The following is a 57,671-nucleotide window of genomic DNA, read 5'->3' as shown; positions in this document are numbered from 1 at the left end:
ATCAGATTTTGAGCGAACATCTCTGTAGCTGGTTGTGTTTTCAGGCAATACATACTTTTTCAGGCATACCTGCCTTTGTCATTTTGTTCAGCGCATGCACCATGGCCATTGCCTCCCCAAACTGGCTATCGTAATCACTCAGCGTCAGTAAACCACTGAACAGTTGTTTTACCTTGTAAATCAATAATGCCAAATCATACACCAAAAAACGATAAAAATTAGATCGATAGGCAGTAGGCAATGCGAATAATCTTAAATGCCTTGACTGCCAGTGAGGTTTGGTTTTATAAATGGATTTACGAATTTAAAAGGATAAGTTGAAATGATTCAAAGGAAAAAAATCGAAGATCAGACTCTTCTCTATCATTTAACATGTATGGATAATCTGTCTAATATTTTAGACACAGGATTAAGATCTCGTGCGTCAGTAAAAGGCCAGTTTGTTGATGTTGCCGATGGTGAAATAATAACAGGTCGCGAAGCTTTAAATTTGCAAACAATGGTTCCTTTTCATTTTTTTACTAAAAATCCTTTTGATGGAAGAGTCCTGAGAGACCATAAAACAAAATCATTTTGTATTATTTCGGTTAGACGAACATTTGCCAATGAAAATGGTTGGAAAGTTATTCCTAAACATCCATTATCCTCCAGTTCTGCTGTAAGCCTTTTAGATTATGACCAAGGAATGGCCCAAATTAACTGGGAGCTTATGAATACAAGAGATTATAGAAATGCAGAATGCAAATCTGTGTGTATGGCTGAGTGTTTATCAAGTGGAACGGTCGAGCCGGAAAATTTTTTCTGCATCTATGTCAAAAATGACGACGAAAAAAAACATGTTGAAGGCTTGATAAAAAAGCAAGGATTAAGTATATTTGTAACAGTCAATTCTTATATGTTCTAAATCTATGATTAAGTATGCAAGCGGAAATCTTCTAACTTCTACATCGCAGGCTCTTGTGAATGCTGTTAATTGTCAAGGAGTCATGGGAAAGGGTATTGCTTTGGCTTTCAAAGAAAACTTCCCCAATAATTTCGAAGTTTATAAAAGAGCTTGTGGCATTGGTACAATGAAAATTGGACAGGTTTTACTTGTTGAGGAAAAGGGAAAGATAATCGTAAACTTTCCCACTAAGGATAGTTGGAGAAAAAAATCAACTTATGATTTTATCTCGCAAGGTCTTGAATCTTTAGCAAAATTCATAGTCGAAAAAAAAATCACATCAATATCAATACCACCTTTAGGATGTGGTAATGGCGGCCTCGATTGGAATAAAGTTGAGGCTCTTATTTTAAAAACTTTCCAAAATTTAGATAATATTGAGGTGGTAATTTACCCGCCTGCAACTAATAATCAACTTTCAAAAAATAAAAAAATTATTAATGCTAAACATCTTTTGGTTCACTACGCCTATGGAAAATTAAAAGTTAAGCAAAAATTCTCCCTTTATACAGTTTTTTATATTTGCGAGTGTATTGAGAAAGCAAATCTTTTCTTATTCGAATTTAAACATGGCCGGCCATATTCTTCTGAGTTAGAAAATGTTATGGAGGATATAGCAAACCTTAAAGTCGAGTTGCAGGGAGATTTTGATTCTTTTATTGAAGATTATATTAATACTCATCAATCCAAAGAATTACAAATCGAGTTTGGTAAGCTAATCTCAACTTTAAATCCAAGTATCAGCTTGCTCAATAACCTTAAAAATAAGATTGATTATATAGATAGCGTACATGTGATCACGAGAATTGCCAAAGAAAAACATCATGGCTTGCATATTGATGATTTCAATGAACATAAAAATATTGTGCAACATTTAATTAAAAATGGACTGGTAATTGAAGATATCTTTAACGAACTAAAAATAAAGGGAAGTTAGTAGCGCTATTTTATTTTTTTTGCTAAAATTGCGCAGCACTCCCTCTCACGCGTTATAGATGCGACGTAAATCCCGTCATGCGTGTTGTTTAATAAATCGAATTTTTTCTGTATTGAAGGATCAGAGAACGCATTCCCTGATAACGCAGGCACTCTCCTAGCTAAGCAGAAATTCAGAGTAACCAACTGGCACTCTTACAACAATTCTCTTATCAATTTCGGCTCCATGATTTCTGGCTGGACAATGAAGCAATTAAGGCGTGGTATGAGTCGTGCGGCTTGTATAAGTGGTATCATGCTGAATAACTCGAATTGACCTGCTCCCCGTTCATTAATACACCGCGATGTTAATAATGCCTTCTTCAATAACGTGAGGACATTCCCATGAAGAAGCATTTTTCCGACGAACAGATCATCAGCATCTTTCGCGAAGCCGAAGCCGGGGTTTTTGCCCGGGAACTCTGTCGCAAACATACTATTTCGGATGCTACTTTCTACACTTGGGGCAAGAAGTTTGGCGGCATGGAAGTATCAGAAGTGAAGCGGCTCAAGCTATAAATATCCCAGAAAATCGCGCCAGTAACATTTGAAGCCTCCATTGTAATCTAATTAAGTCAACGTCCGCTCCTCGCTCTCAGCAGACGTTGCTCAGTACGCAGGTCGGCTCCGTGCCTGGATCAGACGTTGTTAGCATCGCTGATGCCCTATTCATATGGGGCAGCTAAAGGAATATAATATGTTTGCTACTATAGGAAATAATGGATACATAGTCAGAGCCAATTTGCGAGGTGTAGAAAAATGAAAGAAATAAAGTTAATGGCTGATTATCATTGCCATCCATTATGGGGAGGAGAGCCGGATAATTTTGGGGATATATCTCCAGAAGGATTACCAATATCTTCAGATTTACAAAATAGTCTTGCGGATTGGGCCAAGCGATATGATGCCATACTCAATATAGATGATCCTGCATTATCTGATTTTAGCAGCTTGGAAGCGAAAAAATTATTTATTGAGGATGGTTATAAATTAGCTGAACGTCTTCAGAAAGAATTGGGAAGTACATACAAAATCATATATTACTCGAACAACTAAATCATACTCAATGCTCGATCAGGGTGACTATTTCCCCAGGTTCTAACGCACATCTACTCTATCTGGGCTGTCAGGGATGATGAAGTAATGATCTGGCCTTATTACTCTGCTCTCTTCCCTGAACGCAGTGTCAGTTAAACGCAAACGTGATGGCTGGTAAAAGAGCTACTGACGTAGCGGTGAATCATCAATGCTGGCGGGTCATTTGCAGGAGGAACGTTTACTGCTCCAAACCAGACAGGATTAGCCGGGCAGACGGAGCCAGAAATGTAAGCAGGTACGCCCGCAAACATACCCGCTATGGGTCTGTGGACATGGCCTGTAGAAATGGCGAGTGGTCTGGCAGGGGCGCGTCTAATCAAATCTTCCATTTCTGTTAGACCTCTGCACATCGTTTCATCAAGCGTCGGTATACCAGATGCAAATACGTGATGGTGCATAAACAGCAATGACGGAGGGCCGCCTGTGTCGCTAAGTTGATTATCCAACCATTCCAGATGGTCAGTCACACTGCCGTAATCCTTGTAATCAATCGTGGAATCCAGACCAATCAGGCGAATGCCACCGGTGTTATGAATTAAGTGCAGGGCCTCTCCTTGGGCATCGTGCGCCCACCGGTTCTCATCCCAAACAGAACGCATCAGACTGCGGTCGTCTGAGTTACCCGGCAGGATCAACGAAGGGTAATTTTGCTGATTCAGGCGGTCAGCTATCTGTTTATAACCTTCCTGCCAATGCCCATCCGTTAGATCACCTGTAAGTACCAGTACGTCCGGTTGCAGATGCGTAAGCCAATTTAGTACCTAGTCGAACCGAAACAGATGATCATTTTCGGTTGAGGCGTGAATGTCTGAAACCTGCGCTATCAGCATAAAGATCTCATACGATTACTGTGAGGGGAACAAGACTGTGATTTATGGCCATGAATCCGGTTTCGAATTTCATGTTTTTCACCACGATGGCAACAATGGACAGATTAATTAGGATCAGTAATTCAAAAGTTACGGTGAATCAGGCTGGCTGCAAAGGCAGTAGGGAATTCGCAATGAATCGCAAAGTTCAATTCCCACTGCTCAGAGCCAATGTTAGCAGGGATGCGTGAGGTCCGCTCCTCGCTCAAAGCTTCCCGCAATACTGCCAGTCAGTGCGAAAAGAAGACGTCAGATTTTGGACCAATCCAGACTGCCAATAGGGAACGTTTGTGTTAAAAGATGTTTATGGGCAGTTATGCCTGAAACCTGACGGAGCAGTAATGAGAACGCAGAAGCGATGTATGGGATATGTGGCCATAGTGGTTGATGACTATGATCGGGCAATTGAGTATTACACGGAAAAGTTGGGATTTACCCTCGTTGAGGATACACCGCAGCCGGGGAAACGTTGGGTCGTAGTTACGCCTCACCCGGAAAGCGATTGCAATCTTCTTCTTGCCCGGGCTTCAAATGAGAGGCAGGAAGATTCTATCGGCAATCAATGCGGCGGCAGGGTATTCCTTTTTCTTCAGACTGATGATTTCTGGCGCGACTACAAATCCATGAAATCAAAAGGCGTTGAATTTTCCGAAGAGCCTCGTGAAGAGGAGTACGGCACAGTGGTTGTATTTGAAGATTTATACGGCAACCGCTGGGATCTTTACCAGAACAAGCAAGGCTAAAACTCTTTGCCGGATACGTCCTCCATATGTAGCCGGGATCCAGCAAAAGCGCTGTCGTTTAGTTTTTATCGCGAGCAGCAGCGCCTGGATTACCGGTTGGTTATATAGCTTTTTAGAATCAGCCCGGCAGAAAGAATATGCTCAACGGTATAGTCGCGAGCAGCAGCGGGATCGCCCCGCAGGCAGGCGTTTAAAATATGCTCATGTTCATCCTGAAACTTGAGCGTTTCAGACAGTAACCGATGCTGCAAAAGCTCATACCTTTCTATCTGTGCGCGTAATTCATTTATCATTTTCAGCAGGCGCTGATTTTTACACTTGCGGTATAACAGCTCATGAAATTCCCGGTTGTATTGTCCCTGTTGTGTGGGTTCGCTGGCGCTGCCAAGAAGTTTGTGAACAAGCTCTGCCCGCGTAAGCGTTTCAGAATCCATGTGTTGAAGACTCTGAAAAATAGCATCACCTTCCAGTAAAGCCCGGAGTTGATAAATTTCGTCGACATCCTGAGCAGTAAGCGTCCTGACGACGGCTCCGCGGTTTCTGTAAACGTCAACTAAGCCTTCCCTCTCAAGCTTCTGAATCGCCTCTCTCAGCGGGATGCGGCTGACAGAAAACTGGCTGGCGAGGTCTCTTTCCACTAGACGATCTCCGTCCCGCAGTGAGCCGTTATTGATTAAATTTTTTAGCTCACTGGCAAGCATATCCGCGGTCGAAAGAAGAACCGAACTCATAAAACCTACTTTACTTGATAATTAAATGGTATACCATTATGCCATCTGTATAAGCACTTTGACAATGATTTGCAGTAAAAGCCATTAAGAATTGGAGCGAGAAATTTATGGAATACAGTTATTCGTCACATATATGCTGGACAGGAAATCTGGGGAAAGGGACATCAGGCTATCGTTCATACGACCGGACATGGGATATTTCTGTCGCCGGAAAGGAAATAATACATTGTTCTAATGATCCGATACTGGGGGGTGACGCCGGTAAAATGAATCCGGAAGACCTGCTTATATCCTCTCTTTCTGCATGTCACATGCTGTGGTATTTACATCTGGCGTCAGATGCGGGCATCACTGTAATGGATTATGAAGATTCACCGGTAGCAACAGGTGAGGTGTTAAAAAATGGCGCCGGGCGCTTCCTGTCTGCGGTACTCAGGCCAAAAATTACTGTCGTAGCCGGTACTGATATTGATGCTGCAATGGCTATTCACCATGAGATCCATAAAGTGTGCTTTATTGCCAGATCAGTAAACTTCCCTGTGAGCTATGAGCCTGAGTTTATTATCTCTGAAGACGCGCATTCTGCAACGGTGTAAAGCTCAGTGCCGAATAACGCCGGTCAGCGGGGCGATAGCTAACAGTGACTTGATCAGCCAAATCTCTGCTTTCGTTCAACGATGAGATTAAACCCCGGGAAGTTACCCGGGGAAAGAGTCAGACAGAAAGTTCAGAATCCTTAATATTAGCTATGGGTCCGAGGATCGCGTTATCAAACACCCGAACGCTTTCGCCGTTGGCCACTCGTTCTGGCCAGTCATGATTTGCCAGCGCACCTCGACCTAATGCTATGAAATCAGCGCCCATTTCCATCACCTGCAATGCCCGGCATTCATCATGAAGACTACCATTAGCCATAATGGTGAGGTGGGGGGCATATTTACGTCCCAGTTCAATCAGTGAGAGTGAGTTACCGGGGAATGCCGGCTGCCAGGCTTCATACTCGGTCAGATGAAGATAATCGATACCTGATTCGGCGAGCAGCGTAAACACTATCCGTGCATCGTCTTCACCATTAGCCCATTTATGGAAAAAGTCATTTACTTTCCCCTGAGATATTCTGATACCCACTGGGATGGCCTGACCTACACGTTGTCTGACAGATTTAATGACTTCAAGGCTAAGCTGAAGTCGGGCTGCGATATCACCCCCCCAGCAGTCAGTGCGCAGGTTAGTGTAATCCGTGAAGAATTGATCGAGTAAATATCCATTTGCTCCATGGATTTCTATACCATCAAAGCCAGCCTGGAGAACAGCATGTGACGCGGCATCGGCAAAGCTGCGGATAATGCCCTGAATTTCTTCTTCGCCAAGTTCGCGAGGAACAGGATATTCACCTTCCCCGCGATAAAATGTCATCTGATTGCCAACCGGACGAACGGCACTTGGCGCAACGGTTCCTTCACGGAAATAGTTACCCTGTGATAGCGCCCCTGAATGCTGAATTTGAGCAAAAATATGGCCGCCTTGTTGATGAACTGCATCCGTGACTTCACGCCATCCTGCAACTTGTTGCGGGCTGGTTAATCCCGCCTGAAAGGCATAGGTCTGAGACCATTCCTTATCAATATAAATGCCTTCGGATATAACCAGAGCAAATCCACCACGGGCAAAGCCCTCGTAATAAGCCTTCATACGTTCGCTTGCGACCCCCTCTTCAGAGGCGGTGACACGAGTCATAGGTGCCACCACGAGACGATTTTTTAGGGTGACGTTACCGATACTGCCGGAAGTGAAAAGGGACAATGTCTTCATGAGTTTTCCTGAAAAATTAAATCATGAATACAATATAATCATTGTTGAACAGGGCATAAACAGGGCGAAATGATAAGGCCGTATAACGTTTGTCGTTATAATTGTGTTTTCTCCTTTTGCTTAATCAAGGACGGTTGCAATGATTCATCTATCGGGGTCACCATGAATCTTCATGACGTATCGCTGTTTCTGGTAATAACTGAAACACGAAGCCTTACTCAGGCGGCGAAACGACAGGGTATTTCAGCAATGGCAGTTTCGAGACGCCTCGCGTCGCTTGAGCGCGAGCTGGGAACCCGCCTGTTACAGAGAACCACTCGATCTGTTTCATTAACTCAGGAAGGCATGGAATTCCTGCCTTATGCCCAGGCACTTATTGAGGCAGAGACGGGAGCCAGGGCACTTTTTTCTCCGTCAACACAAGGGGCCGCAGGATTACTCAGAATCACTGCGCCATCAGGATTCGGGCGCCGAAATATTTTGCCTCTCATTTCTGAGCTACTGGCAGATAATCCAGAGCTAAGTATCGATCTTCAGCTAAGCGAAGATGTGGTTGATATTGTCGGCAGAGGCATTGATGTGGCAATACGTATCGCCCCGTTAAAAGACTCCACACTGATAGCCCGCAAAATTGCTGACAGCCCTCGTGTAATCTGTGCTTCACCCGATTATTTGAAAGTTAATGGCATGCCTACATCGGTAGAGGATTTGAAGAAGCATCATTGCCTGAGATTAAGCAGCGTACCTCAATGGATTTTTGAACGTGGTGGCGACGTCTTCAGGGTCCGTGTTGAGGGACGTTTCATTTCGGATAACGTTGAAGGCGTAAGAGAACTCTGTGCTCAAGGTCTGGGACTTGCACAACTTACCCGCTGGGATGTCATGAAAGAAATCCGCAAAGGCACACTTGTTGAGATTGAGTTGTCAGATGCCAGACCTCAGGATTTATCTGTCTGGGCTGTTCTGCCAACAACACGCTACCTGCCTCTGCGGGTCAGCACTTTTATTGATAAATTAAAATCATCGCTGACATTACTCGCTACTTCATGAAATGCGACTTTTGTTTTCAATTGTTTAGCCAGCATAACGTCAAGTGAAGTTAAAGGCTGCTTTTCCCCTGATGTCCGCAGCGGACCCTAACACCCGCATGTTTGCCTCGTGTCAGAAGCGAACAGGACTAACATCATGATGTGTTGATCAATGGCGGGCAGGTCAAAGGTCACCAGTTTGTTGTCCTTTTCGTTCAGTTTTGCAAAGATGTATTGCACACGATTTAATTACGCGTTTAGCGGCAGGTTCTTCGCGCCACGCCCCACACTGTGTGCTCCTGCAGCGCTGCGTGTCGACGTCGAACTCTTTCTGCACTGAGGATTGCGATATGAACACCTTTTATCAACTGACGGCCATCAGCCTGAGTGGCCAGCTCATTCCGATGGCCGACTACGCTGGCAAGCTGGTTCTGGTGGTGAATACCGCCAGCCATTGTGGCTTTACCCCACAATACGTAGGGCTTGAAGCGCTCTACAAGAAGTACGCCGCCCAGGGGCTGGTGGTGCTTGGTTTCCCGTGCAACCAGTTCGGCAAGCAGGAACCCGGCAGTGCCGACGAAATCTCGCAGACCTGTCACATCAACTACGGTGTGAGCTTCCCGATGTTCGGGAAAGTGGAGGTCAACGGCGCGGCAACACACCCGGTGTTTCGTTATCTGAAAGACGAATTACCCGGCGTGCTGGGTGGGCGGATCAAGTGGAACTTCACTAAATTCCTGATCGGGCGCGACGGTAAACCGCTCAAGCGTTTTGCGCCGATCTCCACCCCGGAGAAAATGGAAGCCGCAATCCGTACTGCACTTGAAATTTAAGTGTCCCTGTAATTCGAATCCTTCACTTTTAGAGACTTTCCTGTAAACGAATGCGGATGTTTAACAGGCTTAGTGGGCAGCTATTTTTTGGTTTTCATCATTAAAAAATCAATCAGCGCTTTGACTCGTTTCGCCTTGCCGGTGCTTTTTAAGTCGTCTCACCCTTGCGAGTCAAATAGGGAGTCGGATGCGTAATAAATCGATTGTGATAATGGCGTGGTTAACGCGCCTTATCAGAAAGAGTGGCACAAACTTTAATGCAGCCGGAGAGAGGGTCGTTTATGAAAGCCGGGGTTTCTTTATCACTTTTGTTGGCTCTGAACTGTTCTGTTGTTGCTCAGGAGCGGAAAGTATCTGTTCCACCCGTAAAGCTTATGAATAAAAGCGGCCTGAAATATGAAATTGAGTGATTAACTTAACCACCCGGCAAGCAGGGCGGAAAAAATTAATTCAATCACGCCTTAAAATTGATGCTTACTTGCAAAAACGTCTGAAAACCAGTCCACAAATGCCCGTACAGTGGGGGGAAGATAACGTCGATCAGGATACAAAATAGAGACAGGCTTAGTGACGGTTGCATACTCGGTGAGTATTTCTGTCAGCCTGCCTGAATCAATGTGCGATTCCACTGTTGTTCTCAGAGCATGGAATATCCCCATTCCCGCCAATCCGCATGACAAAAGCACATCTGAATTGTTCACCAACATGGTGCTTCCCGGACGTTGTGAGACAACGTGCCCATCTACGACCAACTTCCATTCCATCACTTCACGACTATTTTCACTGAAAAAGTTAATGGCTTTATGATGCACCAGATCACCTGGCGTCAGCGGGATACCGAATTTATCCAGATAGGAAGGCGTTGCGCAGGTAGCCATCTGAACCTCACCAATACGGCGAGAGATAAAGCTTGAATCAACAAGTTCTCCCAGGCGAATAACACAGTCAATGCCTTCTGAAATCAAATCTGTCAGGCGATCTGACGCGGTGAGTACGATTTCGATTTGAGGGTAGAGAGCCTGAAATTCACGCAAAGAGGGGATGAGAATAGTGTGGGAGAGTGCCAGCGGCGCGCTAATTCGAAGACGCCCATGAGGAGGCTGGTTTGGGGAAACCGTTGCCATCATATCGCCAACATCATTCAGCAACGCTTTAGCGCGTTGATAAACTTCTTCACCTTCAACAGTGACACTCAGGTTACGCGTCGTGCGGTGGAGTAGTTTTACGCCTAAGTCATCTTCGAGCTGCTTTATAAATTTACTGACAGCAGGACGATGCAATTGCAGGGCATCAGCCGCCTTAGTGAAACTCCGCAGCTCCACGACTTGAACAAATGTACTCATTAACTCAAGCAGATTAGAGCGCATCGATTTTATTCCCCAGGGGTTATCCAACGTTTCATGACTGATATTGTGAATTATACCCCAGCCGGATTGTTTCCCCTGCAATAACACTGAAGTCCTTTTCTGTGGCTTTTTCCCCTGACTTCCAGTCTTTATCATTACCGCATCTTATCCGGACAACGTGGACGCAAAAAATGAAAGCATGGTTACTGAAAGATTTTGGCCTTGAAAATCTGCAACTGGAGGAGGTTGATACTCCGACCCCCGGTGCTGGCGAATTATTAGTTAAAGTGGGCGCCGTATCGCTAAATTTCAGGGATAAAGCGATTGTTGAGGGTTTTTACGAGCCTGATTTGGTGCCAAAGCCCCTTATTCCTGTTTCTGATGCAGCGGGAACAGTTGTTGCCGTGGGGGAAGGTGTTACACGCTTTAGCACCGGTGACAGGGTTGACTCTCACCTCTATTCGCGCTGGTTAGAGGGGGAGCCTGCAGCAGACGAACCTTCCTGGTGTATGGGCATGCCGCTGCCGGGTGGTCTGGCTGAATACATGATTATTCATGAGGACAGTGCTGTTAAAGCCCCGGAAAGTATGACGGATGAAGAAGCATCAACACTGCCTATCGCCGCATTAACGGCATGGTATTCCCTGATGGATATTGGCAATCTGCAACCCGGACAAACTGTTTTAGTACAGGGAACCGGTGGTGTCTCTGTGTTTGCTGCACAGATTGCCCATGCGTATGGTGCACGTGTCATTGCGACATCCAGCAGTGATACCAATCTTGAGCGGATAAAGGCGTTAGGTGCTGATGAGGGGATCAACTATAAAAAACACCCTGACTGGGAAAATAAAGTCCTGGAATTAACCGGGGGCAAGGGAGCCGATGTCACGGTGGAAGTTGCCGGAGGTAACGGCATTAACCAGTCTGTTGCCGCGACAAAAGTTGCCGGGACAATTGCTCAGGTCGGATTCCTGACCGGTCAGACATCGCAGCTCGATCTGATGCCGTTGATTTTCCGTCAAACGACGCTTCGTGGTATTGCTGTCGCACCTCGTTCATCTTTTGACCGTATGAACCCGTTCCTGAATAAACATAACATCAAGCCCGTCATTGAACAGGTTTACAGCTTCAACGATGCCGTTGAAGCGTTTAAACACCTTTCCCGTGGCGCATTCGGTAAAATCGTCATCAAGATTGACAGCTGATCACCAAAGTTCGACCTTTCCAAAAATCTGGCAGCTCATGATTGAATGCCAGATTAATTCATTCGTATGGATACAAACGATTTATGTGCTTTCGGTAAAACACTGTTTAAAATCACTCTGAAATGTCCGCTCTTCACGCATACCTTCCCGAAAATGCCAGCCTGCTTATAATACAGGTTTAACCTAGGATATTTCCGTTCTCCAGGCGGATCCGACGAACGAAGAGGGTGGTCAGCCGTTCACACGAAGGAAGTAAGATGCTTTTGCCAAAGTTGAGCTTTACCAAAACCGTATCTCAATCGTCATTTCAGGAATGAGTCGTCCCTTGTTTATTTCTCTCGATGGGCCCAAGGGCGTCGGCAAAACCACCCTGCTGGAGGCCATCACCAAAGTCCTAAGGGCGGACAACAAGAAGGTGATCCGACTTTGCGAGAAAAAAAGCGATCCCTTCAGAAAGGAAACCATGGCCCTCGTGAACAGGCTCGCCAGAAATCCCGCTCAGGATTTGGAACTGGAAGTTTGTGAGCGCTTTGCGGATAGCCGCGCCTGGATTTCCCGGCACGTGCTGACTAAACAGCCACCGGACAGCATTATCCTGATGGATCGTTGGTACCCGTCAGAAGCCGCGTTTCGCCGGATGGTGCCATTTGCCGAGATTTTACAGCTTAACATCGAACGAAACGTGCGAATGCCAGACCTGCATGTCGGGGTGGTTACTGCGCCTGATATTTCATGGGCAAGGGCCGCGGCCCGAACGCGCGGGCTGAGCAGTACTGTGATTCATAAGCTGGAAGATCATGTCGCTTGTACCAGCGCGTTCGAGCGAGAAATTACAGATCACGGCTGGTTTTTATGCCGTAATGAAGGAACGATCGAAGACGCAACGATGCAGGTTATTTCTGAGATCTACAAAGTGCTTTGATGCCCCGCAGGCATCCGTTTTGCGGGCAGAGCTAACGCCGTATGCCGTCAGTCATTACGGCAACACCTGCGATAACGTCCCATCGCCAACGAGTATTCCGTCGGCATAAAAACCTAACAGGTTCTCACCTGCCTTATCAACGCGTTTTTGCCCGCTCAGCCCGTTTTCATCTAGTCTGCGTAGCAGGTTAAATCCAGCAGAGATGCTCTCCACTTTTAACGCCAAAAAACCTTTGTTCTCCGGGGTAATGTTCACGATGATATTATTCATGAGTAGTCCCAATGTATTGGTAAGCGTAAGTATCTCGCCTAACCACACCATTCGCTTTCAGAACTTCGTTGCTGTGTGCGAAGGAGGGGGAACATTGATATTCCTTGAGTCAGTTTTGGAGTGTGACTGCATTACCAAATGGTCACTCGTTGTTAATCAGGGCTCGTTGAGCTAAGCTGGAAAAATGACTAAACACATAAATGTAAGTCCCCCAAGGGGGCCATCGGATCACAGTGTCCGTGATCAGGTCGTTGACGCTGCCACAGAGCATTTCGGGCATTTTGGTTATGAAAAAACCACCGTGTCAGAACTGGCTAAATCAATAGGATTTTCAAAATCTTATATCTATAAATTTTTCGATTCCAAGCAGGCGATCGGTGAGGTGATCTGCACTAACCGGCTGGCGATGATCATGGCGATTGTCAATTCAGCGATTTCAGATGCCCCCTCGGCCTCGGAAAAATTGCGGCGTTTATTCAGGGCACTGACTGAAGCTGGCAGTGATTTGTTTTTTCACGATCGCAAACTTTATGACATTGCAGCGGTGGCGGCGCGAGACAAGTGGCCGTCGGCTGAGGCTCATGAAGAGCGTCTGAGAAAACTGATTGAGCAAATCATTGTTGAAGGGCGGCAGGCGGGAGAGTTTGAACGAAAAACGCCGCTGGATGAGGCTGCGCACGCGATATATCTGGTCATGCGGCCTTACATCAGTCCGGTACAGTTGCAATACAATCTGGAAACGGCACCGGCGGCGGCGGCACTTCTCTCCTCACTGATACTGAGAAGTCTGTCCCCCTGAGTGGTGACTATTGACATTATTAGTCACTAGTCTGAGAATGCGGTTACTGTCCTGCTAATTCAATTAAGGGAACCCATGCTCAGGCTTAATCCTGCCACCTTTGCTGTTTGCCTGTTGCCGATTGCCCTTGTGGCCTGCGGTGACTCTTCCGGCACCGACGATCCCCGTACTCAGCCTCCTCTTGTCAGGTCTGCGACCGTGGAGAGTGCTGCCGATGCCTCCCGCGCATTTACCGGCGTTGTTGTCGCCCGGATTCAAAGCGATCTCGGTTTCAGAGTGCAGGGCAAAATCCTTGAACGCCTGGTCGATACCGGCCAGACCGTTAAACGCGGTCAGCCATTGATGCGTCTGGATCCGGTTGACCTGAGTCTGCAGGCACAGGCTCAGCAACAGGCCGTCGCGGCGGCAAGGGCCCGTGCAAAACAAACCACTGGTGACGAAGTGCGTTATCGCGGTCTGGTCGCTACAGGCGCAGTGTCGACATCGGCCTACGATCAGATAAAGGCCGCCGCTGATACGGCCAAAGCGGAACTCAGTGCGGCTCAGGCACAGGCCAATTTGGCAGAAAACGCCACGGGCTACGCCGTGCTGCTGGCTGACGCCGACGGCGTGGTGATGGATACGCTGGCAGAACCCGGTCAGGTTGTCAGTGCCGGGCAGCCGGTGGTGCGGCTTGCCAGAGCAGGGCAACGCGAGGCCATCGTGCAGTTGCCTGAGACGTTACGCCCGGTGGCCGGAAGTGAGGCCGAAGCAACGTTGTACGGTAGCGGTAAACAGGCTGTCCCTGCGAAGCTGCGGCTCCTTTCCGATGCGGCGGATCCGCTAACCCGCACCTTCGAGGCGAGATATGTGCTTGAGGGAGCACTGGCGAATGCCCCGCTGGGATCCACCGTCACGCTGCATATTGCAGACGATGAATTACCGGGTCAGGTGATGCAGGTGCCTTTAGCGGCCATCTATGATCCTGGTAAAGGGCCGGGTGTCTGGAGTATTTCGGGTAAGCCCGCCAAAGTGTCATGGCGGCCCGTGCAGGTGCAGGGATTGGGTGACGATGCGGCGAGGGTGACCGGGAGCTTAAAGCCGGGTGAACAGGTGGTCGCTCTCGGGGCGCATCTGCTGCATGACGGTGAGGCAGTACGCATGGCCGAACAAAGCGACACCCGCGTCGCCGGGAGCCAGCCATGAGCGGGGGGCGATTCAATCTTTCAGCGCTCGCCGTGCGTGAGCGCTCAATCACACTGTTCCTGATTATTCTGATTACCGTGGCCGGTATTCTTTCATTTTTCGAACTTGGACGGGCTGAAGATCCCCCTTTTACCGTCAAGCAGATGACCATCATTTCTGCCTGGCCGGGTGCCACCGCGCAGGAAATGCAGGATCAGGTGGCTGAACCGCTGGAAAAGCGTATGCAGGAGCTCAAGTGGTATGACCGCAGTGAGACCTACACGCGTCCCGGACTGGCTTTTACCATGCTTTCGCTGAAGGACAGCACGCCGCCTTCACAGGTGCAGGAAGAGTTTTATCAGGCACGTAAGAAGCTGGGAGATGAGACCAAAAACCTGCCAGCAGGCGTCATCGGGCCGATGGTCAATGATGAATTCTCCGACGTGACCTTTGCGCTCTTTGCGCTGAAGGCCAAAGGCGAGCCACAGCGACTGCTGGTGCGCGATGCGGAATCGTTGCGCCAGCAAATTCTGCATGTGCCGGGGGTCAAGAAGGTCAATATCATTGGCGAACAGGCCGAACGTATCTTTGTCTCGTTCTCGCATGACCGGCTGGCCACGCTGGGTATTTCGCCTCAGGATATTTTCTCCGCCCTCAACAGCCAGAATGTCCTGACACCCGCCGGTTCGATCGACACCCAAGGGCCGCAGGTCTTTATCCGCCTGGATGGCGCCTTCGACAAACTGGATAAAATCCGCAAAACGCCCGTTATCGTTCAGGGCAGAACCCTGCAACTTTCTGACGTGGCAACCGTTGAACGGGGCTACGAAGATCCTGCGACCTTCATGATCCGCAATCAGGGTGAACCGGCATTGCTGCTGGGCATCATTATGCGCGACGGCTGGAACGGTCTGGATTTAGGTAAAGCGCTGGATGCGGAAACGGCCAAAATCAATGAGGGCATGCCGCTGGGCATGACGCTGACTAAGGTCACTGATCAGTCAGTCAACATCAGTTCCGCCGTCGACGAGTTCATGATCAAATTCTTCGTCGCGCTGCTGGTGGTCATGGTGGTGTGCTTCGTCAGTATGGGCTGGCGTGTAGGCGTAGTGGTTGCCGCGGCGGTGCCGCTGACGCTGGCGATTGTCTTTGTGGTGATGGAGGCTTCCGGCAAAAACTTTGACCGTATTACTCTGGGCTCGCTGATCCTGGCGCTCGGGTTGCTGGTCGATGATGCGATCATCGCCATCGAGATGATGGTGGTGAAGATGGAAGAGGGCTACGACCGCATCAAAGCCTCGGCCTATGCCTGGAGTCACACGGCGGCTCCGATGCTGGCAGGCACGTTAGTCACCGCCGTCGGATTCATGCCAAACGGTTTTGCCCAGTCCACTGCCGGTGAGTACACCAGCAACATGTTCTGGATCGTCGGTATTGCCCTGATTGCTTCCTGGATCGTGGCTGTGGTGTTTACGCCGTATCTGGGCGTGAAAATGCTGCCGAAAATCAAAACGGTGGAGGGCGGGCATGCGGCGATTTACAACACCCGTCATTACAACCGCTTTCGCCGGTTACTGACCCGCGTCATCGCGCGCAAATGGATTGTCGCCAGTACCGTTATTGCGCTCTTTACGGTCGCAATACTCGGCATGGGACTGGTGAAAAAACAGTTTTTCCCTACCTCCGACCGCCCGGAGGTACTGGTTGAAGTGCAGATGCCTTATGGCACCGCGATTGAGCAGACCAGCGCCGCCACGGCGAAAATCGAAGCCTGGCTGAGAAAGCAGAAAGAGGCAAAAATCGTCACGTCCTACATCGGGCAGGGCTCGCCGCGTTTTTATCTGGCCATGGCGCCTGAGCTGCCTGACCCGTCGTTTGCGAAAATTGTCGTGCTGACGGACAGTCAGGAGGCCCGCGAGGCGCTCAAGTTCAGGCTACGCGAAGCGGCGGCCAGCGGCCTGGCACCTGAGGCGCGCGTGCGCGTGACTCAACTGGTGTTCGGTCCGTATTCTCCTTATCCGGTGGCCTACCGGGTGATGGGGCCGGATCCCGCCACACTGCGCGAAATTGCAGACAAGGTCGAAAAGGTGATGCAGGCCAGCCCGATGATGAGGACCGTCAACACCGACTGGGGGCCGCGGGTACCGGCGCTGCATTTTACCCTCAATCAGGACCGTCTTCAGGCGGTGGGGCTGACATCGAATGCGGTCGCGCAGCAGCTTCAGTTCCTGCTTTCAGGGGTTCCGATCACCTCTGTGCGTGAAGATATCCGTTCGGTGCAGGTGATGGGGCGCGCGGCGGGAGATATCCGGCTCGACCCGGCAAAAATAGCGGGCTTTACCTTAGTAGGAGCTTCCGGCCAGCGCATTCCGTTATCTCAGATAGGTGAGGTTGAGGTGCAAATGGAAGATCCTGTTTTGCGCCGTCGCGATCGTACGCCGACCATTACCGTGCGGGGGGACATTGCCGAAAACCTGCAGCCGCCGGATGTCTCCACGGCAATCATCAAAGCCTTGCAGCCGGTCATCGATACGCTGCCAGCCGGATACCGCATCGAGCAGGCGGGTTCTATTGAAGAATCCGGAAAAGCCACCCAGGCGATGGCACCGCTGTTCCCGATCATGATCGCCATGACGCTGTTGATTATTATCCTGCAGGTGCGGTCGATGTCAGCGATGGTGATGGTCTTCCTCACCGCGCCGCTGGGGCTTATTGGGGTGGTGCCCACGCTGCTGCTCTTTAACCAGCCGTTTGGCATCAATGCGCTGGTAGGGCTGATTGCGCTGTCGGGGATCCTGATGCGTAACACCCTGATCCTGATAGGGCAGATCCATCACAACGAACAGGAGGGGCTGGCGCCATTCCATGCGGTGGTGGAAGCCACGGTGCAGCGAGCCCGGCCAGTGTTGCTGACGGCGATGGCCGCCATTCTGGCGTTTATTCCGCTGACGCACTCGGTGTTCTGGGGAACGCTGGCCTATACCCTGATTGGCGGGACCTTTGGTGGCACCATTATCACGCTGGTGTTCCTGCCGGCAATGTACGCCATCTGGTTCAGGATACGTCCTGACCATCAGCCGCAGAATAGACCTTCGACACCGGCCAGACCTGTTTCCGCCGCGAATCAATGAATCGCTTTTGTCGCATCGTCTCCCCACAGATCACTGTCATTAGGTAATGGTCTGTGGTTTTCCTCTATCGACTGAGAAATTAAGGAACCTGAGGATGACGTATACAGGTCAAAAGCGCAGTTGCAGAACATCTTCCTGTCGGAGTGCTCTTGCTCTAACGGTTAAGAAAGATGCTTTTTTGTCAGTAATTTTTGTTGAGATTTGACTATGAAGACGCAAAGCTATTCGGGGGGCATTGAGGCAGGTGACCAGATCTCTCAAAATCCGCGACTAACAGGGAAGATTATCGTTTTGCTGGCGGGGCTCTCGGCTATCAGCACCTTATCCACAAATATCATTCTCCCCGCATTTCCGGATATCGCCGAGCAGTTAGGGGTATCAGCACGTGAACTGGGTCTTACGCTCTCCAGTTTTTTTATTACTTTCGCGCTGGCTCAATTAGTGGTTGGTCCTCTGGCAGACCGCTATGGCCGCAAAAAACTGATATTGGTGGGGTTGTCAATATTCATCGTAGGGACTGTCGTGGGGGGGCTTGCTGGCTCACTTGAAACGCTTATTATCGGACGCGTCATCCAGGCGTTAGGTGTCTGTGCCGCTGCAGTGCTGGCCCGAGCCATTGCACGTGATTTGTTCGATGGTGAAACACTGGCACGTGCACTGTCTCTGACCATGATCGCCACAGCGGCCGCCCCCGGTTTTTCACCGCTGGTGGGCAGCGTGCTGACCACCAGTTTGGGCTGGCGCGCGATCTTCATCCTCGTTGGCCTTGCGGCCTTTGCTGTAGGCATTTTTTACACCGCTACATTGGGAGAAACGCATCCAACTGAAAGGCGTGCTCCAGTTTCAATTCCGGGCGTGATTTTTGCGTATTTTAGGCTGGCAGTGAATGGGAAATTTATTCTTCCGGCACTGTCGGTGAGCCTGTTGATGAGCGGTTTATTTGCCTCCTTCGGTGCCGCACCCGCAATCCTGATAAAGGGAATAGGGTTATCATCATTACAAGTCGGTTTTTACTTTGCTGCCACCGTGTTTGTGGTCTTCGGCGCGGGTATGGCGGCTCCACCACTGGCGCGCCGCTATGGCGCGCAAATCATTACCTCGGCAGGTATCCTTACAGCGTTACTCGGTGGTGGCATGTTGTTGATTGGGTCTGAGTCTCCGGGATTAGGCTGGTATTCCCTGTCGATGGTGATGTACCTCTGGGGGATGGGGCTGGCTAATCCATTAGGAACAGCAATTACGATGGGTCCCTTCGGGAAACAGGCCGGGCTGGCATCCGCTTTGCTCGGATTTTTGACGATGGGGGCGGCGGCAATAACAACCTGGTTGGGTTCAGTATTGACTTTCTCCGCAGTGACAACGTTGGGTGGCATACAGACAACGGCCTGTATGATCGCGCTGTTACTGTTCCTGTTGCGAGGAAAATCAATGGCTTCGTTATCGCAAAAATAATGCATTCAAATGTGTGTGGGTTCAAGAGTGAACAGTCAGCATTGGTTTGAACGTGACAGCATCTGCGCAGGATGCTCCAACGTAAGGGTCACCGAGGTTTTGTTGACAAGGCCTTTCATTGTGCATGGTCCGGGTCGTTAAACCATAGTGGATATCGTCGAGAAATCTTCGACGTTGGCATAAGACTCGTTAATCTGGCCCTATGTCTTAATAATGAATTCGTTACAGGTTTTGTTTATCCAGTCTATTCCCTGCGTTCCCAAATATAAGATGGTGAGAATTCCTAACGGCACTTATCCAGATAGTCTGCCCACCACTGCATCATTGCTTTACGGGCTTCGAGATATTCTGCCTTATGGATGTAGGCTGCTCGAACGCTATTGCGTTCATGATGGCTCATTTGCTTTTCAACGACATCCTGTGACTACAGTCCAGACTCCATCAGGGCACTACAAGGCATTGCTCTGAATCCGTGTCCACAGATGTGGCTTTTAGTGTCGTTCAGAGACATTGTGAGTTCACTCCATAATCGAACTGAAATGACCCAAAATCAGACTCCAAATCTTGCCCAAGGCGGGGGGAGGGGGAAATAAAATGCGTCGGAAAGATTGTTCACGCTACCGTGTTGAATTTACATTATTCAAAGGTTCGTTCAGATTATGAAAAGCAAGAAGCCCGCTTAAGTTTCCTTAAGCGGGCTTCTTTAATATGGCTCCTCTGACTGGACTCGAACCAGTGACATACGGATTAACAGTCCGCCGTTCTACCGACTGAACTACAGAGGAATCGTGTGAACGGGGCGCATAATATCCAGAGGGCGCCTGGGTGTCAACGCTAAATTCGATAAAATACTCTGACTGCTCAGCATCTAATCAATACGGCTGAAAATCACCATTTTGAGCCTGAAAAAATGTCTTCTCAGGCCGGATTAACAATCACAGCGCTGTCCACGACGTTGCCGTGCCAGCGGGTCTTGCTGATAAAAACGGGTGAAATGGCCATATACCAGCGGAAACCTGTCGGACAGTAATTCTGGCGCACTAAAGAAATATTCGGAAAGCACCGCAAAACACTCGGCGGCATCGGTTGCGGCGTAGGCGTCCATGCTGGCGGCTTCCTCACCGACGGTGTCGATCTCATCTTGCAGGTTCTGCATCGCGGCCTGCAGGTCATGCTCCCAGGCAACCACTTCCCGCAGCGGGATCGGCGGAATACCGGTGACTTCGCCGCCGTTACGCATATCCAGCTTGTGCGCAGCTTCGTGAATGATGAGATTAAAGCCGGAGTTATCAAACGAATCTTCGATATCCTGCCAGTTCAGCACGATAGGGCCCTGATCCCAGCTCTGTCCGGCGTGGATTTGCATTCCGGCGTGGATAAGCCCGTTCTCGTCCTGCCAAGGCGTATCAACCACAAAAGGGGAAGGATAGAGCAGGATTTCATGAAAGCCATCAAGCCACGCCGCGCCCAGTTCCATTACCGGCAGGGCGAACAGCAGTGCGATGCGCGCCTGCATCTGTTCGGTCAGCACGACGCCCTGCAACGGCACCAGCCTTTTTTGTTGCAGCAGCTGGCTGGCGATTTGGATCAGGCGTTGCTGCTCTTCTGCGTTAAGCGAGGACAACAGCGGGATATTCAGCGCGTCATTCCACGCATCTGATTTCTCGATTTTCAGCTCATTTGCTTTCCACGGCCACTTAATCATCATTTTGCTCGCAAAGTGATTACGTAAACTGTCAGTACATGAGGCTAAAATGTTACTCCAAAACAAGTAACTTCAATAAGTTAGCGTCGTGCTGCACGAATTCTGAGTGGATGTTACACATCCGCTGATTTTAAGCAAAATGTGCAGTCATCTAATAAGACATAGCTCACGTTATTCCTATAACCACTTTTCGACAAAATCATTCGCCGCTACCGGCTTGCCGAAAAAGTATCCTTGCAGGAATTCGATCTGGTAAGGCGTCAGGTAATCGACCTGCGCCTGTGTCTCGACGCCCTCGGCGACAATGACCATTTGCAGGCGCTTTGCCAGATCGATCACGTTGTCGACAATGTGCCCGGCCAGCGCGTCGGTGCCGATGCGGCCAATGAAACTTTGGTCAATTTTTAAGATATCAATGTGGAATTTTTGCAAATACGTCAGGCTGGAGTGGCCGGTGCCGAAGTCATCCAGCGCAATCAGGACGCCCATCCGGCGCAGCCCGTTGAACAGACTCTGGGTGGTCTCCGTTTGCTCGATAAGCTCGCGCTCGGTGAGCTCGAGCACCAGTTTAATCGGATTGGCTTTGAAGGCATCGATGAAGGCTTTGCAATCGTCCACCAGCGTCAGATCTTTAAAATGGCTGGCGCAGATGTTGAAGCCAAAATGGAAACCTTTCGGCAACTCAGCGGCCAGCGGGCCAAACTGTTCACGTACCTGTTCCATCATGGCGCGGGTCATCGGCACAATCAGGCCGCTTTCTTCAGCCAGGGGGATAAACTGATAGGGCGGGATCAATCCTGACTGCGGATGCTGCCAACGCATCAGCACTTCGCAACCGGTAATCTGATGGTGGGTGCCATCCACCACCGGTTGCAGGTACGGAATAAACTGCTTCTTCTCCATTGCCGCTCTCAGCGCCGTTACTGGCGTCGCAAACCGGCCAAGCAGCTGGTAGATCATAAAGGCGACAAACAGCCCGACCAGCGGGAAAAGCACCAGACTGGCGGTGGCGTAATCGAAGATATAGCGCCAGTGATCGCTTTTGCGGATCACCAGCCGCATCTCATACGGATATTGTTTCGACGCCAGCATCATTCGCTCGCCTGCCGGCCAGCCTTCTTCACGATGAATTTTGCCCTGATTATCCATCCACTGATCGCCGATTTTCAGCACCAGATAGGTATGGGTGCTGAGCAGGTTGAGGATGTTATGCAGGAAATAGCCATCGACGCCAATCAGAACGCCGTTGCCATCAACGTCGCGACGATAAGCGATCAGCGGATGATCCGGCGTGACCGCGTTGCCGCTCATCAGCAGCAGTTGCCCGCCTGCGTAGTCGCCCGTTGAAACGTAATCAATGTTATGGCCAAACAGGGAGGTACAGTAAATGGTATCGCCACGATACAGATTAACGGTGCGCACGTTCGGCACTCTGGCGACCTGCCAGCGTAAGGCCTGAATCGTGTCTTCGGTGCAGGGCGTTCCGACGAGATCGTGAACGGCATCCGCAGCGACAGTGGCATTGCTGAGCGTCATATCCACCAGACGCACGGATTGCGCCAGGCTGGCGGCAGTGTCTTTGCGCAGGCCCTGTGAGGTCTGCCATGAAATGGCCAACGTGCCCAGCGCGGCGACCACCAGAAAAGCCAGTATCGACAGACAAAGTCTGAATCGCGGGCGGTATTGCCAGGGTACGGAGAGAGCCAAAGAAGTATCCACCAGTAAGAATTTGTGAAGGCTGACTCTCTTTAATATAACGCATAACGGGTGGAGTCTGCTGGAAAGGTGACGGGATGAAGCGGGAATTTTTTTCGTTATGTGCCTGAAGCCCAAACCGAAAAATCACTTTGTGCGGTTTCAGTTTGCAGGGTCGCCTAAAGTTTGTAGCATAAGCCTTTACGCCTGTCAGACAACAACACCAGGACGACCCCATGCTTCCCCGCCTTAAACTGCTTTTGTGTGCCGCTGCTTTATCCCTTTGCGCGACCGGCTCTGCGCTGGCCGCCGATGCGCCGTCCTACGGGCCGCAGTTGCAGGGTTTTGATTATCCGTTTCCGCTAAAACAGTTCTCCTTTACCTCCCAGGGTGCGCCGTTGCAGATGGGATATCTGGATGTTTCGCCGGTGGGCCGCAAGAACGGCCAGACGGTGGTGCTGATGCACGGTAAAAATTTCTGTGCCGCCACCTGGGGCGACACCATTTCGGCGCTGGCCGGGAAAGGCTATCGTGTGATTGCTCCCGATCAGGTCGGTTTTTGCTCATCGACTAAACCCAGCCATTATCAGTACAGTTTCCAGCAGCTGGCTATCAACACTCATGAACTGCTCAAAAGCCTGAAGATCACCAAAGCGGTGCTTGTCGGCCATTCGACCGGCGGGATGTTAGCGACGCGCTACAGCCTGATGTTCCCGGCGGAGGTGTCGAAGCTGGTGATGGTGAATCCGATAGGGCTGGAAGACTGGAAAGCCAAGGGTGTGCCGTACCGTACCGTCGATCAGTGGTATGACCGCGAGCTGAAAACCTCGGCAGAAAGTATCAAACAGTACGAGCTGAAAACCTACTACGTGAACAAGTGGAAACCGGAATATGACCGCTGGGTGGATATGCTGGCAGGTCTGAACAACGGGCCGGGGCATAAACTGGTGGCGTGGAACTCGGCACTGATATACGACATGATCTTCACCCAGCCGGTCGTTTACGAATTCAAAAACCTCAGGGTGCCGACCACGCTGATGATCGGCACGGCTGATACCACGGCGATCGGCAGCGATATTGCACCGGCGGCCGTGAAAGCTAAAATCGGCCATTATAATGTGCTGGGCAAACAGGCAGCGAAGCTGATCCCGCATGCGAAGTTGATTGAATTTAAAGGACTTGGCCATGCGCCGCAGATGGAAGAACCGGAGAAATTTAATGCCGCATTGCTGAAAAACCTGGCGAAATGAGGTTTGCCACACCATGAAAAAAACCGCAGCTTCTGAGGGCTGCGGTTTTTTTTCATCTGCATTTTGTCGTTATCAGTGATTAACGCAGATTATCCGGGAAATTAGCCGGTAACTCGCTGGCTGCGCAGGCGATCACGGTATCGTTATCTGCACCGCAGTCACGGACGAAAGTGATGGTGGCGAATTCGTCGATCACTTCAGTCGGATACGCCGGGCCTGCGTCGCGATAAGCATTCATCAGCGGAATATGGTCGTTCTGGAAGCAAACGGTTTTTTCCGGATTGTTGATCACCCAGCGCGGGAAGAAGATGGTGCCGTGGAAAACGTTATCGCCCAGATTCACAATCAGGCTGACGTCGGTGCCGGTCGGCTCGGTCCACGAAATTTTATACACATCAGATGCCACGCGGACGATGTAGGCTTTCTGATCTTTCACCCAACGGTTACCCACCAGGCCGCTATGAATGCGGTAATCCAGAGTTTCGCCGTTTTTCACATAGATTTCATAGTTCCAGCCATTGTCGTAGGTATACACCACATGTTTGCCAACGAAACCGCTCAGGTCATGTTTATCAAAGTTGCTCATGGTCATTCTCCTCAATGTGTTCGGGATGAAACATTTCGTTTCGATGGGAGAATAATACGCCGCAAAAAGTTGATAAAAAAACGCTGATATCCGATAAAAATAATCGGATAAATAGATGTATTATGCGTTGAGTGAACGGCTTTTAGAAAAGGATAAGAGTATGGCGCTGCCAAGAACCACGCTGGAACAATGGGTTGTGCTGCAAACGGTAATTGAGCAGGGGAGTTTTGCACAGGCGGCGACTGCGCTGAACCGGAGTCAGTCATCGGTAAGCTATGCGTTAAGCGGATTGCAGGAGCGCCTCGGCTTGCCGCTGCTGGAAATCACCGGGCGCAAAGCTTTGCTGACCGAGCAAGGGCGCGCGTTGCTGGCGCAGGCGTCGCCGCTGATCTCTGCATTTTTGCAACTGGAACATCGTGCCGCCGGGCTGCGGGGTGGCGTGCGCACTGAGCTGAGTCTGGTGGTCGACAGCGTGTTCCCGAAAGACCGCTTATTCCGCGCGTTAAAAGCATTTCAGCAGCAGTTTCCTGACACGCAGGTGCACCTGACGGAAATCCTGCGCGGCGAAAGCATTGAGCAATTAAATGAACGGTCAGCGGATTTGTACATCACTACGTTGGCTCCTGAAAATGCCATTCACGGGCGTTTTCTCCTGGACGTGGATTTCGTACCGGTGGCGAAAAGCGATCACCCGCTGTTTCAGCTGCCCGCGCCACTTTCAGCCGAAGATCTGGCGCGCTTCCCGTTAATTTCGGTGGCTGACCGGCGTTCGCAGCGCACGGAGAATCGCGCCACCGGGCAGGCGGCGAACTGGACATTCACCACGGTGGCCGCGGCGATGGAGGCCATTTCGGTCGGTGTCGGGTACGGCTGGCTGCCGCTGGGAAGTATCGAAAAAGTGCTGGAAAGCGGCGTGCTCAGTCGCCTGATGCTGGCGGCGAGAACCGTGCGGCAAACAGCGCTGTATATGGTGACGGATAAAGAATCGCAAAACTTTGATCAAACGATCGGCGCACTTTCACAGTGCATTCTGGCGGAGTGTGAAGTGCTGCCCTGAATTTCAGGGCAGCCACCGTTCATTTTACGGCTTTTTACAGGCAGCGAGGATATCCAGCTGCGGGTCGCGCTCGCTGGTTTGCACGTTCATCGCGCTCAGTACGGTGTGAAACAGGTTATCCTGCGACACATCATTCTTCGCCGCATTCGCTTTCAGGCAAGACATATCGATCCCCTGCGCCTTTGCATAACCGTCGGACAGCCAGAACAGCATCGGCACGTGCGTCTGCTGCGCCGGAGCGACGCTGTACGGCGTACCGTGCAGATACAGACCGTTTTCGCCCAGCGATTCACCGTGGTCGGAAAGATAAATCACCGCCACATTGTACTTATCCTGATACTGCTTCGCCTTTTCAATCACCTGCGATACCACGTAATCGGTGTAGCGCAGGGTATTATCGTAGGTATTCACCAGCTGTTCCTGCGTGCAGTTTTCGATGTCACTGCGCGGGCAGTCCGGGGTGAACTGACGGAACTCCGGCGGATAGCGTTTTGAATAGGTCGGGCCGTGGCTGCCGATTAAATGCAGGCCGATCAGCGTATTTTTACCGTCGGACTTAATGTCATCGTCGATATTTTGCAGCAACGCCATGTCGTAGCAGGTATCGCCATCGCAATATTTACCGTCTTTTTTGGTGTCGATGATGACGTTCGGCACGCGGTCGCAGACGCCTTTGCAACCTTCGTCATTGTCTTTCCAGAACACCGACACCCCGGCTTTATGCAAAATATCCAGCAGGCCTTCGCTGTTGCGCGCACGGTTGGCGTCATAATTGGTGCGTTTCATGTTGGAGAACATGCAGGGCACCGAAATCGCCGTTGCAGTGCCACAGGAAGTCATGTGGTTGAAGAACACCACGTCCGGCGTAGCCTGAGTGTATTCGTTGGTCGGTTTAGCGTAACCGTTTGATGACTGGTTCTGTGCGCGGGCGGTTTCGCCGATCACCAGGAATACCAGATTCGGTTTCTCACCGGATTTCTGCACCAGTTTTGCATCGTTACCGATGCTCTGGAACGGCATCTTTTTGGTGAAATAGCGATGATTCATATACTGGAACGCGCTGTAGAGATAGTTGGTCGGCACGATTTCCAGATTCAGGGTGCGGTTGTTGCGCCCGACTGAAGCGTAATCTTTGTAGAACACCCCGGCGAGGGAAGCAACGATCGCCAGTGACACGATCATTGAGACCAGCCGCACGCCCAGACGGCGCAGAGGTGTTTTTTCGTAACTGACCGGTGTGAGGAACAGTAGGACAGCCGGTAATAAGCCGGTGAAGATAAACCACAGCACCACCTCCAAATTGAGATAGGACGTCGCTTCCGCTGATTGCGTCTCCAAAATGTTTTCGATCATCCCGCGATCGAACACCACCTGATAGGTCATCATCGCGAAGCTGGCGATCGCGCTGACCGGCAAAATAATGATGAAGAAGGGTTTAAGCAACGGACGGAAACTGAATGGGGTGAACACAAAGTTCAGGGCGAAGAAAAGTACCACCGGAATGGTCAGCGCAAACGCCAGGTTATAGGCAGGCAGCGCATGCAAAATGCGATAAAAATGGAGCAAAATTGGCAGGTTGACGACAAAGGTGAAATACAAACTGAGCAACAAAGTCAGCCTAAAGTAGCTGATCTTCGGACATAAATAGCGCAATGAGAACTCCCAAAAAACTGAAGGTTGCTGGCGTTACCGGCGTGAAACCATAACGCCTGTAAATGAATTGTCGTGAATCATAATATTGCTAGCTTAAGAAAGCCTTAATAGAAGTGTCACAAATGATTCACAGCTCTCATTTTTAAGAAAGGTTCAGAAAATAAATAAAATATAGTTGGCTGGGTTTACGCCCCTGAACCCTTATGCTGGGCGGCATAGCAGGAGAGTTGCGTGAAAAGTAATCCGCCTGTTTATAGCTTTCTGAGTGCACCTCCCGACTCATTCTGATCTTCCCGCTGATTAATCCAGATTCGGTTTAATTTACTACTGACGTTTACGGCGTTCGGCTTTTGCACGCAGAGCGGTTGTCAGAAGGATTTTGCGTTGATTTCATCTTCGGCCACAATTGCGGCCAGCAGTATCATTGAACCCGGTGTCATTATCGGCCCGCACGTTGTTGTCGGGCCTTTCTGCTTTATCTCTGCGGGCGTGCGGATCGGAGAAGGCACTGTCATTGCCTCGCACGTCGTCATTAATGGCAATACCACTCTCGGTCGTGAGAACCGAATTGGCATGGGCTCGTCAGTCGGCGAAATCAGTCAGGATTTGAAGTACGACGGTGAACCGGCTCGCCTCGAAATCGGAGACGGAAATGAAATTGGCCGTCACTCAACGTTGCACCGTGGCACGGCGCAGGGCGGCAGCGTCACGCGGATTGGCAATCAGAATATCTTTCAGGCAGGGGTGCACATCGGGCATGACTGTCAGGTGGGGGATCACACCACCATGGGCGATCACAGCGGGCTGGCCGGTCACGTCACGCTGGGAGATTATTCTCAGCTCGGCGCACTGTGCGCGGTGCATCAGTTTTGCATCGTCGGTACCGGTTCACGCCTGCTGGACAACACCTGCGTAGTGCAGGACGTTCCACCTTATGTGCTGGCGAACGGTAACCGCGCGGTTCCGCTGGGGATTAATGAACGTGCGCAAGCCTTTGCCAGGGCAACTGCCGACGAACAGCGGGTGATCCACCATTTGTATGATTTGCTTTATCACCAGCAGGAGCCGGTAGACGTGGTGAAACTGGAGATTGAACGGCTCAGCGTGGAATATCCAATGCTGCGCCAGTTCAATGATTTCTTTACCCGCTCGACGCGGGGCATTATTCGCGGTTGATTCGAAATACGCACGCACCGAAACGTCAGGCTTCCAGCGCCAGCAGAGCGAAGGTCGCCAGCCAGTGTTCGCCCATGTAATCGCTGTCGAGATGTTCCAGCGCGCTGTGCAGGTGCGCATGCGCCGCATTGCGCAGGCATGTGGCTCGCGGGTCACCGGCGGGTAACGCCGAGGCCAGCGATCGCTGGCACCAGGCGCGGCTGAGGTTCAGCCCGTCCAGATGACCAATTTTGCCATCGCTGCGGTCAGTGACGGTGGCAGGCGTGAACAACGTCGCGGGCTGGCTCTGTGCCAGATCCGGCAGGAAATGCCCGAACCACGTCACAAACTCTTCCCCCGGCAGCACGCGACGCATCAGCTCCGCTTCCATCAGCGAGGGTGATAAAAACTCATCACCGCCCGGTTCCCACGCCTGACAATTTTTGTCATCAAGATGCCAGCGCAGCGCCGTTTCTTTAATCAGCTCACTCAAAGACTCATGCTTCACGCAGCGGGCGTAATCAAGCGTCAGCGCCAGTGCAAACGCGGTGTTGAAGTGGCTGCCGACGCGCAGCGGATAGGTCGCCTTTGGCAGAAAAGCGGTAAAGCTTTCTTCGAAGAAGCGGGTCATCGGCGCGAGATTTCTTGCCCAAACAGCGGCCTGCGGTAGCGCCATTTCATGGAGTTGCTGCGTCAGTGCTAAAAACCATGCCCAGCCGTAAGGCCGCTCGAAGCCTGCGTGTTGCGGCTGTTGCAGATAAGCCATTTCACCTGCAACGTTCTCTGCGGTGAAATGTTCACCAACCATCGCAATAATCTTCTCTGCTTGCGGCAGGTCCGGGAATTTATTCAGCAAGCGCAGCAACAGCCAGTAGCCGTGTACGCAGGAGTGCCAGTCATAGCTGCCGTAGAAAATCGGATGCAGCTGTCGCGGCGTTTGAGCGTCGGCGGCGCTGCTCATGGCGTGCATAAGTTTATTTGGAAACTCACGCGTTAAATGATTCAGCGCCAGCGAGGCAAAACGTGACGCCATCTCTGGCATCAGTTGCGTTGTCGTCATCGTCTTTCCTTATCAGAAGCGGAACACAAAGAAGTACATGAACGCCGTATTCACCAGCAACAGCAGCACGCCGGTTTTCCACTGCGCCTTGATCACGCCGTTTTTATCCTGCAATTCGAGCAGAGCGGCGGGGACGATATTGAAGTTTGCCGCCATCGGCGTCATCAGCGTGCCGCAGAAACCGCACAACATACCGATAGCGCCCATGATTGCCGGGTTACCGCCCAGTTGATTAACGATAAGCGGCAGGCCGATACCGGCAGTCATCACCGGGAACGCGGCAAACCCGTTACCCATGATCATGGTAAAGAGCGCCATACCGAAGGTGTACGCCACCACAATCGCCAGCGGGGAGCCAAGAGGGATAATGTTTTTAACCAAATCTGCCACCACGCCGCCGACGCCAGCCATCGCAAACAGCGCACCCAGCGCGGCAAGCATTTGTGGCAGGATTGCCGCCCAGCCGACAGTGTCCATCGTCTGTCCACCGGCTTTAATGGCTTTCACAGGCGAATCGCGCAGCATAATCAGTGCGGCAAAAAAGGCCACCAGCGTGCCGATCACCAGAGAAATCAGCGTAACGTTTTTGGCTTCTACGAAAGGCGTGTATTTCAGGGTCAGCGTGCCAATCAGCGTCACAACCGGGATCAGCAGGGCGGGGATAAACAGCTTGTTGCGAAAACGTCGGGCGCCCGCTTCGCGTTTTTCAATCATTTCCGGCTGTTCGCTGTCGGTTTTGCCTTTACCCAGTTTGCCGGTACCGGCAATCACTGCCAGCAGGATCGCCAGACAGCCGGTCACAAAGTGCGGTAACTCGCCGCCAAACAGGAAGGTCACGCCGTAAACGCCCCAGAACAGCGCGTTCACATAACGGCGGGAATTGCTTTTATCGCGGAGGTTGAAGAAGGCATAGGCGCAGAACATCAGGCCTGCGAGGATATACACTGACTGAAGGTTGATCATTTCGCCGCGCTCCCGTGTTGGCTGTCAAAACGTTTAGCCAGCGAGCGGTCAAGCAGCCATAAACGGATAAAGTGAATAATCAGCGCCGCGATTGCGGTTGGGATCGCCCATACCGACAGGTGCAGCGGCTCGACGTCGATACCGTACTGCGCGAGGAAACCTTTGATAAGCAGGATAGACTGCACGGCGATAAAGATGTCTTCGCCAAAGAATACCGCCACGTTGTCCGCTGCGGCCGAGTGGGCGCGGATCTTCTGGCGCACGTCATTGGGCAAATCACCGTACTTAGTGGTCGCGGCAGCTTCGGCCATCGGGGCGATCAGCGGACGAACCATCTGCGCATGACCGCCCAGCGAGTTCAGCCCCAGCGCGGCGGTCATCTGGCGCAGGAAGAAATAGAGCATCAGAATTCGGCCTGTCGTCGCAACGTGAATTTTGGAGATCAGGTGTTTCGCCTGTTCTCTCAGGCCGTTGCGCTCGAGTAATGCAATAACCGGTAATGTCAGCCAGATAAGCCCCATGTAGCGGTTTTCGGTAAATGCTTTGCCGAATGCACTGATGATTTCAATGGTCTGCATACCTCCGGCCAGTCCGGTCGAAATCCCGGCCACGGTCACCACCAGCAACGGATTAAACCGCAGTGCAAATCCCAGCACGACGATTGGAATACCAATTAACACCCACATATGACTACCCCTGAACGAATGAATACGATGTTGTGTTTTTTGTTTTAAGTGCGGTTCAATGCGAAATACACCGGAAATAACGGTGGGTTATTTCTTATAGCGATTTCGCATAAATAAAACCGAGAGGCGGAGAGTAACAAGCGTTTTGCACGAACGCAAGATGCAAAGGCAGGGGAACCATAGGAAATTATTCTGCACACGGCCCGTTTTGTTATTGGACAAAATAGTCAGCTGGCTGTGAATTATCAGGCAGCGAAATTGACGGGAGAAATGCGGTGTTATCAGAATAATTAACCCGACACAGCGCGGGTTAATTAAAAATGAGCAGGAGGAAGGGTATGCGCAGTAAGATTATTCGTCATCTTCATCGCCGTAATATTTCACGCCGAGTTTGATCAGATCCCGTCCTTGCGATTTACGATGCAAATTGCTGTCACGCAGAGAATAGACGCAGCCGCAGTATTCCTGCTGGTAAAAGCGTTCACGCTTACTTATCTCCACCATCCGTGCTGCGCCGCCTTTTTTACGCCAGTTGTAATCCCAGTACACCATGCCAGGATAGTGCGCAGCGGCACGTTCGCCACAGCCGTTAATCTGCTGCATATCTTTCCAGCGCGAAATACCCAGAGAACTGGAAATAGCACTGAAACCCTGTTCCCACGCATAAAGCGCGGTACGCTCGAAACGCATATCAAAACACATGGTGCAGCGGATACCACGCTCAGGTTCATTTTCCATTCCCCGCGCGCGTTCAAACCAATTATCAGTGTCGTAATCTGCATCAATAAACGGAATGCCATGTTGTTCGGCAAACCGCATATTTTCTTCTTTGCGCAGCACATATTCTTTTTGCGGATGAATATTCGGATTGTAGAAGAATATCGTGTATTCGATCCCGGATGCCTGAATAGCTTCCATCACCTCTCCCGAACAGGGCGCACAGCAGGAATGCAGTAACAGCCGGTCATGCCCTTTTGGCAGGGACAGTTTTTCACGAAGTAATTCAGACATCATATTCACCCGGTTTTCAGATTTTCTTTATTCAATACATTACCCAGGATGATAGAAGACCTCGCCGTTGTGTCAAAATTTTCTTAAGCGTTTCCGAACGCACGCCGTTGCGCTGCAAGGTTAGGTGCTATGATAACTGCCACATTGAGGGCGAGGCCCGGGACACGTTGGTTTAAGGATGCAGGCAATGCAAATTATGAGATCGAATCACATTCGCTGGCTCAGTTTGTTGATTGTGATGGGCGGGCTGTTGTTGATTCTTCCTCTTCATTTACTGGCGTGTTTTATCGCCGGTTTTGTGGTGTACGAGCTGGTGAATGCCCTGACGCCACACTTTCAGAAAATCATCAGCGGCGAACGGGCGCGCTGGGTTGTGGTGGCGTTTATCAGTACCGTGGTGGTCAGCTGCTTGATCATCTTTGTTGCAGGCATCGCGGATTTCCTGATGGAAGACATGAAAAACCCAGTGGCGTTTAACGCCATGGTGTCGCGGCTGCTGACCGATGCGCAGAGCCGGTTATCGCCGGTATTACTGCATTATTTACCGGCTAACATCGAAGAGTTACAGCGCACCTTCCTGCAATGGCTGCGTGAGCACATCGTGATGATTCAGACGTTTGGAAAAAATGCCGCACACGTATTTGTCACCATGCTGATCGGTATGATTCTGGGCGCGATTATTTCACTTCAGCGCCACACAAAGGGCGAACATCATGCGCCGCTGAAAAAAGAGCTGTTGGATCGGGTGAACTTACTGAGCGCTGCGTTCCGTAATGTGGTGTTCGCACAGTTCCAGATTTCGCTTATCAATACCGTGTTGTCGGGCGTATTCCTGTTTGGCATTCTGCCACTGTTTGGCATCCATCTGCCGCTGGCGAAAACGCTGGTCGCGCTGACCTTTGTCTGTGGTCTGCTGCCGGTGGTGGGTAATCTGATTTCCAATACGCTGATTTTCATCGTCGGGCTTTCGCTGTCGCTGTGGGTGGGTGCGCTGGTGCTGGGTTATCTGATAATCATTCATAAAGTGGAATACTTCCTCAATGCCCGCATCGTGGGCAGCCGCATTAAGGCAAAATCCTGGGAAGTGTTGCTGGCAATGGTGGTGTTCGAGGCGGCGTTTGGGATACCGGGCGTGGTTGCGGCACCTATCTATTACGCTTACCTGAAAAGCGAACTGAAAGACGCCGGTTTGATCTAATCCTTTCTACATCTCTTCTCAAAAAATGGCGCTGCCAGACGGCGGCGCCAGCGTCTGGCTATCGGATTGTCCTGATTTAAAACTCCTGAAAAAAACAGATTCAGGCAAGTAATGGCGAGGATCGTTATATTTGTTCTTCGCCTGAACGCGTCATACTTCTGCGGTGCCTGCCTTTTGCAGTGCGCAAGTATTCCGTCAGCCCTTCAGGAGAAATAAATGACTCTTAACGTTCGTGGTTTCGCTGCACTTTCAGCGGATGCGCCTCTTGCGCCTCATAATTTTGTTCGCCGTGACCCGCGTGATACCGACGTTGTGATCGACATTTTGTACTGCGGCGTGTGCCACTCAGATATCCACCAGGCGCGCAACGAATGGCACCAAAGTATCTATCCGATGGTGCCGGGACACGAAATTATTGGCCGCGTGAAGCAGGTCGGTGCGAAAGTCAGCAACTTTAAAGTGGGCGAGTTTGTCGGTGTCGGTTGTATGGTCGATTCTTGTCAGCACTGTGAGTCCTGCGCGGAAAGCCTGGAACAGTACTGCGAAGAAGGCGCAACCATGACCTATAACAGCTACGATCGTCATGACAACATGATGACCTACGGCGGTTATTCCGAACAAATCGTGGTCGCAGAAAAATTCGTTCTGCACGTTTCCGAAAAACTGGACATCAAATCCGCCGCACCGCTGCTGTGTGCCGGTATCACGACCTTCTCTCCGCTGAAACACTGGAAGGTCGGCAAAGGCCATAAAGTGGCCGTTGTCGGTCTGGGCGGTCTCGGCCATATGGGTCTGAAATTTGCCAAAGCGCTGGGTGCAGACGTGACATTGTTCACCCGCTCGAAAGGTAAAGAGCAGGAAGCTTACCGTCTTGGCGCTGACCACGTAGTGCTGTCTACCGATGAAGAGCAAATGGCGGCCGTGAAAAGCCACTTTGACTTTATTCTCGACACCGTGCCAAACGCACATGACCTGAACCCGTATCTGGATACCCTGAAACGCGATGGTACCCACATTCTGGTCGGTCTGATCGAGCCAATCGAACCTGCGCTGCACAGTGGCAAACTGGTGATGGGCCGCAAAACCGTTGCCGGCTCCCTGATTGGCGGTATCGCTGAGACTCAGGAAATGCTGGATTTCTGCGCTGAGCATGGCATCACCTGTGACGTGGAAATGATCGACATGCAGGACATTAACGGCGCTTACGAACGTATGCTGAAAAGCGATGTGAAATACCGCTTTGTTGTTGACATGGCTTCACTGAAAAACGCTTAACCCCCTGATCTTGGTTAAATAGCGACCTAGTGCGCCTGCCAGCTCGCGGAGCAATCCTCACCGGCAGGCGCATTGTGGCGAAATTTGAGCATAACTTCTTTCTGTGGCTTCTCGGCTTGTAACGGCAGTGGTATCCTGCTGCCTTTCGCACGGCGAAGGAAAACCAGTGGCTAAGAGTTTTGATGAACTCATCAGAGATATGGATCTGATGATTGAACATGTGGACAGCCTGAAAAGCCTGCCTCCGCGGGCTGCAGAGCCAAGTTCGAGGGCGGCTGAGAAACCGGCATACGACTCCTTTGGCGAGATTTTTGCGCTGAAGGCGGTGATGCGCGCCTTTATCTCATCCGTCGATACCATCGTAAAAGTGCAGATTGCGAAGAAAGTTGAGCAGGACATCGGTCATCTGGAAAACACCGTGCGATCTATTGGCGGGGGAAGTGCCAATGCCGAAGACGTTGCGCAAATCACCGCTTATGTGCGCAACGCCGTTTCTGAATTAATGGATTAACCGCGCGCGTCATCGCGTCAGCGAACAAATAAATTCTGCAACTTTCTGCCAATAAACGCCGATCACCTTGAGTGACCGGCGTTTTTTTTGGTTGAAAGGGTGAGGTCGGGCGATAGGCGCACGGGCGAAAAGCGTTTATTCTTCGCCTATTATTCATTGCTGGCGTTTCTTATGGCCCAGGACTATCGCTTTTTCGCGGCAACCCGCCGCCGATGTTTTGCCCTTTTGTTTGAACACCGCACCCGCAGCGGCCGACGGATGGAAACATTCTGGATCGCCGCCTCGTTACTGAGCGTCGTGGTATTGTTTTTCGAATCCAGCGCGAGCGATCTCTTTCCCAATACGCCGGACATTCTCTGGCGCTTCGGTTTGCTCGAGCTCGGCTTCACCGCGCTGTTTAGCGTGGAGTACGTGTTACGGGTGTTGTGTTCCCCCCGTAAAACGCATTATCCGGTGAGCTTCTTCGGCATTATCGATCTCTGCACTGTTTTACCGATGTACATCTTATGGATGATGCCGTCACTGGCCGGTGCTACCGATCTGGTGGTTCTGGTGCGATTACTGAGGGTTCTGCGCGTACTGCGCGTGCTGAAACTCCTGCGCTATATGAATGATGCCGGTATCCTTTGGCGCAGCCTGATGCGTGCGCGGCGCAAGCTGAGCATCTTCTTCGGGTTTGTGGCGATCATTCTTTGCCTGTTCGGCGGGCTGATGTTTGCGGTGGAAGAGGGCAAGGATGGCTTTACATCGCTGGGCGCGTCGGTGTACTGGGCAGTGGTCACGCTGACCACGGTGGGTTACGGCGATATCACTCCGCATACGGCGACGGGCAGAATGCTGGCTTCTATTCTCATTTTGTTGGGCTATTCCATCATTGCCGTACCGACCGGAATTTTGACGGCTTATATGTCACAAGAGTTGGAAAAGGGGCGGGCGGCCCGTTCTTGTCAGAATTGTCTGCACTCCGGGCATGAATCTGATGCAAAATTTTGTGCGCACTGCGGCGCAGTTCTTGATTCAGATAGATCTCAACCTGTTGATAAATAGACCTATAGTTGCTCAATGATTGTACTGACTGGTTCATAAAAAGACTATTTTTCGGCTTTCCCTCGACATTGCGTTAAAAAGAGTTGCTATTAAATGGCAGTCATGAGTAAATACGTCTCGGCCTGTGGTACAGACCTATTTATGCACGACATCCTGAGTAAAGTTGTTCCAATTTAAAGCGTTATCCATGATAACCCTGCTCTGACGAATTTCCTTCTTAGTGCCTCCATAAGTAACGACTGAAATCCGGCTATAACATGCCCATGGTGGCGAAATTTATTTTTAAAAGGTAATTCTTATGTCAATGATGAAAGGTCAGGTTAAGTGGTTTAACGAGTCTAAAGGCTTTGGCTTCATCACTCCTGCTGACGGCAGCAAAGATGTGTTCGTACACTTCTCCGCTATCCAGGATCAAGGTTTCAAGACCCTGGCTGAAGGCCAGAACGTACAGTTCACTATCGAGAACGGTGCTAAAGGTCCGTCTGCGGCTAACGTTACCGCTATCTAATTTTGCTTCCTCACTGTTTCAGTGATAAAGCAAGATGACAAAAACCCGCTCATGCGGGTTTTTTTACGTCTGTCGTTTGTGGAAAGGGCAAAAAAATGCCCGCAACGTGGCGGGCAAAAATATTTCTTATGACATTCATTACGTACTCCCTCGGGGGTGAGCACGCTGAGATTATAAAAGAAATAACCGTCAGGATTCTGGCGCTAAATAGTTAAGAAATTGAAAATGAGTTTTCCTGCGTTATCTTCGGGTTTTTTACCCGCTTTCACCTCCCACCGTGCTTTTCTCCGGCAGTCTGTACTACAATAAAGACAATTGAAAACCATGGGATAACCTGATGAAAGTTAATGATCTTGTCACAGTAAAAACAGACGGCGGCCCGCGTCGCGAAGGTAAAGTACTTGCTGTAGAAGAGTTTTACGAAGGTGTGATGTATCTGGTCGCGCTGGAAGATTATCCGGCAGGTATCTGGTTCTTCAATGAAGGCGATACTAAAGACGGAACCTTCGTCGTACCGCGAGACAGCGAAGCCTGAATCTCGCCGTAGTTATCACTTCCATAAAAAAAACACCGGAGACATCGCTGCCGGTGTTTTTTTGTCTGCGGTTCAGTAAAGCGTATTGCCGTCAAAAATCAGAAGGTTTCCCAGTTCTGCTCGGTGTGGGTGCCTTTGTCTGCACGTGGAGCGCCCGGCAGGACGCGTGCAGCGGGTACACGATGTACCGCCGGACGCTGTGCAGTATCAATCTTAAACACTGCAACCGCCTGCGTCAGGCGTGCTGCCTGCTCTTCCAGAGACGCGGCGGCGGCAGAAGCTTCCTGCACCAGCGAGGCATTTTGCTGCGTGACTCCATCCATTTCAGACACCGCCAGGCTAACCTGACTGATCCCCCGGCTTTGCTCATCGGATGCCGAGGCGATTTCGCCCATAATGTCGGTGACGTGGCTGACCGCCGTCACAATTTCAGACATCGTGGTGCCTGCATCGCCGACCAGAATGCTGCCTTCGCCAACAAAATCCACCGATTCTTCGATCAGTGATTCGATCTCCTTCGCTGCCTGTGCGCTGCGTTGTGCCAGATTACGCACTTCGCTGGCGACTACCGCAAATCCACGACCCTGCTCACCGGCGCGGGCGGCTTCTACCGCAGCATTCAGCGCCAGAATGTTGGTCTGGAAGGCAATGCTGTTGATAACATTGGTGATTTCGGCAATTTTGGTCGAGCTGCGGGAAATGTTTTCCATGGTGCTGACCACGTTGGCGACGATTTCTCCGCCTTTTTGCGCTTTATTCGACGCTGCCGCCGCCAGTTTGCTGGCGTGATGGGCGTTTTCGGAGTTCTGCTTCACGGTAGCGGTGAGCTGTTCCATGCTGGCGGCGGTTTCTTCCAGCGCGGCAGCCTGCTGCTCGGTGCGGGAGGAAAGGTCGGTGTTACCAGAGGCAATTTCGGTCGAGCCCTGATAAATCGACACCGCGCCTTCGCGTACGGTCAGCACGGTGCTGGCCAGCGAATGCTGCATGTGATCGACATTGCTGCTCAGCACGCCGATTTCATTCCGTCCGTTGTTCTGCGCAGGTTGTGTGAGATCGCCTTCGGCTATCTTCTGGATACGCACCACCAGACGGTTCAGCGGATTGATGATCACTTTACGCATCACCAGATAGGTGAAGAACGTCAGCACCAGTGCCAGAAGGAAAGCGCCGCCCATTAGGGCATAACCCAGCGTGGCATCATGCTGTGCTTTATCGTTGATTTTATTGGCGGTTTCGGTGCGGTAAGCAATCGCAGCCAACAGCGGAATATTATTGGCCAGATCCAGCTCACGCACGGTTTCTGCTTCCTGAGAAATCACTTCCTCAAAATGCGCCTGCTGCGCGGAAGCCATCATCGGTTCCATACCCTGCGTCATGTACGCGACGTAGGATTTTTTCAACGGTTCATCGAGTGCCAGATCGGTGGCATTTTTGCCTGGACGGTTGATGTAAGTATCAAAAGCCGTCTGCGATTGTTTAAGACGGCTGGCGGCGTCGGTGAGGTTCTTTTTGAAGACGTCCTGATCGCCGACGCGCGCGGCCGCAGCCGCCTGAATCAATAACAAACGCGCTGTGCGCAGGTGATTGGAACTGTTCGACAGCGCCAGACGGATTTGCAACTCCTGCGTGGCATTGGATAACGCCGCGTTACTTTGTTTGAGGAAGAAACTGGAGGTGCCGATGGAAACGGCAAACAGGAACAGGATCCCCACTAAAATCTGGCTGATCAGAGTGATGAGGCGAATATTGCTGATAAAAGAGGTTCTGGTATTTAAATTTAAAGGAGTATCCATTTTTTTCCGCTCTGTTAATCCTGTTCACCGGCGTAGAAAGTCGGTGAGTGACAGCGATATAGGGTCTGCCTGCGGGCAAGTCCTGTCGTGACGAAAACACGCCATATAAGGACATCGGCAAATCAGCGCGGAGATTGAGTTTATATTTGCGACGCGGATCTCATTTCGCAACTTTGTGTAGCTTTCTACAGGCTATGCAAATGCATAGCCTGTAGGAATAGCTGGAAATGGAAGAAAACTATCGGACATAAATACCGTCTGTAAGCTGATCACATAAACGAACAACGTGGTAAATAATGTGTTTGTTCGGTGATTTTATTTTCCGCTTTATATTTCCTTTATAAGACGACACTGTTTTGGTTTTTATTTGCAGCTTGTCCGAAATTTCAATGGTGCCATCCCCCGACATCCACATTCTCAGCATCGCCGATTCAGAACGGCTGAGCATGACGGGGCGGATATCCAGTACACCGCTGCTGGCAGGGTTTTGCGCCTGCGGCAGCCGCGGGTGATTCAGCAACTGTTTGAGGGTTTCAGCCTTAATGGATTTCGAGGTGATAATCACGTTCTTGCGAACGAAAACGTATTCTTCAAAATGAATACGTGTGCTGGACATAAAAATAAAAAATAGTGTGTCGGAATATTCAGTAATCAGCGCTCGCAGGCGAGATTTACTGTCCGCATTGGGTTGCATGCAATCTTCATTAATAAACACCACTGACGGATTCAGATTACTGCAACTTTTTTGCAGTTGGTCGAAGTGGCTGACGTAACAGATGTCATGGTCAACGGCGAGAAATTGCTGCAATCCAATACGGGTAAAACGGCAGGGATCTAAGATTATCGTTTGCATAATGAGTCCTCACAGGACGTCCTTGTTCGGCGTAATGATTGGATTCGAACGTAAGAAATCTCAAAAGCACACAGAATGTGCTGACTCTCTTTTTCGCATGAAAAATACGCAGTTTCAAAGTTTTTTTTAGCGTTTAAAGACAGTTAGCGAATTAGATTAATTTGGTTTATGTCAGGATTTACTTTGTGACTGAACAAAAAAGCGAGGGAATTAAGACTAATCCTAAAGGATGTAAGGACATAGCAGGAATACTTATTAACAGATGGGTGATTATAACGTCTGGGAATACTTAGCACTGATATGAAGAGGCGCAAAATGCTTCAAAACAATTCACGCATTGTAAACGGCAAGTTAACAGGACGCGATGCAGGCCACCGCGTCCACAAAATTTACCAGTACGACTGCCAGCATTGCGTCAGGCGCACCAGCGCTTCGACATAAAAATAGTCTCCCCAGCTGCAACATTCATCCACGCCTTTACCGCTCGCCATGTGATACACCGAATGCTTAAGCAATCCGTCACAATCTTCCTCATCGCCCACGAGGTAATTGTCGGTCAGGGAATCCATAATGCGCAGCGCCATTTCTTCATAGCAGGCACGCAAATCGTCGGTAGCGGGCAGGGTGGTGGCCAAATCCAGCAACCCGCAGACCGCAATCGCCGCCGCCGAACTGTCGCGCACGGCATCGGTGCCGAGCAGGGCTAAATCCCAGTGACACACGTCGTCTTCGGGTAAACGATTGAGGAAGTAATGCGCCAGCCGACGCGACAGTTCGACCTGACTGTCATCGCCAGTGTAGCGATAACTGAGCAGGAATCCGTAGATCCCCCACGCCTGTCCGCGTGACCAGCAGGAGTCATCGGCGTACCCCTGATGCGTATTGCCGAAACGCGGTTCGCCGGTCACGGTATCCATGTAATACGTGTGGTACGTCGAGGCGTCCGGGCGAACGATATATTTTGCTGCCTGTTCTGCATGTGCGCGGGCGGCCTCGGCGAAGCGCGGTTCGCCGGTTTGTTCACTCGCCCAGTACAGCAGCGGGAGGTTCATATTGCAGTCGATGATCATCCGCCCGGCCTGTTCCGGATCCTGCAAATCGCCCCATGCCTGAATGATTTTTGCTTTAGTGTTGAAGCGTTCCATCAGGGCTTCAGCGGCCAGCAGCGCGAAGCCGCGTGCCTGACGGTTGCCGGTCAGTTTATACGCGCTGACGCAGGATAAACTGTAAAGAAAGCCCAAATCATGCGTCGCAGTATCAATGCGATTGGCGATGCGATTACCAAATGATGTCACCTGTTTTTCCGCTGCGTGACGGTAGCGATCGTCGCCGGTCATCTCCCATGCCAGCCACAGCTGACCGGTCCAGAAGCTGGTGGTCCATTCGACGTTGTCGGTCAGTGGATAGTGGCCGTTTTCGCAGGTTTCCGCCGGAAATTTATCGCCAAACTTTTCCACGTTGCGGGAAATCTTACTCAGTACCGTCCGGCGCGCCCGCTGCATTTTTTCGGCAAAGGCAATCCTGTCTAACTGATTCAGTTCGATCGGCAATAAATTCTCTTTCGCGATGTTCATCGTCATAGGTTCTCCCGTTTTCTTTTCAGTAAGAAATTCAATGTTTCAGTGTTTGGCTGGGGTCAGTTCGGTCAGCTCATCCGGCGATTTCTCCGGGGCGGGCGTGCCATCGCGGCGGCTCTGGCAGGCGGATAACGTGAAGGCTGATACCAGCGTGAAGAACAGCGCGATACCGCCCATAATCAGATAGGTGTGTTCAAATCCGATGCGCTGATACAGGTAACCGGCAGGCGGAGCTATCACAATCGAACCGACGTAAATCATCGCCTGATAACCCAGCAGGTACATGGTGGCGTTGACGCGTTTGCTGAAATGCTCGGCGATATATTTGAAGACCGAAATCAGCAGCAGAGAAATTTCCAGCCCGTAAAAGGGTTTGATGATCGAGATAAGCAGCGGGTCGTTGGTCAGTCCGGAGGCAATCAGACGAATACCCACCACCGCTCCGACCATCAGCAGACCCTTTTTGGCGCCAAAATAGTTCACCAGGAACGGGATAGCCATCATCATCAGGAATTCAAAACCGGACTGCACAGTGCTCAGATAGCCGTACCACGCGTTGCCTTGCTCTTTTGTGTCAAAGAAGGTGACGAAGTAGCGCGAGAACTGCTGTTCAGCCACAAACATCATCCAGGCAACACCGGCAACGTACAGCGAGAACATCCAGAATTTGCGGTTTTTCAGCAGCAGGATCACATCGCTGAACACGATCTTTTGTTGTGCGATCACGTCGTTATTTTTCAGCTCTTCACTGCCGATTTTAAGCGACAGCAACACGCCCAGCATGACCAGCGACGTTGCGCTGCTCAGGCCGAAGTTCCACGCCGGAGAGAGGTTAAACAGCACGCCGGAGAACGACGCGGCCAGTGCCCAGCCGAGCGATCCCCACATCCGGACCTGCCCGAACTCCATGTGATACAGACGGCTGAAGCGATCGGCGTAGGATTCCGACGCGGCGACACCGGCGTACCAGCCGAGGCTGAGATACAGCGCGCCGACGATAATGCCAGTCATCAGATGGCTTTCAAGCAGCGGCTGATAAACAAAGATAAAGAACGGCGCCATCAGCGCGGACACCAGCACGACAAAATAGAGCAGGGATTTGCTCATGCCGATCTTGTCCATAATGTAGCCGTACACCGGCTTCATGATCACCGCGAAAACACCGTTAATGGCAAAGACGGTACCGATGCTGATGCTGTCCAGCCCGGCCTTTTGTCCCAGCCACAGGGCGTAGAGCCCGAAGCTGGAAGACCATGTGAAGAAATACAGGAATATAAAGCTACTCATTTTATAGTAAGCCGATTTACTGGCTGTTTTTATGGCTTTCATAGTGACTCCTGAAAGATCTGCCGTTATTGACTAAAGAGTGTCAGACCAGCGAAATCTGGCCGCTCTGCCCCTGATATTGCCAGTGCAACCAGTCGCCCTCGTGGGTGATCTCCGGTACGGCCAGCGTGCTGATGTCCTGACTCGCCGAGGCGCAAACCGCGCTTATCAGCCAGTGCGAACCGGCGGGGTAAGCGCTTTTAAGCAACGGAATGACGGCGGTTTCGGCGAACATAATGCTGCTGTTGGGAGGCGTCACGACCGTGGAGGCTTCGCGCAATGCCTTGTCATCTGCGCCGACAATCCGACTGATGCCGTTGCGCGCCGTCACGGTAATCGCCTGCTGACCTGCAAAAATTTCAGCTTTTGTTGTCGGATCCTGGATCACTGCAAAGCCACCTTCGGCGGTATCAAGCGGACGCTGATTTTCCAGATGATGAATACGCAGATGCCAGTCACCGCAGGGAACCAGCCAGGTGCGCACTGAGACGTCCTGCCACGGCAGCCAGCGCGAATAAATGAATGATTCGGTTATCCGCGTTTCCACACAATCGCGACGTCCGCGAAAATACCCGTCACCTTCGCAAAGCATCAGCATCGAGTCGCAACCGGCGTGATTCAGCCCGTAACGGCCACGATCGAGCGTGAAACCGAACTCACTGGAATAGGCGAATTTGGTGTACTTGGCTTCGGTGTTGACGAAGTTATTCAGTTCCAGTTGCCCGGAGGTCAGCATCACCACGTGCTGACTTTCGTCGTCGCGCATCAGGATCTGATTCGCGTGAGGAATGCAGTGTCTACGCGCAAGTTCTGGCAGCGGTGCTTCCTCCGCCTGCCAGAAAGCCTCCTCCTGAGGCAGCGCGAGGATCAGAAACAGTTTGCACGCCCAGTAAGGCGAGCCCGGTGCGTTGTAGTCTTCAGCCATCACCAGATTCGGCGTGTGATAGCCAATACTCAGCACACCGTCGCGGTCAAAAATCGGCTGTTTCAGCCAGTGGCGCAGATGGCGCAGGATCAGCCCTTTGATGACGCCCGGCGTAAACACTTTGAGCTGGCTGTACGCCGCCGCACTCCAGAAAGCCGCTTCGGCAAAGCGATAGGTCAGGCTGCGGCCAAACGGCACGGCCTGACCGCCGGCGGAGAACAGGGTGATAAAGTCTTGTGCAAACAGCTCTGCCCGCTGGCGCAGCATATAAGCGCGGGGGGCATCCACATCTGCCATATTTTGCGCGTACAGTAAGCCGTAATAATGGAACGCCATGGAAATGTAATAATCGCGCGGCCTGCCGGGGCCGTCGGAATACCAGCCATCCCCCAGATAATAGGCTTCCATCAGGTCAAAGCGGGTGGCGACGGCGTTGCTGTCCCATGGCAAACCGGCCTTCTTGAAGCCCATCTGCACCATGATCGGGAAGAAATTCCAGTTGTTATTGGGGATCACTGCATCGCGCCCCTGATCCAGCCAGTCGGCCAGATTTTGCTGTTCCTGCGGCGTAAAATGCTGCAACAGACGCTTTTCCAGCAGCGCCAGCCCGACGCCAAACGCCGCCATTTCGACGCAGCGCTGATCGAAATCGCGGATTTTTCCCCAGTACTGCGGATGTTCCGGGTCGGTGCCGTGGCGAATAGCATCAAGATAGAAGGGCAGATCGGCGCATTCGCCGCCGCCGGCCAGCAGCGGGAAAATTCCCCACAACATGCGCGACAGCGCTTCCATTTTGGCAATCTCTTTGCCGTAGTGGGTGGTGGAATTCCCAAGGTCGATGCCACTTTCGCCTTTTTGGGTATAAGGCGACACCGCCGAGAGCAGGTCATTCAACAGATATTGCACGTCATCGCGAGTACGCAGCGGATTATCAGTATTCACTTTATTTGGCGTCATAAAAGCTCTCCCGGTGAGGTGTTAAGGGACCGGTAATTAAGGTTTTTATAATTTGAAATATTATTTCAATTCTCTGTGTCGCGATTGAAATATAGAGAAATGGAAAATGCTGATTGTTACGGGGCTCACAGAATCATGCGAATTTTTAAATTGTCATGGCGAATTTGGCGGTAAAACGGCTTAAATTATAAAAAACAGACCGAAAATTGTGTTTTGTTGTCATCCGCACTGTCGATGAAAGGAAAGAACGAATGCCGGTATCCGATTATCTGGAACGTATTGCCCTTAATGAACGTCAGGTTTCTTTTAATCGCATGAGCCGCGGCAGCGCCAATTATTTCCACTGGCATCAGTGTCTGGAATTGCTGTTTGTCAGCCGGGGCTACGGCATCGTGATCGTCGATAATCAGCAATACACGTTAAGGCCGGGCAGGCTGTTTGTATTTCCGCCCTTCAAGCTGCACAAAGTGTTTGTCGAAGCGGACGGCAATAATGCCTACGAGCGCACCACTATTCATCTCGACCACCTGCTGCTCGACGGCTGCCTTCAATCTTTCCCGCAGCGCCGCGCCCGTTTCGCGCGGTTATGGGATGCGGATCGTACTGCACACATTTTTGACCTCAGTGATTTCGCACCGCACATTGAAATCATCCTCGAGCAGTTCAATCAGCTTTCCGAACAGCAGACACATCAGTGGGAAGAGATAGCCATGCTGGTATTACAGCTGATGGCGTTTATGCCTGCGCAGGAGGACACGCCGAAAAACATCAGCCGTACGACGGCGTCAAAAGTGATGCAGTGGATTGAAGAAAATTATGAGCAGAAGTTTGCGATGGCCAGCCTCTCGGCGGCGGTGGGACTTTCAGAAAGCTATATTTCGCGGGTGTTCGGGCAGGAAACCGGCGGATCAATTCAGGATTATCTTGCCACCCGCCGGGTGAAGCGTGCCTGCGAATTGCTGCGGACAACTGACCGCCCGGTGGAAAGTATCGGGTTACAATGCGGATTCGCCGACGCGCCGTACTTCATCACCCGTTTCAAAAAGATGATAGGGAAAACGCCGCTGCAATATCGCAAAGCGGCGTTTTCGTTGTTGCAGTGAGATAATTACGCCTTCTGCCAGCTTGCCGGAGAAGCGCCGAGCGGGGAAGCGGGCAGACTCCAGCGCCACGACGTTTTGGTGAGCGACACGGGGGGAAGTAACCGCCAGCCTGCGCCCCAGACGGTGTGTTCCGGTTGCGGCGAAAAGTCATCTTCACCTGCTGCGTTAATCACCGGCTGCTGTGTCGTATCATCCACATCGAACGTCGTCAGTTCATGTGCCGTCCGCGCCAGCGATACCCGTGTTTCACTACCCTGATGGGTAGTGACGCGCTGCGCCAGCCCCTGAATCACCGCCGCCGCCATCAGGTATCCGGTGACGTGATCCAGCGCCTGAACCGGCAGTGGCACCGGTTGATCACTGCCCGATTGCTGCATACCAAACTCTGCAATTCCGCAGCTCATCTGCACCAGACTGTCGAATCCGCGACGTTCGCGCCATGGCCCGTTCCAGCCGTAGGCGTTCAGACAGACATCGACCAGACCAGGCGACAGCGCACGCTGCTGCTCGCTGCCGTAGCCGAGTTTATGCAATGCTCCCGCGCGATACCCGTGAACAATAACGTCAGCCTCGCGCAGCAACGTTTCGAAGCGATGCCGGTCCTGTGGATTGTGCAGATTCAGCCGGGCGCAGTGTTTACCCAGCGTGACGTCCGCTTCCTGGCCCGGCTCGTCCCAGCCAAAGGGATCGATGCGCAGCACGTCCGCGCCCAGCCCCGCCAGAAAACGCGTGGCGACGGGACCGGCGATAATCCGGGTCAGATCCAGAATGCGCACGCCCGCCAGCGGACGATCCGCTTCTAACGCCCAATGCGGCGGCGCGGCAGGTGCGCAAAGTGAACGCTGAAACAATGGCTCATTTTCCAGCGATTTTCCCTGCACATGGTGCTGCCAGTCACTGACACTGAACATCTGAGCGGCACAACCTCCCGCCTGGACCACCGCCTGTTCCAGCTCCGCTTTCTTCCACCGGGCAACCCGTGGCGCCAGCTCCTCGCGGCTGTTGGCCTTACCGAGCACCGTTTCGACCACTTTGCGATGCGCAGGCGCGTTGGTGTGCAAACGGATCCATCCGTCGGCGGTGGCGTAATCGCCCGCCAGACTGTCCCAGGCCGGAGGAAGCGCCCAGCCATCAGGTTTCAGGCTGCTTTTACACCAAAGCGATGCCAGCCGCCGGTCCACGGTTACGGCATCCGCGCTGCCGTGTTGAAGGGATAACAAATGCGACAACGCCTGCGCGGCCACCGCGACAGAAGCGGCGATAAGCGGAGTCACCGGATAGTAAGCTGGCAGATTTCCTTCGCCGGTAACAGAAAGAGCAGCGGGCAAGGATTCGTCACCGGTCAGCTGTGCGTAAAGTTCGCGGGTTTTTTCCCGGATGATCTCACTGGACATGCTGGAACTCCTGAGTGCGGGGCAACTGTTTTGAGATATTTGTATTTACAAATTTATAACATTTTGAACAGTGTGCGCCAAATAAGGGAGTGAGTAGTTAAGAATTAAGCGGTTTATCCCGGTGCCCGCAACAGAATGCTCCTAAAACACCCGCAATCTACGCACCAAAACAGCGCACTTTAAACGCTTTAAACCGGCGTTTTTGAAAATACCCTCAGCCCCTGACATACGGGGGCTGAGCGGTGTGTGATGTGCTTACTTTTACAAGCAAAATATTAGCTGAATGCATTCAATTTCTTATACTCGGCATGTGAATTTTACGTTAGCCTTAGGGTCGAAATTTTTGAACACCGCGGGGGCGGCGCCCTGAGGCGATGCCCCCAGATTTTTTGCCCAGTACAGGAAACGATTCTGGCATGGAACGAAGAGCATTTATTCAAGCTTCAATGGCATTCGCCGCCTGGTGCGGTGTGCCGGCTATGTCCACACTGTTCACCCGTTCCGCTGAGGCGGCAGAGGCGAATGTGGCTGACGGTGGCGAACTGCCATTTGATTTCAACGCCCTGCAAAAGATGGCGAAGGACTTAGCAGATAAACCTTACGGCGGTGCGCCGCTTCCTTTACCTAAAACGCTGGCCGAGCTGACGCCGCAGGCCTACAACGCCATTCAGTACGATCACGCCCATTCGCTGTGGAACGGTCTTCAGGACCGGCAGCTGGACGTCGAACTGTTCCATGTCGGCATGGGCTTCAAACGCCGTGTGCGCATGTATTCCGTCGATCCGGTTAAACATCTGTCGCGCGAAATCCATTTTCGCCCTGAACTTTTCAACTATCACGATGCTGGCGTAGATACCAAGCAGCTTGAAGGTTTTTCCAACCTCGGGTTCGCCGGTTTCAAGGTCAACAAAGCGCCGGAACTGACGCGTCGTGACGTGGTGTCTTTCCTGGGGGCGAGTTATTTCCGCGCGGTGGATGATACCTATCAGTACGGTCTTTCAGCGCGCGGTGTGGCGGTGGATACCTTTACCGATCAGCCGGAAGAGTTCCCGGATTTCACTGCCTTCTGGTTCGATACGCCCAAACCGGGCGACACCACATTCACGGTCTATGCACTGCTGGACGGCCCGAGTATCACCGGTGCCTACAGGTTCGTGATCCACTGCGAACCGACCCGCGTGGTAATGGAAATCGAAAACCATCTGCATGCCCGTGAAGACATTAAACAGCTGGGCATCTCGCCGATGACCAGCATGTTCAGCTGCGGCACCAGTGAGCGTGGCCGCTGCGACACCATCCATCCGCAAATCCATGACTCCGACCGCCTGCAAATGTGGACCGGCAACGGTGAATGGGTCTGTCGTCCACTGAATAACCCGAAGCGTCTGCAATTTAACGCCTTTGCCGATAACAGCCCGAAAGGGTTTGGCTTGCTGCAACTCGACCACGAGTTCAACAATTATCAGGACGTGATTGGCTGGTACAACAAGCGGCCAAGCCTTTGGGTGGAACCGGTGGGTGACTGGGGGAAGGGCGCCGTTAACCTGATGGAAATCCCGACGACCGGCGAAACGCTGGATAACGTCGTGTGCTTCTGGCAGCCGGAAACCCCGGTCAAAGCCGGTGCAGAGTTCAGCTTCAGCTATAAATTGTTCTGGAGCGGCACGCCGCCGCACCGCAGTCCGCTGGCGAATGTGCTGGCGACCCGTACCGGTATGGGTGGATTCCCGGAAGGCTGGGCACCAGGGGAAAACTATCCGGCGGTCTGGGCGCGTCGTTTTGCCATCGATTTTGTGGGCGGCGAGCTGAAAGCCTTTGCGGATAAAGGCATTGAGCCGGTGATTAACGTCTCTCACGGCAAAATCCAGAATATAGAGATTCTGTATGTGCAGCCGTTCGACGGTTACCGGATCCTGTTTGACTGGTATCCGGACAGCGATTCTGTCGCACCGGTTGAGCTGCGTATGTTCCTGCGCTCCGGCCAGACCGCGCTGTCTGAAACCTGGCTGTATCAGTATTTCCCGCCGGCGCCGGAAAACAGAAAGTATATCGACGATCGCACGATGAGATGATCCCCTTTATCCTCCCTGCAACTCGCAGGGTTGTGGGGATTCATCATTCCAGATAACAGAAAGCCCCGATTCGCTCGGGGCTTTTTGCTTTTCTACTGTCTTGTTTATGCAGAAGAACCGGACACAGGATCTGAATGGGGTAAAACAAGAGCACTGCGCTGACTAAGGCGGAGACGGCAATCAGAACGCCTTGACCAGCATGCCTGTTTGCGGCTGTTGCTGAGGATTTCTCAGCGCCGCGTCGAAAGATTTTTCGACTTCTTTCAACTGTTGCAAGAATTCGTGTGGCGAGAACTCGTGTGGTTTGCTGCTCATATAGGCCAGGGCCAGTTCTTTGGCGTTGTAACGTTGAAAGTTATACATGCTGTTCCTCATTCATTTCAGAAGTTAGTAAAGGTGTGGCTAACAGCAAGCTGGCTGACTTAAAACGACGGACCTTTGCTTACGACGTGCTGCCAATGAGGTGCATTTTACGGGAAAGATTGATAAGTGAAAGTCGGTGGTGTTTATGTATTTGATAGTTGAAACCTAACAAAGGCAGTCATATTGGTTGTGAAGTCGAATAGTCTTTTTTGGTGATTAATTCATCAGTAGACTATATTTTTCGTGGGGATAAATCATCCTGATAACAAATAAAATTTCTTGGCAAGTCATGCTGTTAATGTGAATTAAAAGGGTGGGCGAACCGGGCTGACTGCGTTACCTTTAAATGAGTCATTCACATCAACATTGTCTACGAAAAGAGGTTTTTATCATGAGTAAATTTATCTTTTCTTCGCCAGGAAAATACGTTCAGGGAAGCGGTGTGCTGGATGAGTTAGGGGAATATTTACCGGCGCTTGGCGGCAAATCTTTCCTGATTGCTGATGACGTGGTCTGGGGCATTATCGGTGACCGCGTCAAGGCATCACTGAAAAAGGCGCAGGTCGAATTCCACTACGAGCGTTTTAACGGTGAAGCCTCTGCCAGTGAAATTACCCGTCTGGCGGGCATTGCGCGTGATGCCGGAACGCAGGTGGTGGTCGGTCTCGGTGGCGGTAAAACCCTTGATACCGTGAAAGCCATTGCCGATGAGCTTAAGCAAAACGTGGTGATCGTCCCGACCGTTGCCTCTACCGATGCGCCATGCAGCGCGCTCTCGGTGATTTACACCGATGAAGGTGTGTTCGAATCCTACCGTTTCTACAATAAAAACCCGGATCTGGTGCTGGTTGATACCCACGTCTGCGCGCAGGCACCGGTACGTCTGTTCGCCTCCGGTATCGCCGACGGCCTGGCGACCTTTGTCGAAGCGCAGGCAGTATTGCGTTCCCATTCACATTCAATGGTGGGCGGTGACCCGACCATTGCCGGCATGGCGATTGCCGAAGCCTGTGAAAAAACGCTGCTGACCTACGGCTACAGCGCCTATACCGCCGTCGAGCAAAAACTGGTCACGCCCGCAGTGGAAGCCGTCGTTGAGGCCAACACGTTGCTGTCGGGTCTGGGCTTCGAAAATGCCGGTCTTGCAGGCGCGCATGCGATCCACAACGGTTTTACGGCGATTTCCGGTGATATTCACCACCTGACGCACGGCGAAAAAGTCGCTTATGGCACGCTCACGCAGATGGTGCTGGAACAGCGTCCGGACGAAGAAATCGCGAAGTACGTGCGTTTCTACCGCGCGATCAAAATGCCGACCACGCTGAAAGAGATGCATCTGGAAAACGAAACTTTCGCCAATCTGGTGAAAGTGGGTGCGCTGGCTGGCGGGGAAGGCGATACGCTCGGCAACCTCAATCCCAACCTGTCGCCGGAAGACGTCGCCAGTGCGATTCTGGCCGTGGATGCGTTCAGTAAGTCTGTGAAGTAAGTTTTTCTGTCCTCCCCCCGTGAAGGGGGAGGACGTCAGGTTCATTACATCCGTTCCATCACCCAGGGCAACACCACAGGCAGTTGCGAGAGCAGATACAGCACCAGCCCGATAAATGCACCGACCAGCGTGCCGTTGATGCGGATAAACTGCAAATCCTTGCCGATGTTCAGCTCTATCTGGCGGGACATATCACGCGGATCCCAGCCTTTGACCGTATCGCTGATGTGGCGGGTGAGGAATGCGGCGAAGTCCGGGGCGACTTTCCCAGCGATGGTTTCCATTTGCAGATTCAGTGATGACCGCAGTTTTTCATCCTGCGCCAGCGCGTTACCCAGCCACTGGCCGGACTCGGTGACTTTGGCCAATACCCGTGAATCCTCGTTTTCTAAATCTTCCTTCAGCCAGTTGCGCATATCGCCCCACAGTTGCAGCACGTAGGCGTTCAGCTTCTCGTCATCTTTCAGATACTGTTTAATTTCTTCGGTTTTCTGCGCGGTCGCCGGATCGTTTTGCAGTTTCCATATAAAGCTCTGTACCGAGCGATCAAACCCTTTGCGGAAGGCGTGGGTTTTGTCGTTACCCATATCGTCGAGCACCGAATTCACCGCATTAGATACCATATCCGCGCCGTTGCGCCCCAGCCAGCCGGTCGGCAGCAGCCTGGCAGTCATCGGATGTTCGCGCTTCATCCAGCCTACGATCTGCGCAGAAATAAACGTCCGGGTGCTGTCTTTGGCCAGCAAAATCTCCAGCTGATCCATTGCCTGATCCAGCAATTCCTGATGGCGGCCATTTTTGGTCAGACTTTCCAGCAGCGTGGCAATGGAGGCCGACAGGTCGATTTTGTCGATCACACGGTATATTGCGCGGCGAATGAGCTGTGCGATGCGCTGGTCATCGGTGACATCCAGAAAGCCACGGATCAACTTCACCGCATATTTGGCGAAACGCTGCGCGTTCTCCGGCGCATTCAGCCAGTCGGTAAGCATCTGTGCCGGATCATGCTGGCGGATCAGGTTAATGAGGGTGGCGGGTGCGAGGAATTTCTCCTGCACAAAGACCGCCAGATTGTCGGCGATTTTGTCTTTATTCCGGGGGATGATCGCCGTATGCGCGGAAACAAACGGCACCGGCACGCGGCGAAAGAGTGCCACGACGGCGAACCAGTCGGCCATTGCGCCAACCATCGCTGCTTCGGAAATGGCTTTAAGCCCAGAAACCCAAAAGTTCGGCGGCAAAAAGAGGGTGATGACGAACAAGGCCGCAGCAATCAGCAGCAGCCCCAGTGCGTTACGTTTACTTCGGCGAAGTTCTTGTTCTTTATCCATTGCCCCAGTGTAGGAAGCGAAAAGCGGGCTGTCAGCTTTTTTTCCGGATGTTACAGTAAGTTGATAAAATGAGAATTATTCTTGATATGACACAAGGTCTCATTAAACTGCCTGCAATCCGTTTTCAGGCATTCACAATGAGAGCATTTCATGGAGTTGTTACGCGTCGTTTTTAAGCAGTATCGCTGGCCGTTTTTAGGCGTCATGTTGCTGAGCCTGCTCAGCGCCGTACTGGGCATTGGCCTGATCGCTTTTATCAATCTCAAACTGATTGAAACGACGAACGCTTCGCTGATGGTGTTACCGCAGTTTCTCGGATTGCTTCTGTTGCTGATGGCGGTCACGCTCGGCTCGCAGCTGGCGCTGACCATTCTCGGGCACCACTTCATCTACCGCCTGCGCGGGCAATTCATCAAACGTATTTTAGATACCGATATTGAACGCATCGAGCAAATCGGCAATGCGCAACTGCTTGCCAGCCTCGGCAGCGATATTCGTAACATCACATTGGCGTTTGTGCGACTGCCGGAGCTGGTGCAGGGGATTATCCTGACCATCGGCTGTGCGGCGTATCTCGCGTGGCTGTCGCCGGAAATGCTGCTGGTGACGGTCATCTGGCTGGTGATCACCATTGTCGGCGGCTTCAAACTGGTCTCGCACGTCTACAGCCATCTGGCGAAAGTGCGTGATGCGGAAGACAAACTGCAAACCGATTACCAGAAAGTGATCGAAGGGCGTAAAGAGCTGGCGCTCAACCGCGAGCGCGCGCGTCATCTGTTTGATGATGTCTATCGCAAAGACGCTGAAGAGTACCGCCACCATATTATCCGCGCTGATACCTTCCATCTAAGCGCCGTAAACTGGTCGAATATCATGATGCTGGGCGCGATCGGCCTGGTATTCTTTATGGCCAATACGCTCGGGTGGTCGAATACCGACGTCGCCGCGACCTATTCCCTGACGCTGCTGTTCCTTCGCACGCCGATGTTGCAGGCGGTGGGCGCACTGCCGACGTTACTCAGCGCTCAGGTAGCGTTCGGTAAACTGAAAGCCCTGAAGCTTGCTGAGTATGATGAAGCCTTTACGCCGCCGTTAGCGCCTGCGCGCTGGCAGACCCTGGAACTGCGCGATTTGGTCTTCAGCTATGAAGGCAAAGAAGAAAGTGCCGGTTTTGGCGTCGGGCCGCTCAATCTGACCATCACGCGCGGTGAACTGGTGTTCCTGATAGGCGGCAACGGCAGTGGCAAATCGACCATGGCGATGCTGCTGACCGGTCTCTATCAGCCGCGTTCCGGGCAAATTCTTCTCGACGGCGTGCCGGTTACGGCGCAGAACGTCGAACAATATCGCCAGATTTTCTCCGCCGTGTTCACGGATTTCCACCTGTTTGGCCAGCTGATGGGCCCGCAGGGCCAGACGCCGGATCCTTTGCTGGTGGAAGACTGGTTGCAACGCCTGAAAATGAAAGAAAAACTCCAGATAAACGGCAACGAAGTGACCAATCTGCAACTCTCCGCCGGGCAGCGTAAACGTGTCGCGCTGTTGCTGGCCGCAGCAGAAGGGCGTGATTTCCTGTTGCTCGATGAATGGGCAGCCGATCAGGATCCGCAGTTTCGCCGTACGTTCTACCGCGAACTTTTACCGCAGCTGCGCGACATGGGCAAAACCGTGCTGGCAATCAGCCACGATGACCACTATTTTGAACACGCCGATCGTCTTTTGGAAATGCGACAGGGTAAACTTAAAGAGCTGCACGGGCAGGATCGCGCTGACGCCAGCCGTGATGCAGTCGCACAAATCGGCCTTTAAGCGCCGTTTTCTGACATAAAGGAAAAGTCATGAACTGGAATGAAGTGATGGTATGGGGCATCAGCGGCGTGGTGTTGGCCGTGTTGATCAGCTTTTTACGTAAAAAGGGCAAAATCGGTCGCCTGCCCGGTATCATCCTGTTCTTAGTGGTCATTATCGGCGGGAATATTTTATGGAACGCTGTGATCAAACCGCGCGTCATGGGGGAAAGCGAAGAGCAGAAAATCGATCAGGCGCTCGCTGAACTGCCGCTGTATGGCACCATCAAAGCGCAGGAGCCGGCGCTGTACGCACAGATCCGCAGCAATATTCTGAAGATGAAAAAAGACGGCAAACCCCAGCAGGAAGCCATTGATACGGTCAAGCCGATGGTGTCCGAACTGCTGTCGAAACGCATTGTTCATGCGCCAGATGCCGCCGTGAATGCGGCCATGCAGGTCAATCTCGAAGAAATGCAAACTCTGCTGGCGCGCAAAGACGGCACCTGCTTTAAGTTTCTCTATCCGCAGGTCAGCGGCGGGGTGAATACGGCAGAAGTGCTGCCACCGGCGCTGTTTAGCAAAGATCTCAGCACCATGAATGATTTACTGCTGGCGACCGGCCCGCAACAGAGTGAGTTTCCTGCTGCGGTTAGCACAGAAAAAGTCATTCTGATGATGGCACCGGTGCGTCAGGCGCTCGGAAACATGTACGGCGACCAGTTGCAGATGTTCAGCGACCTGACTAAGCCGGACGTTGATCGCGAGAAAGTGTGCGAGATTTCCATCAGCCTGTATTCCGGCATTCTGGCCCTTCAGCCAGCGGACTCTGCGGCGATCCTGCGCCAGATGTTAGGTAAATCCAACTGATCCGCACGGACAGTGCGCGTCCGCGTGCTGTCCGCTTAATGAACCCGGCTGACAAACAGATAATCCCTACTACTTTTCCCATTAAGAACAGGTATTCTTAGCCGCAGAGTCAAAAACAATAATTCCCCGAACTTCCGGAACCCTTTTTCTATGCAAAAATTTTTAAGAATGCCGCTGTTACTGGCATTGTTGTCATGTCTGATGATGACGCCCGCGCTGAGTCAGGCTGATGAAGCTACCGGGCAATCGGCGGCGGCTCAGCCGGTCAAAGTGAACGCCAGCACGGCGTTGCCTGCGCTGCAAAAACGTTTGGACCAGCTGAAACAACAGGTCTCGGCGGCCAAAACCGACAAGAAATTCACCGGCCTGAACGACGGCGCGCAAAAGCTTGCCGAAGACGCCGACAAACTGGCCGTGGCGCTGGCACCGCAGCTCGAAGAGGTGCAGGCGCAGCTGGACGTTCTCGGCCCGGCACCGGCGGCAGGCACGCTGACCGAAACCCCTCAGGTGGTCAGCCAGCGTAATAAGCTCAACAACAGCAAGACGCTCCTGACCACGCAGATCGAACAAACCAAAGGCATCGCCACCGGTGCGCGAAACCTGTCTTCCCAGATTTCTGGCATGCGCCGTGATGCGCTGAAGACCCAAATCGCGCTGAACACCGGCAGCGTTCTTGGCGGCAATTTCTGGTCGCCGCTGATTACGCCTAATGATGACGATGCCGCGCGTTTCGATGATTTTGGTTCACAGGTTCATGACGCCTGGACACAGGCGTGGAGCGAAGACTGGCGGGCAGGCACCGGTATTTATCTGTTGCTGGCGCTCGTGATTGGCCTGTTTGGACGCAAGTTGCTGGACCGTCCGATGAACTGGATCCTGCCGCGCTGGTTGCCTCACGGACGTTTTCGCCGCAGCTTCCTCGCGTGTTTCACCACGCTGAGCACCACTTTTACGCTCGGCATCAGCGTGCAGCTTCTGTGTTACATCTTCACGCGGCTGCCCGACACGTCGCAGTGGGTGAATGAGTTTGCCGAACAGCTGGTCGAGCTGACCTATTTCTCCGCTGTGATCGCCGGTCTGGGTATCGCGCTGCTGTCGAACAGCCATCCGTCATGGCGTTTGCCCGGCATTGCAGATCCGCTGGCGAAAACGCTGGGTTCATTCCCGATCCTGCTGGCGTCCTTTATTTTCCTGTTCGGTATTATCGAACAGCTGAATAATCTGGTCGGCGCGAGCATTGCCGCCACTTTGTTTGGCAACGGTTTAGCGGCGTTGCTGGTGGCGCTGAACTGTCTGATTGCGCCGGTTCGTGTGAACCGGATGCGCCGCAAAATGCGCGCCGACGGCGAGCAGACGGAAGCGCGTTCAACGATCGCCGGACTTATCCATCTGCTGATAAGCCTCACGGCATTCGTCATTCTTATCGCGTTGTTGATTGGTTACATTCCTCTGGCGCGTTTCGTGACCTTCGAACTACTGTGGATCGGTCTGGTGGTCAGCAGCCTGTATCTGCTGATCCACTTCTGGGTGGATTTATGTGAAAGCGTATTTTCTGACACCACACATAGCGGCAAAATCCTTAAAAGCACGCTGAGCGTTAACGATCGCCATCTGTCGCTGGCGGCCACGCTGTTCTCGGCAATAGGTAAAACCGCACTGTTGCTGATGGCCGCCGTCGCGCTGCTCAACGGGACTTTCGGGACGACCACGCCGCTGGAATTGCTCAGTAAAATCGTCGACATGTGGGGCGGTAAAGGCCTCGAAAGCCTGAACATTATTCCTGCTCATGCCGTGAATGCCGTGCTGTGTCTGGTGGTGGGCTGGTACGTCCTGCGCTCTGCCAAACGCTGGCTGGATAATGATTTTCTGCCAAAAACCATGATGGATCGCGGGATGCGCGCCTCGCTGGTGACGCTGTTCACCAACGTCGGTTACGTGCTGATCATCATGCTGACGCTGTCGTCGCTGGGTATCGAATGGAACAAACTGGCGTGGATCGTCAGCGCCTTGTCGGTCGGTATCGGTTTTGGCTTGCAGGAAATTGTGAAGAACTTCATCTCCGGCCTGATCCTGCTGACCGAACGTCCGGTGAAAGTAGGCGATTTGATCAGCATCAGCGGTGTGGAAGGGGATATTCGTCGGATCAACGTCCGCGCCACGGAAATTCAGCTCAGTGATAAATCTACGGTCATTGTACCGAACTCGCAGCTCATCTCGCAGAACGTGCGTAACGCCACCATGGGTAACGCGCAGGGCGTCGCGACCATCGTGCTGACCTTCCCGCTGGACATCGATCCTGAACAGGTCCGCACACTGTTACTGGATGCCTACAACCTGCACGAATCCATTCTGGAAAACCCGCCGCCGTCTGTGAGTTTCAAAGAGCTGGGCCCGACCGGCATTGTGTTGAGCGTCACCGGCTACGTCAACAGCCCGCGTATGGTGGGCGGAACGCGCAGTGACTTGTTGTACGAGATTTTGAAAATGCTGCGTGCCGCGGAGATCAGTTTGAGTCAGACGCAGACCATGGTGCTGGAGCAGCCATTGGCGAAGATCGCAGCGGCTGAGGATGAAGCCTAGTTTAACCCTTAAAACGCTTTGCTCCTCCCCCTGCG

The 57,671-nt window shown here is 51.9% G+C and carries 48 protein-coding genes, 1 tRNA gene and 5 pseudogenes; 30 read left to right on the top strand and 24 right to left on the bottom strand.

Going from position 1 to position 57,671, the window contains the following annotated elements; all coding sequences use genetic code 11:
• Positions 1 to 40 precede the first annotated feature (40 nt).
• Positions 41 to 181 (bottom strand): annotated as a pseudogene (locus tag TU92_RS05540) (IS5/IS1182 family transposase); the annotation flags it as partial.
• Between the two features lie 141 nt (positions 182 to 322).
• Here TU92_RS05540 and TU92_RS05535 point away from each other — a divergent pair.
• The 5 genes and pseudogenes from TU92_RS05535 (at position 323) to TU92_RS05515 (ending at position 2,974) form a co-directional block, all read left to right on the top strand.
• Positions 323 to 904 carry a DarT ssDNA thymidine ADP-ribosyltransferase family protein gene (locus tag TU92_RS05535; RefSeq protein WP_112165098.1) on the top strand — a complete coding sequence of 194 codons (582 nt, stop codon included), beginning with the start codon at positions 323 to 325 and terminating at the stop codon, positions 902 to 904.
• A 4-nt stretch (positions 905 to 908) separates the two neighbouring features.
• On the top strand, positions 909 to 1,880 hold the full coding sequence (locus tag TU92_RS05530) for a macro domain-containing protein (protein WP_112165096.1): 972 nt from the start codon (positions 909 to 911) through the stop codon (positions 1,878 to 1,880).
• 112 nt (positions 1,881 to 1,992) lie between these two features.
• Positions 1,993 to 2,152: pseudogene (locus TU92_RS22425) on the top strand (IS5/IS1182 family transposase); the annotation flags it as partial.
• 111 nt (positions 2,153 to 2,263) lie between these two features.
• Positions 2,264 to 2,431, top strand: a pseudogene (locus tag TU92_RS05520) (transposase); the annotation flags it as partial.
• Positions 2,432 to 2,677: 246 nt separating this feature from the next.
• Entirely contained in the window at positions 2,678 to 2,974 is a 297-nt protein-coding gene (locus tag TU92_RS05515; RefSeq protein WP_112165094.1) for a hypothetical protein, read from the top strand.
• A gap of 134 nt (positions 2,975 to 3,108) precedes the next feature.
• Here TU92_RS05515 and TU92_RS05510 read toward each other — a convergent pair.
• Positions 3,109 to 3,846: pseudogene (locus TU92_RS05510) on the bottom strand (metallophosphoesterase).
• Between the two features lie 380 nt (positions 3,847 to 4,226).
• Between TU92_RS05510 and TU92_RS05505 the strand changes: the two are divergent.
• Positions 4,227 to 4,628, top strand: coding sequence for a VOC family protein (locus tag TU92_RS05505; RefSeq protein WP_112165092.1), 402 nt, complete (start codon positions 4,227 to 4,229; stop codon positions 4,626 to 4,628).
• A gap of 89 nt (positions 4,629 to 4,717) precedes the next feature.
• Here TU92_RS05505 and TU92_RS05500 read toward each other — a convergent pair whose 3' ends face one another.
• The gene (locus TU92_RS05500) at positions 4,718 to 5,359 is read right to left on the bottom strand and encodes a GntR family transcriptional regulator (protein WP_112165090.1); all 642 of its coding nucleotides are present in this window, start codon (positions 5,357 to 5,359) and stop codon (positions 4,718 to 4,720) included.
• A gap of 107 nt (positions 5,360 to 5,466) precedes the next feature.
• On the opposite strand from TU92_RS05500, the gene TU92_RS05495 reads away from it, so the two are divergent.
• Entirely contained in the window at positions 5,467 to 5,955 is a 489-nt protein-coding gene (locus TU92_RS05495; protein WP_112165087.1) for an OsmC family protein, read from the top strand.
• 118 nt (positions 5,956 to 6,073) lie between these two features.
• Here the strand turns inward: TU92_RS05495 and TU92_RS05490 are convergent, their stop codons facing one another.
• Complete coding sequence (locus tag TU92_RS05490; protein ID WP_112165085.1) at positions 6,074 to 7,171, bottom strand: NADH:flavin oxidoreductase; 1,098 nt, start codon at positions 7,169 to 7,171, stop codon at positions 6,074 to 6,076.
• Between the two features lie 162 nt (positions 7,172 to 7,333).
• On the opposite strand from TU92_RS05490, the gene TU92_RS05485 reads away from it, so the two are divergent.
• Together TU92_RS05485 and TU92_RS05480 are read left to right on the top strand one after the other, a co-directional pair.
• Positions 7,334 to 8,221, top strand: coding sequence for a LysR family transcriptional regulator (locus TU92_RS05485; protein ID WP_167457533.1), 888 nt, complete (start codon positions 7,334 to 7,336; stop codon positions 8,219 to 8,221).
• A 328-nt stretch (positions 8,222 to 8,549) separates the two neighbouring features.
• Complete coding sequence (locus tag TU92_RS05480; protein WP_112165080.1) at positions 8,550 to 9,032, top strand: glutathione peroxidase; 483 nt, start codon at positions 8,550 to 8,552, stop codon at positions 9,030 to 9,032.
• 461 nt (positions 9,033 to 9,493) lie between these two features.
• On the opposite strand, the gene TU92_RS05470 is transcribed toward TU92_RS05480, so the two are convergent.
• Positions 9,494 to 10,399 (bottom strand): LysR family transcriptional regulator, encoded by a 906-nt coding sequence (locus tag TU92_RS05470; RefSeq protein WP_112165108.1) that lies wholly within the window; start codon positions 10,397 to 10,399, stop codon positions 9,494 to 9,496.
• A 170-nt stretch (positions 10,400 to 10,569) separates the two neighbouring features.
• Between TU92_RS05470 and TU92_RS05465 the strand changes: the two genes are divergently transcribed.
• Both TU92_RS05465 and TU92_RS05460 read left to right on the top strand, forming a co-directional pair.
• Positions 10,570 to 11,583: a zinc-dependent alcohol dehydrogenase family protein gene (locus TU92_RS05465; RefSeq protein WP_112165078.1), complete on the top strand. Its 1,014-nt coding sequence runs from the start codon at positions 10,570 to 10,572 to the stop codon at positions 11,581 to 11,583.
• 313 nt (positions 11,584 to 11,896) lie between these two features.
• On the top strand, positions 11,897 to 12,505 hold the full coding sequence (locus tag TU92_RS05460; protein WP_112165076.1) for a dTMP kinase: 609 nt from the start codon (positions 11,897 to 11,899) through the stop codon (positions 12,503 to 12,505).
• A gap of 54 nt (positions 12,506 to 12,559) precedes the next feature.
• Here TU92_RS05460 and TU92_RS05455 read toward each other — a convergent pair whose 3' ends face one another.
• On the bottom strand, positions 12,560 to 12,775 hold the full coding sequence (locus TU92_RS05455; RefSeq protein WP_136627578.1) for a hypothetical protein: 216 nt from the start codon (positions 12,773 to 12,775) through the stop codon (positions 12,560 to 12,562).
• 184 nt (positions 12,776 to 12,959) lie between these two features.
• Between TU92_RS05455 and TU92_RS05450 the strand changes: the two genes are divergently transcribed.
• The 4 genes from TU92_RS05450 (at position 12,960) to TU92_RS05435 (ending at position 19,321) form a co-directional block, all read left to right on the top strand.
• Positions 12,960 to 13,574 (top strand): TetR/AcrR family transcriptional regulator, encoded by a 615-nt coding sequence (locus tag TU92_RS05450; protein WP_112165072.1) that lies wholly within the window; start codon positions 12,960 to 12,962, stop codon positions 13,572 to 13,574.
• A gap of 75 nt (positions 13,575 to 13,649) precedes the next feature.
• Positions 13,650 to 14,759 carry an efflux RND transporter periplasmic adaptor subunit gene (locus TU92_RS05445; RefSeq protein ID WP_112165070.1) on the top strand — a complete coding sequence of 370 codons (1,110 nt, stop codon included), beginning with the start codon at positions 13,650 to 13,652 and terminating at the stop codon, positions 14,757 to 14,759.
• Positions 14,756 to 17,869, top strand: coding sequence for an efflux RND transporter permease subunit (locus TU92_RS05440; RefSeq protein WP_112165067.1), 3,114 nt, complete (start codon positions 14,756 to 14,758; stop codon positions 17,867 to 17,869). The genes TU92_RS05445 and TU92_RS05440 overlap by 4 nt, the downstream gene beginning before the upstream one ends.
• Positions 17,870 to 18,076: 207 nt before the next feature.
• Complete coding sequence (locus tag TU92_RS05435; RefSeq protein ID WP_112165065.1) at positions 18,077 to 19,321, top strand: multidrug effflux MFS transporter; 1,245 nt, start codon at positions 18,077 to 18,079, stop codon at positions 19,319 to 19,321.
• Positions 19,322 to 19,604: 283 nt separating this feature from the next.
• Here the strand turns inward: TU92_RS05435 and TU92_RS05430 are convergent.
• The 4 genes and pseudogenes from TU92_RS05430 to TU92_RS05415 all read right to left on the bottom strand — a co-directional run.
• Positions 19,605 to 19,820 (bottom strand): annotated as a pseudogene (locus tag TU92_RS05430) (tyrosine-type recombinase/integrase); the annotation flags it as partial.
• Positions 19,821 to 20,030: 210 nt separating this feature from the next.
• Positions 20,031 to 20,106: transfer RNA gene (locus TU92_RS05425), tRNA-Asn, on the bottom strand.
• Positions 20,107 to 20,249: 143 nt separating this feature from the next.
• The gene (gene mtfA / locus TU92_RS05420) at positions 20,250 to 21,026 is read right to left on the bottom strand and encodes a DgsA anti-repressor MtfA (RefSeq protein WP_112165063.1); all 777 of its coding nucleotides are present in this window, start codon (positions 21,024 to 21,026) and stop codon (positions 20,250 to 20,252) included.
• A 177-nt stretch (positions 21,027 to 21,203) separates the two neighbouring features.
• Entirely contained in the window at positions 21,204 to 22,733 is a 1,530-nt protein-coding gene (locus TU92_RS05415) for an EAL domain-containing protein (protein WP_136627577.1), read from the bottom strand.
• 224 nt (positions 22,734 to 22,957) lie between these two features.
• Here TU92_RS05415 and TU92_RS05410 point away from each other — a divergent pair, with 224 nt between their 5' ends.
• A complete protein-coding gene (locus TU92_RS05410) occupies positions 22,958 to 23,971 on the top strand; it encodes an alpha/beta fold hydrolase (protein ID WP_112165061.1) in 1,014 nt (337 codons plus the stop codon).
• Between the two features lie 79 nt (positions 23,972 to 24,050).
• Here the strand turns inward: TU92_RS05410 and TU92_RS05405 are convergent, their stop codons facing one another.
• Positions 24,051 to 24,557 carry a phenolic acid decarboxylase gene (locus TU92_RS05405; RefSeq protein ID WP_112165059.1) on the bottom strand — a complete coding sequence of 169 codons (507 nt, stop codon included), beginning with the start codon at positions 24,555 to 24,557 and terminating at the stop codon, positions 24,051 to 24,053.
• 160 nt (positions 24,558 to 24,717) lie between these two features.
• On the opposite strand from TU92_RS05405, the gene TU92_RS05400 reads away from it, so the two are divergent.
• Positions 24,718 to 25,614 (top strand): LysR family transcriptional regulator, encoded by an 897-nt coding sequence (locus tag TU92_RS05400; RefSeq protein WP_112165056.1) that lies wholly within the window; start codon positions 24,718 to 24,720, stop codon positions 25,612 to 25,614.
• A 24-nt stretch (positions 25,615 to 25,638) separates the two neighbouring features.
• Here TU92_RS05400 and TU92_RS05395 read toward each other — a convergent pair whose 3' ends face one another.
• A complete protein-coding gene (locus TU92_RS05395) occupies positions 25,639 to 27,267 on the bottom strand; it encodes a phosphoethanolamine transferase (RefSeq protein ID WP_112165054.1) in 1,629 nt (542 codons plus the stop codon).
• A gap of 384 nt (positions 27,268 to 27,651) precedes the next feature.
• On the opposite strand from TU92_RS05395, the gene lpxA reads away from it, so the two are divergent.
• Positions 27,652 to 28,443 carry an acyl-ACP--UDP-N-acetylglucosamine O-acyltransferase gene (gene lpxA, locus TU92_RS05390; RefSeq protein ID WP_112165053.1) on the top strand — a complete coding sequence of 264 codons (792 nt, stop codon included), beginning with the start codon at positions 27,652 to 27,654 and terminating at the stop codon, positions 28,441 to 28,443.
• Positions 28,444 to 28,468: 25 nt separating this feature from the next.
• Here the strand turns inward: lpxA and TU92_RS05385 are convergent, their stop codons facing one another.
• From TU92_RS05385 to TU92_RS05370, 4 genes are all read right to left on the bottom strand, one after another.
• Positions 28,469 to 29,482 (bottom strand): DUF2891 domain-containing protein, encoded by a 1,014-nt coding sequence (locus TU92_RS05385; RefSeq protein WP_112165051.1) that lies wholly within the window; start codon positions 29,480 to 29,482, stop codon positions 28,469 to 28,471.
• Positions 29,483 to 29,494: 12 nt separating this feature from the next.
• Positions 29,495 to 30,442, bottom strand: coding sequence for a DUF979 domain-containing protein (locus tag TU92_RS05380; RefSeq protein ID WP_413534808.1), 948 nt, complete (start codon positions 30,440 to 30,442; stop codon positions 29,495 to 29,497).
• Positions 30,442 to 31,131 carry a DUF969 domain-containing protein gene (locus TU92_RS05375; protein WP_112165047.1) on the bottom strand — a complete coding sequence of 230 codons (690 nt, stop codon included), beginning with the start codon at positions 31,129 to 31,131 and terminating at the stop codon, positions 30,442 to 30,444. The genes TU92_RS05380 and TU92_RS05375 overlap by 1 nt, the downstream gene beginning before the upstream one ends.
• A gap of 351 nt (positions 31,132 to 31,482) precedes the next feature.
• On the bottom strand, positions 31,483 to 32,142 hold the full coding sequence (locus tag TU92_RS05370; protein ID WP_112165104.1) for an epoxyqueuosine reductase QueH: 660 nt from the start codon (positions 32,140 to 32,142) through the stop codon (positions 31,483 to 31,485).
• A 187-nt stretch (positions 32,143 to 32,329) separates the two neighbouring features.
• On the opposite strand from TU92_RS05370, the gene TU92_RS05365 reads away from it, so the two are divergent.
• The 6 genes from TU92_RS05365 (at position 32,330) to dsrB (ending at position 37,216) form a co-directional block, all read left to right on the top strand.
• Positions 32,330 to 33,340, top strand: a complete 1,011-nt coding sequence (locus TU92_RS05365) for an AI-2E family transporter (RefSeq protein WP_112165045.1) — start codon at positions 32,330 to 32,332, stop codon at positions 33,338 to 33,340.
• 216 nt (positions 33,341 to 33,556) lie between these two features.
• The gene (locus TU92_RS05360; protein WP_112165043.1) at positions 33,557 to 34,615 is read left to right on the top strand and encodes an NAD(P)-dependent alcohol dehydrogenase; all 1,059 of its coding nucleotides are present in this window, start codon (positions 33,557 to 33,559) and stop codon (positions 34,613 to 34,615) included.
• A gap of 166 nt (positions 34,616 to 34,781) precedes the next feature.
• Complete coding sequence (locus TU92_RS05355; RefSeq protein WP_112165041.1) at positions 34,782 to 35,126, top strand: hypothetical protein; 345 nt, start codon at positions 34,782 to 34,784, stop codon at positions 35,124 to 35,126.
• 258 nt (positions 35,127 to 35,384) lie between these two features.
• Positions 35,385 to 36,173 carry an ion transporter gene (locus TU92_RS05350; protein WP_244207835.1) on the top strand — a complete coding sequence of 263 codons (789 nt, stop codon included), beginning with the start codon at positions 35,385 to 35,387 and terminating at the stop codon, positions 36,171 to 36,173.
• Positions 36,174 to 36,471: 298 nt separating this feature from the next.
• Positions 36,472 to 36,681: a transcription antiterminator/RNA stability regulator CspE gene (gene cspE, locus TU92_RS05345; protein WP_013575246.1), complete on the top strand. Its 210-nt coding sequence runs from the start codon at positions 36,472 to 36,474 to the stop codon at positions 36,679 to 36,681.
• Positions 36,682 to 37,018: 337 nt separating this feature from the next.
• Positions 37,019 to 37,216, top strand: coding sequence for a protein DsrB (gene dsrB, locus TU92_RS05340; protein ID WP_112165037.1), 198 nt, complete (start codon positions 37,019 to 37,021; stop codon positions 37,214 to 37,216).
• 98 nt (positions 37,217 to 37,314) lie between these two features.
• Here dsrB and TU92_RS05335 read toward each other — a convergent pair whose 3' ends face one another.
• The 5 genes from TU92_RS05335 to TU92_RS05315 form a co-directional block, all read right to left on the bottom strand.
• Positions 37,315 to 39,009: a methyl-accepting chemotaxis protein gene (locus TU92_RS05335; protein ID WP_112165035.1), complete on the bottom strand. Its 1,695-nt coding sequence runs from the start codon at positions 39,007 to 39,009 to the stop codon at positions 37,315 to 37,317.
• A 238-nt stretch (positions 39,010 to 39,247) separates the two neighbouring features.
• The gene (gene rcsA / locus TU92_RS05330) at positions 39,248 to 39,862 is read right to left on the bottom strand and encodes a transcriptional regulator RcsA (RefSeq protein ID WP_112165033.1); all 615 of its coding nucleotides are present in this window, start codon (positions 39,860 to 39,862) and stop codon (positions 39,248 to 39,250) included.
• A gap of 389 nt (positions 39,863 to 40,251) precedes the next feature.
• Positions 40,252 to 41,442 carry a glycoside hydrolase family 88 protein gene (locus TU92_RS05325; protein WP_112165031.1) on the bottom strand — a complete coding sequence of 397 codons (1,191 nt, stop codon included), beginning with the start codon at positions 41,440 to 41,442 and terminating at the stop codon, positions 40,252 to 40,254.
• 39 nt (positions 41,443 to 41,481) lie between these two features.
• Positions 41,482 to 42,768, bottom strand: coding sequence for an oligosaccharide MFS transporter (locus tag TU92_RS05320; protein WP_112165029.1), 1,287 nt, complete (start codon positions 42,766 to 42,768; stop codon positions 41,482 to 41,484).
• Positions 42,769 to 42,808: 40 nt separating this feature from the next.
• Positions 42,809 to 44,647: a DUF2264 domain-containing protein gene (locus TU92_RS05315; RefSeq protein WP_112165027.1), complete on the bottom strand. Its 1,839-nt coding sequence runs from the start codon at positions 44,645 to 44,647 to the stop codon at positions 42,809 to 42,811.
• A gap of 251 nt (positions 44,648 to 44,898) precedes the next feature.
• Between TU92_RS05315 and TU92_RS05310 the strand changes: the two genes are divergently transcribed.
• A complete protein-coding gene (locus TU92_RS05310; protein ID WP_112165026.1) occupies positions 44,899 to 45,750 on the top strand; it encodes an AraC family transcriptional regulator in 852 nt (283 codons plus the stop codon).
• Positions 45,751 to 45,755: 5 nt separating this feature from the next.
• Here the strand turns inward: TU92_RS05310 and TU92_RS05305 are convergent, their stop codons facing one another.
• Complete coding sequence (locus tag TU92_RS05305; protein WP_112165024.1) at positions 45,756 to 47,144, bottom strand: CoA transferase; 1,389 nt, start codon at positions 47,142 to 47,144, stop codon at positions 45,756 to 45,758.
• A 416-nt stretch (positions 47,145 to 47,560) separates the two neighbouring features.
• Between TU92_RS05305 and TU92_RS05300 the strand changes: the two genes are divergently transcribed.
• Positions 47,561 to 49,216 (top strand): glucan biosynthesis protein D, encoded by a 1,656-nt coding sequence (locus TU92_RS05300; protein WP_112165022.1) that lies wholly within the window; start codon positions 47,561 to 47,563, stop codon positions 49,214 to 49,216.
• A gap of 180 nt (positions 49,217 to 49,396) precedes the next feature.
• Here TU92_RS05300 and TU92_RS05295 read toward each other — a convergent pair whose 3' ends face one another.
• Positions 49,397 to 49,579 carry a hypothetical protein gene (locus tag TU92_RS05295; protein WP_112165020.1) on the bottom strand — a complete coding sequence of 61 codons (183 nt, stop codon included), beginning with the start codon at positions 49,577 to 49,579 and terminating at the stop codon, positions 49,397 to 49,399.
• 391 nt (positions 49,580 to 49,970) lie between these two features.
• Here TU92_RS05295 and TU92_RS05290 point away from each other — a divergent pair, with 391 nt between their 5' ends.
• Positions 49,971 to 51,068, top strand: coding sequence for a glycerol dehydrogenase (locus tag TU92_RS05290; protein ID WP_112165018.1), 1,098 nt, complete (start codon positions 49,971 to 49,973; stop codon positions 51,066 to 51,068).
• A 44-nt stretch (positions 51,069 to 51,112) separates the two neighbouring features.
• Here TU92_RS05290 and TU92_RS05285 read toward each other — a convergent pair whose 3' ends face one another.
• Complete coding sequence (locus TU92_RS05285) at positions 51,113 to 52,399, bottom strand: DUF445 domain-containing protein (protein WP_112165016.1); 1,287 nt, start codon at positions 52,397 to 52,399, stop codon at positions 51,113 to 51,115.
• 150 nt (positions 52,400 to 52,549) lie between these two features.
• Between TU92_RS05285 and TU92_RS05280 the strand changes: the two genes are divergently transcribed.
• From TU92_RS05280 to TU92_RS05270, 3 genes are all read left to right on the top strand, one after another.
• The gene (locus TU92_RS05280) at positions 52,550 to 54,208 is read left to right on the top strand and encodes a multidrug ABC transporter permease/ATP-binding protein (RefSeq protein WP_112165014.1); all 1,659 of its coding nucleotides are present in this window, start codon (positions 52,550 to 52,552) and stop codon (positions 54,206 to 54,208) included.
• Positions 54,209 to 54,237: 29 nt separating this feature from the next.
• On the top strand, positions 54,238 to 55,056 hold the full coding sequence (locus TU92_RS05275) for a DUF2905 domain-containing protein (protein ID WP_112165012.1): 819 nt from the start codon (positions 54,238 to 54,240) through the stop codon (positions 55,054 to 55,056).
• Positions 55,057 to 55,206: 150 nt separating this feature from the next.
• On the top strand, positions 55,207 to 57,636 hold the full coding sequence (locus TU92_RS05270; protein ID WP_112165010.1) for a DUF3772 domain-containing protein: 2,430 nt from the start codon (positions 55,207 to 55,209) through the stop codon (positions 57,634 to 57,636).
• Positions 57,637 to 57,671: the final 35 nt, after the last annotated feature.

The organism is Rahnella inusitata (assembly GCF_003263515.1).
Taxonomy (GTDB): domain Bacteria; phylum Pseudomonadota; class Gammaproteobacteria; order Enterobacterales; family Enterobacteriaceae; genus Rahnella; species Rahnella inusitata.
This window is presented reverse-complemented; position numbering and strand designations above follow the sequence as displayed.

Bases quoted from the DNA above. Each gene is read 5' to 3' on its own strand.
- TU92_RS05535 (WP_112165098.1), top strand. From the start codon at position 323: ATGATTCAAAGGAAAAAAATCGAAGATCAGACTCTTCTCTATCATTTA.
- TU92_RS05530 (WP_112165096.1), top strand. From the start codon at position 909: ATGATTAAGTATGCAAGCGGAAATCTTCTAACTTCTACATCGCAGGCT.
- TU92_RS05515 (WP_112165094.1), top strand. From the start codon at position 2,678: ATGAAAGAAATAAAGTTAATGGCTGATTATCATTGCCATCCATTATGG.
- TU92_RS05505 (WP_112165092.1), top strand. From the start codon at position 4,227: ATGAGAACGCAGAAGCGATGTATGGGATATGTGGCCATAGTGGTTGAT.
- TU92_RS05500 (WP_112165090.1), bottom strand. From the start codon at position 5,359: ATGAGTTCGGTTCTTCTTTCGACCGCGGATATGCTTGCCAGTGAGCTA.
- TU92_RS05495 (WP_112165087.1), top strand. From the start codon at position 5,467: ATGGAATACAGTTATTCGTCACATATATGCTGGACAGGAAATCTGGGG.
- TU92_RS05490 (WP_112165085.1), bottom strand. From the start codon at position 7,171: ATGAAGACATTGTCCCTTTTCACTTCCGGCAGTATCGGTAACGTCACC.
- TU92_RS05485 (WP_167457533.1), top strand. From the start codon at position 7,334: ATGAATCTTCATGACGTATCGCTGTTTCTGGTAATAACTGAAACACGA.
- TU92_RS05480 (WP_112165080.1), top strand. From the start codon at position 8,550: ATGAACACCTTTTATCAACTGACGGCCATCAGCCTGAGTGGCCAGCTC.
- TU92_RS05470 (WP_112165108.1), bottom strand. From the start codon at position 10,399: ATGCGCTCTAATCTGCTTGAGTTAATGAGTACATTTGTTCAAGTCGTG.
- TU92_RS05465 (WP_112165078.1), top strand. From the start codon at position 10,570: ATGAAAGCATGGTTACTGAAAGATTTTGGCCTTGAAAATCTGCAACTG.
- TU92_RS05460 (WP_112165076.1), top strand. From the start codon at position 11,897: ATGAGTCGTCCCTTGTTTATTTCTCTCGATGGGCCCAAGGGCGTCGGC.
- TU92_RS05455 (WP_136627578.1), bottom strand. From the start codon at position 12,775: ATGAATAATATCATCGTGAACATTACCCCGGAGAACAAAGGTTTTTTG.
- TU92_RS05450 (WP_112165072.1), top strand. From the start codon at position 12,960: ATGACTAAACACATAAATGTAAGTCCCCCAAGGGGGCCATCGGATCAC.
- TU92_RS05445 (WP_112165070.1), top strand. From the start codon at position 13,650: ATGCTCAGGCTTAATCCTGCCACCTTTGCTGTTTGCCTGTTGCCGATT.
- TU92_RS05440 (WP_112165067.1), top strand. From the start codon at position 14,756: ATGAGCGGGGGGCGATTCAATCTTTCAGCGCTCGCCGTGCGTGAGCGC.
- TU92_RS05435 (WP_112165065.1), top strand. From the start codon at position 18,077: ATGAAGACGCAAAGCTATTCGGGGGGCATTGAGGCAGGTGACCAGATC.
- mtfA (WP_112165063.1), bottom strand. From the start codon at position 21,026: ATGATTAAGTGGCCGTGGAAAGCAAATGAGCTGAAAATCGAGAAATCA.
- TU92_RS05410 (WP_112165061.1), top strand. From the start codon at position 22,958: ATGCTTCCCCGCCTTAAACTGCTTTTGTGTGCCGCTGCTTTATCCCTT.
- TU92_RS05405 (WP_112165059.1), bottom strand. From the start codon at position 24,557: ATGAGCAACTTTGATAAACATGACCTGAGCGGTTTCGTTGGCAAACAT.
- TU92_RS05400 (WP_112165056.1), top strand. From the start codon at position 24,718: ATGGCGCTGCCAAGAACCACGCTGGAACAATGGGTTGTGCTGCAAACG.
- TU92_RS05385 (WP_112165051.1), bottom strand. From the start codon at position 29,482: ATGACGACAACGCAACTGATGCCAGAGATGGCGTCACGTTTTGCCTCG.
- TU92_RS05375 (WP_112165047.1), bottom strand. From the start codon at position 31,131: ATGTGGGTGTTAATTGGTATTCCAATCGTCGTGCTGGGATTTGCACTG.
- TU92_RS05370 (WP_112165104.1), bottom strand. From the start codon at position 32,142: ATGTCTGAATTACTTCGTGAAAAACTGTCCCTGCCAAAAGGGCATGAC.
- TU92_RS05365 (WP_112165045.1), top strand. From the start codon at position 32,330: ATGCAAATTATGAGATCGAATCACATTCGCTGGCTCAGTTTGTTGATT.
- TU92_RS05360 (WP_112165043.1), top strand. From the start codon at position 33,557: ATGACTCTTAACGTTCGTGGTTTCGCTGCACTTTCAGCGGATGCGCCT.
- TU92_RS05350 (WP_244207835.1), top strand. From the start codon at position 35,385: ATGGAAACATTCTGGATCGCCGCCTCGTTACTGAGCGTCGTGGTATTG.
- cspE (WP_013575246.1), top strand. From the start codon at position 36,472: ATGTCAATGATGAAAGGTCAGGTTAAGTGGTTTAACGAGTCTAAAGGC.
- dsrB (WP_112165037.1), top strand. From the start codon at position 37,019: ATGAAAGTTAATGATCTTGTCACAGTAAAAACAGACGGCGGCCCGCGT.
- TU92_RS05335 (WP_112165035.1), bottom strand. From the start codon at position 39,009: ATGGATACTCCTTTAAATTTAAATACCAGAACCTCTTTTATCAGCAAT.
- rcsA (WP_112165033.1), bottom strand. From the start codon at position 39,862: ATGCAAACGATAATCTTAGATCCCTGCCGTTTTACCCGTATTGGATTG.
- TU92_RS05325 (WP_112165031.1), bottom strand. From the start codon at position 41,442: ATGACGATGAACATCGCGAAAGAGAATTTATTGCCGATCGAACTGAAT.
- TU92_RS05320 (WP_112165029.1), bottom strand. From the start codon at position 42,768: ATGAAAGCCATAAAAACAGCCAGTAAATCGGCTTACTATAAAATGAGT.
- TU92_RS05315 (WP_112165027.1), bottom strand. From the start codon at position 44,647: ATGACGCCAAATAAAGTGAATACTGATAATCCGCTGCGTACTCGCGAT.
- TU92_RS05310 (WP_112165026.1), top strand. From the start codon at position 44,899: ATGCCGGTATCCGATTATCTGGAACGTATTGCCCTTAATGAACGTCAG.
- TU92_RS05305 (WP_112165024.1), bottom strand. From the start codon at position 47,144: ATGTCCAGTGAGATCATCCGGGAAAAAACCCGCGAACTTTACGCACAG.
- TU92_RS05300 (WP_112165022.1), top strand. From the start codon at position 47,561: ATGGAACGAAGAGCATTTATTCAAGCTTCAATGGCATTCGCCGCCTGG.
- TU92_RS05295 (WP_112165020.1), bottom strand. From the start codon at position 49,579: ATGTATAACTTTCAACGTTACAACGCCAAAGAACTGGCCCTGGCCTAT.
- TU92_RS05290 (WP_112165018.1), top strand. From the start codon at position 49,971: ATGAGTAAATTTATCTTTTCTTCGCCAGGAAAATACGTTCAGGGAAGC.
- TU92_RS05285 (WP_112165016.1), bottom strand. From the start codon at position 52,399: ATGGATAAAGAACAAGAACTTCGCCGAAGTAAACGTAACGCACTGGGG.
- TU92_RS05280 (WP_112165014.1), top strand. From the start codon at position 52,550: ATGGAGTTGTTACGCGTCGTTTTTAAGCAGTATCGCTGGCCGTTTTTA.
- TU92_RS05275 (WP_112165012.1), top strand. From the start codon at position 54,238: ATGAACTGGAATGAAGTGATGGTATGGGGCATCAGCGGCGTGGTGTTG.
- TU92_RS05270 (WP_112165010.1), top strand. From the start codon at position 55,207: ATGCAAAAATTTTTAAGAATGCCGCTGTTACTGGCATTGTTGTCATGT.